The sequence below is a fragment of the Helicobacter acinonychis genome, from assembly GCF_900461455.1.
Lineage (GTDB): Bacteria > Campylobacterota > Campylobacteria > Campylobacterales > Helicobacteraceae > Helicobacter > Helicobacter acinonychis.
In genome coordinates this window covers 749,729-807,399 of the sequence record NZ_UGIA01000001.1, presented here as the reverse complement: position 1 = coordinate 807,399, position 57,671 = coordinate 749,729, and the positions used below count along the sequence as shown (strand labels likewise).

The window sequence follows — 57,671 nt, the reverse complement described above, 5'->3', positions numbered from 1 at the left end:
ATTGAATTGAATTTATTGGATACGATTTTACGCCAAGTGATGCAAATTTTAAAAGAAGTGTGGTCGCCTGTGGTGGAGATGTATCCTACGATTGACGCTAAAGAGTCCAGTGCGAATGTGGTTCAAATCGTCGCTCAGAATGAAATTTCTATCATGGTGGTTTTAGAAATCATTATCGGGCATAGCCGTGGGATGATGAATATTTGCTATCCGGTGATTTCCATTGAAAGCATTCTTTCTAAAATGGGGAGTAGGGATTTCATGCTTTCAGAAACCAACTCCAAAAAGAGCCGTAACAGGGAATTGCAAGCGTTATTAAGCAGCGTGAGCGTGGATATGATCGTGTTGCTTGGTGCGGTGGAATTGAGCTTGAAAGAAATGTTGGATTTAGATGTGGGAGATACCATTCGTTTGAATAAGGTCGCCAATGATGAAGTGAGCGTGTATGTGCATAAAAAAAGCGTTATTTAGCGAGCGTGGGTTTTCAAGGGTATAGGAAAACCATTCAAATTAAAGAGGTGGTTTATAGCGAAAAAGAGCACACTAAAGAGATTTTAGAAATGCTAGAAGAACAGCGCAGAGATAAAGTGGGCGATGTTATGAAGATAGAAGAAGAGTGAGCGATGCAAGATTTTATTAAGATTTTTATTCAAGAGGTTGTCTCTACTTTAGAAGGGTTAGTGGGTAAGACTCCAAGCGTGGGGTTAGAAAAAGAGGTTTCTAATAACGAAGAAGCGAGTTTGATCAGCACACCTTATGCAAGGGTAATGATTAGTGCAATTGATAAAGGCGAGAGCCACATTGAATTACTAGCTCCTGTGGGCTTGGTTACTACTTTAAGCGATTTGATGCTAGGAGGTGAGGGGGCTAGTAAGGAAGAAATGGATAATGACGATTTGGACGCATTCAAGGAAATGGCTTCTAATATTTTTGGAGCGATCGCTACCAGTTTGAAGTCTCAAGAATTGCTCCCTAAACTTAATTTTACCACCACAAACGCCGAAATCGCTAAAGAACTTCCTAAAAAAGAAGATTACGCTAAAGCGGTGGTGTTTTCTTTTAAAATGGAAGCCCTAAAAGAAAGTCAAATGATTTTATTGGTTACGACAGACTTTATTAACCAATTTGAAACTAAAAAAGAGCATAATGAAGAAGGCACAAAGGTTGTTAGAGAGGATAAGATACAAGATGCGTCTTTAGAAAATATAGAAATCCGCAATATCAGCATGCTTTTAGATGTGAAATTGAATGTTAAAGTGCGTATCGGTCAAAAAAAGATGATCTTAAAAGATGTGGTCTCTATGGATATAGGGAGCGTGGTGGAATTGGATCAATTGGTGAATGACCCTTTGGAAATTCTCGTAGATGACAAGGTGATTGCTAAAGGCGAAGTGGTGATCGTAGATGGGAATTTTGGCATTCAAATCACAGATATTGGGACTAAAAAGGAACGATTAGAGCAACTGAAAAATTAAACCATTTTAGAGTAAAAAAGGAAGGAATTATGGCCATTTTTGGGGAATTAAGCTCGCTTGGGCATTCGTTTAAAAAAACGCAAGAATCAGAAATTTTGCGTGCGTATTTACACGATGTCATGCAAAAAGATAGCAAAGCTTATCAAAGGGTTTTAAATCTCGCTCCTAATACAGAATTTCAAGTGCCTTTAGAGCATGGTATGTTTAGCATAGAGCAGAGCTATTGCTTAGAGCATGTTAGAGAGAGCGAGAAAGGCTTTTTTGAAAGCCACCGGCAGTATGTGGATTTCCAATTGGTTGTTAAGGGTATTGAAGGGGCTAAAGTGGTAGATATAAAAAAGGCTACCATGAAAACCCCTTATGATGGAAAAAAGGATTTGATCGTTTATGAGCCGGTCAAAGAGGCTTCTTTTTTGCATTTGAATGCAAGCATGTTGGCTGTCTTTTTTGAAAGCGATGTGCATGCGTTGAGGTTTTATGGAGAGTCTTTTGAAAAGTATAGGACAGAGCCGATTTTTAAAGCGGTCGTTAAAGTGCCTAAAGAGCTCATCTCATTTGCACTATGATCACAACAAGCGTTATTTTAATATTGATTTTTTTGTGTGGTTTTTTAGGGGCTGTGGAATTGCCTGGCGTGTATCAAACCCAACCTTTTTTGTCCATAAAAAGCTCTTTTGTGGAGTTTTTTGAGCATGATGGGAAGTTTTACGCTTATGGTATTTCTAATGCAGATGGCTCTAGCGCTAAAAAAGATGAGTATAACCCTAACCCGCAATTAAGGGATCGCAGTGATAAAGGCGTGGTGTTTTTAAGCGGTTTGACTAAAAAAGGGGAAAGGCTTTACAAGGGCGGTAAGGTGTATAATTTTTATGACGGCAGAACTTACTATGTGAAAGTCACTCAAAATCCCAATGGGGATTTAGAATTTACCCCAAGCTATGACAAATGGGGGTATGTGGGCAAGACTTTCACTTGGAAACGCCTGAGTAATGAAGAAATCAAAAACCTAAAACTCAAGCGTTACAATTTGAATAAAGTCCTTAAGACCCTTCAGAATAGCCCTAGCTAGAGAAAGTTTTTAATCTTTTTTCTCTTGGCATTCTTCACACCACACAAACAATTTCATGTCATGGCTAATCAGCTTGGCTTGGTATTTTTTAGCGACTTCATTTTGGCGGTTTTCAATTTCAGGGTCTGCAAATTCAATGATCTTACCGCAATGCAAACAAATGATGTGATCGTGGTGTTCTTTAGCCGCAATTTCATAACGACGACCGCTTTTTGAAGTCTCTAAAACGCAGATAAAATTTTCTTTTTCTAAAAAATTTAAAATGCGATACACTGAAGAAATACTAGTGTTTTTGTCTTTTTGGCGGATGCAATGCGTGATTTCTTCAGGGTTTAAATGCGTGCCGCTACGATACAAAACGCTCACCACCTCTTCTCTTTGCTTTGAATTTTTCAACCCATTTTTTTTGATAGATATCCTCAAGCGTTCTAAAATAGATTCTAAAGTTTCTAATCTTTTCATGTTCAACTTCTTCCTTATTTGTAAAATAGTTTTGTAACTAGAATATTATTATACAATAATAATGCGATGAATCATAGATAAAAATCATTATTATTTTAATTCCATAACACAATGTTAATTTCTGTACCTTTTTGAGACGCTTTTACCCAAAACTTTAAGATTGGTTTTTGATTTTATGGAGCCATTCTAAAAGGGTTTTTTCAAACCCTATGCCTTGAGAAGAAACCAAATTTAGAGGTTTTTCCAAATAGTCTTGTTTGACATAGCCGTTATAATCGTGTGGGTAAAGGTAATCTTTAGAATCAGGCAATAGGTGTTTAGGAATGGGGTAGAGCAAGCCTTTTTGAACGCATTCCAAAGCCTGATTGATTGCTTTATAAGCCGTGTTGGATTTAGGCGAACAAGCCAAATAAATCACACACTGGCTTAAAATGATGCGCGCTTCAGGGTAGCCGATTTGTTTGACTGAAAACAAGCAAGAAGCGGCTAAATTAAGGGCGTTTGGGTTGGCGTTACCAATATCTTCGCTGGCAAAAATCACAAGTCTTCTGGCGATAAATTCCGGATTTTCCCCACCAGCAATCAAGCGTGCTAGATAATATAATGAAGCGTTTTCATCGCTCCCTCTTAAAGATTTGATTAAAGCGCTAGTAAGATTATAATGCGTATCATCACTATAAGAACCATCATTTAGGCTATGGGGTCGTAAGGATTTGAGCGTTTCTAAAGTGATGGGATCTTCTATTTTAGCACTCAAATCTAAAAGATTTAATAACGCTCTAGCATCGCCAGCGCTGTTGTTTAAAAGATAGGTTTTAGCACTAGGTTCTATTTGTTTGTTTAATAGTGTTAAAGCTTTAGAGCAAAGTTTGTCTAAATCGCTTTCATTTAAGGGGGTTAATTCAAAAATAAAACTTCTTGAGCGGATCGCATGGCTTAGGCTGTAATTAGGATCTTGCGTGCTAGCCCCTAATATTAGAGCGTGATCTTTTTCCATAATGGGGAGTAAAAATTCTTGTTGGGTTTTGTTCAATCTGTGGGTTTCATCAATAAAAACAATGGGTTTTAAAAGGGCGTGTTGGTAATTTTTAAGCTTAAGGCGCAAATCATCAAGCTTGAAATCCGTCGCATTAAACGAAAGAATGGGGCGTTCTAGCGAATGAGCGATGATTTGAGCCAAACTTGTTTTACCCACGCCCGGAGGGCCATAGAAAAAGGCATGGGGGAAATGTTTGGATTGTAAGGCTTTAAATAGGGGGGTGTCTTTTCCTATTAAATGCTCTTGGCCTAAAAAATCTTCTAATCTTTTGGGATTTAAAAGCGAAGTCAAGCTCATTTTTTAAATAGAATCAATTCATAAAAATTAGTGGGGGTGCTTAAATTTTTCGTTGGGGTTTTGTTGTTTTTAGAGTGTTTATGGAGAGCGTCTTGCAATTCTTTATTGAGATTGTCCAATTCATCAAGCTTTTCTTTTAAGCGCAAAATAATATCCACGCCCGCTAAATTAACCCCCATATCCCTTGTAAGGCGTAAAATCGTTTTGATTTTATCCATGTCTCGCTGAGAATACAAACGCATTTTCCCATCAGTCCTGCTTGGCTCTATCAAACCTTCTTTTTCATACTGGCGTAAGGTTTGCGGGTGCACGCCTAAAATTTTAGCCACAACGCTGATCAAATAAAGCGGTTCATCATAATCATACATCATCTGTCCTTACAATTCTTTTTCCAGTAACGCCTTCAACTCATTAGAAAGTGCTTCAACTTTAGGCAAGATCAAACGAGCTTGCAAATACAAATCCCCCACATGCGAAGTTTTTCTATTTTTGATCCCTTTGTCTTTAATACGGAATTTTTGCATGGCTTTGGTGTTAGGGGGAATGGTTAAAGTTAAAGTTTTATGCCAGGTAGCGATTTCAATTTTACCCCCAAAAAGAGCCGTTTTTAAGGGCAAATCAAAGATTTGGATAATATCATCTTTTTCACGCTTATAAATTTCATCTTCTTCAATATGGATTTGCAAGAGCAAATCGCCCCTTCCCATTCGCCCCATTTTCCCTTTATTACGAACCCTAATCTTTTCGCCCTCTTCCACGCCGATAGGGATTTTAAGGCTAAAACTCTCATTATTCATACTCACTTGTTTTTTATTGCCTAAAAGGGTGTCTAAAACAGAGACATTTAAAGTGGTAGTGATGTCTAAATTTTCAGGAGAGAAATTGGAAAAATTAAAGCCAGAAAAGCCTTGGGAATGTTGGGAAAACCTTGAAAAGCCCCCTCTCTCAAAAATAGAGCTTAAAATATCGTCTAAATCTTCACTAGTGCCACGGCTTCTAGCAAAATCGCTGAAATTTTGCCCACCAAACATGTTATCGCCAAATTGATCGTATTGGCGGCGTTTTTCTTCATCGCTCAAAATTTCATAAGCGGCGTTGATTTCTTTGAATTTTTCTTCAGCTTCTTTAGTCTTGTTCAAATCTGGGTGGTATTGTCTAGCTAAACGGCGGTAGGATTTTTTGATTTCATCTTGGCTAGCGTTTTCGCTCACATTTAAAGTTTGGTATAAACTCTTACTCATGAATCACCTTTAAAATAGTTTTATTAGAATACTATCATAAATCTTTAGTGTTAGTCAATCAAGTTTATTGATAATGTTTAGTGGTGATTAAGATTTTAAATCCGTTTCAGCACAATTAAAAGGATTTTTCATTAAAATATTAGGTTTAAATCCACGATGAGTTTTTAATGCAAGATAAGAAAAATAAGAAAAGATATTATCATTTGGCGTTATGGATCCTTTTTTTAAATGGTCTGTCTTTGAAAGCTTTAGAGATTGCAGTCAAACCTTTTGGCTATCTGGGGCTATTGTATAATCAAGGGGCACAAAAAAATCCCCATAGCTATGTGGGGGCACTAGCGCGCCTTGGAGCGGATTTTTCTTATAGTAATGGGTGGTCGTTGGGTATTGGGGCTATTGGGGCTTGGAATGCTTATAATAAACAGCGTTTGGCTGATCTTTACATTAGTCTAGGGAATTTTTTTGGCAACCCTAACAATGTGAAACCTTACTTGAGCGCTGGCGATATTTCAGACGCGTATCTCCAATACACTAACCAGCGTTTTAAAATAGCTTTAGGGCGTTTCAATACCGATTTTGTGGATTTTGATTGGATAGGGGGCAATATTCAAGGGGTCTCTGCGGCTTTTAAGCAAAATTCCATGCGTTATTTTGGGATTTTTATGGACAGCATGCTTTATAATGGGCATCAAATCAATAAAGAGCAAGGAAATCGGATCGCTACTTCCCTAAACGCTCTAGCGTCGTATGATCCTGTGTCTAAACGCTTGTATGTTGGGGGGGAAGTGTTTGTTTTGGGTGCAGAATACAAAAATAAAAATTTAACATTCACTCCTTTTATTTTAACAAACACTCGCTTACCGCTGCCCACTCAAAATGTTTTAGTCCAAGTGGGAGGTAAGTTTGAGTATGATGCTTCTCTAGCTAAGGGTTTCACTTCGCACACTCTAATGCATGGCATGTATCAATACGGCAACACTGACGCTGTTACGAGCGCTAAAAATGCCGGCTTGTTTTTGATCGATCAAACTTTTGAATACAAAATTTTTAATTTTGGAATGGGTTTTTATATTGTTCCGGCAAGAAACAATAAGGGCTATTTATGGACTTTTAACGATAGGACTAAATTCTATGGTCGTGGGATCAATGCACCTGGTGTGCCGGCGATTTATTTTGCTAACTCCAGCATTTCAGGCTATGTTTTTGGTGGGCTTAAAACTAAAAGGGTTCGTTTAGATGCGATGGTGGCTTTTGGGGATTATCAAGAATATTCTTTAATGAGTAGTTTTAGGATTTGGGCTTATAGGAGTTTGTCTTTTGATATGGGTGGGGGGTATGTGTATGCTTATAATTCCAAAGCCACGAGAAAAAGTCTTGGAAATAGCTCTTTTGTCTTTTTTGGGAAGTTTTTGTTTTAAAATTTAACTTTGATTCGTTGATTTTTAAATATAAAATTTAAAAAATCTCAAAGTATTTTTTTAAGATTAAATAAGAGAAAGCTTGCGAAAAAGCGAGCGATAATTTCTTGGGTGTTCTAGGAAGGCTAGGAGGGTTTTAAAGGGGGTTATAGTGGGGAATTATTTTAAAATATTCTCTTAAGAAAATGCGTTTTATCATCAAAACCAATTTTTTTAAAGATCAAAAAATATTGAAAGAGCCTAAAAATTTTTGTTAAATGGTTTAAGAAATTCTTTTGAAATTAGGTTTTTGCGGTTTTGATTTTTTAGGGAAAAAAGCTTTTTTGAATTCAGGTTCCCATAGTTTGATCACGCCATGGCGGATCATTTGGTGCATATTGACTAAACGCATGTTTAATAGAGCCTTTTCTTTAGCTTCGCTATCGCTCAAATCTTCTTTGATTTTGAAAGCTTGAATAATCTGTTCCCACAGCTCATGCTCTTTGGCATGCTCGTTTAAAAATTCTTTATAGTTAGAATCGCTAATCCCTCTAACCCCCCTAATATTATCCCCCTTATCGCCCACAATGCACTGGTAGTAAGCAAAAAACTGTGCTTCTTTTTTACTCACATTAAAAAAAGCGTTTGTTTTGAGGCTGAAATGAGAGCCTCTATTGGAATACAAAATATCCTTATCCATGCTAGCTATCACATAATTTTCAGGGTTTTTCTTTTTGTAAAAAGAGATAATATCATCTGCTTCATATTCAAAACAATGTTCGCCTTGGATTTTAGCTCCTTTTTTAAAGGGGTATTTTTCTACAATGGCGATTTTTAGGGTTTTTAACAAGGCTTTAAAATTTTCATCAAATTGGTGTCGTTTTTGTTTGTAATAATCGCACAGCTGGTAGCGGAAACTCTCTCTGCCCCTAGTGATAAAAAAAAGCGTTTTAGAGCAATGGGTTTTGCGCATGATAGATAAAATTTGAGTGGTAAGGAAAATAACGCCCACTTCTTGCAAGCTATAAGTGGCAAATTTTTTAGGGAGTGCTCTTTCAGAGAGCAAACGCCTAACAATATTAGGGATCACGCAATCAATGTCTAGCAAAAGGGTCTTTGAATACGCATTTTTTCTTTGACTAAACGCCTGTTTGATGCTCGATCCTTAATTTATTTTTTAAAACTCACTATTATAGCAAATCTATAGCAAACAACAAGCCGTTTTAATAAGAATCCCCCACTATGTGCGCGGTAAGTTATATTTCCGGCGTTTTTCCCAAAGACTCTTACGGCTAATGCCAAGCTTGCTAGCTAATTCCGTGTCCGTGCATGTAGAAGAAAAATGCCTGATGGCTTCTTTTTCGTATTCTTGAATGGATAAAAAGGGTGTGTTATGGCTAAACAAGGATAGGGGCTTGTTGTCGTATTCTATGCTGATAATCCTAGGAAACTCTAAAGGCTCTTTATGGGTATAGGACAACACAATAGGGCATGAACGAGCCAATTCCAATAATTTTAATTGCTCATCTTTTTTAAGCTCTTCTAAATGCATGATATAAAAAGGGCGTTCCAATTTGTCTTTATTCTTGCTGAATTCTTTCCAGGTGGCGTTCTTTAAAGAGAAAAAAGAAAAATCCATTTGCCTTTCTTTAGCGTATTGCAATAAATAAGCGTTTGCAAGCTCTTGAGAGGGCGTGTGGATAATAAAGGGCGGTCTGTAAGAAAAATCTTTGGGCAAGGGCAATTCTGCATGGATAAAATCCAAATAATTTTCATAAAATCCAAGGCGAGCGGTCATTTCTTGGTAGGCTTTGTGGTATTGGATCTTGCGCAACAATTCATCCATTTTAAAAGGCTTTAAAATGTAGTCTCTCGCTCCCGCTTGAATGGGTTTATTCACGCTATCTTCATTGACATGTGAAGCCATCATGATAATGATTTGCTTGGAATGATAACGCACAAAATGTTCGCAACGCCCTTGAGTGCAAACTTTAGAAGAAACTAAAATCACATCATAAGGCTCTTTGTTTTCTTCTGAAATGCTAGAGATAATCTCGCAAAAATGCCCTAAATCATGCAAATTGTGAGAAATGCTTCTAGCTAATGCTAAATCATCTTCAATGATTAAGATTTTCATCAATTATTCCTTTTGTCACATTTAAAGTTTTTGTTTGTAACGCATGCTCGCATGTGCTTGGACTAACAGCCCTTCTTGTTGGCCAATGAATCCCATTTTTTCCATAGTGGTGGCTTTTAAGCTTATTTGAGATTTTTCCAAACCTAAAAGTTGGCTCAAGTTCTCTAAAATCGCCGGTTTGTAAGGGGTGATTTTAGGGATCTCGCTAAAGATGGTCGCCCCCATTTCAAACAATTCAAATCCAATGCTTTGCGAAAAATCCAACACAATTTTTAAAAGCTCTTTAGAAGAGGCGTTTTTGTATTTGGGGTCATTGTCAGGGAACCATTCGCCAATATCCCCCCCTTTAATCGCCCCTAAAATCGCATCAATCATTGCATGCAACAAAGCATCGCCATCGCTATGAGCCTTTAACCCAAATTCGCAATCCAAAACAACCCCCCCTAAAACCATGGGCTTATCTTTAATAAAAGCATGCGTATCAAAGCCCATGCCTATGAAAGTGTCCTTTGCTGGGTTGAAAAAAGGCGTGAAAATTTTTAAATCGTCGCTTGTGGTGAGTTTGTGCAAATCTTTACTGCCTTCAATATAGCTCACCAAATCCGGGAAAGCTTGTAAAATCGCGCTGCTTTCATCTTTAAAATCCCCTTGGTTTAGGGCTAATTGGAGCGTTTTAGTGTGGCTTAATTGCGGAGTTTGAATGAGTTTGATCGCTTCTCTGTCTAAAGCCTCATTATAATAGATCGCCGTATCATAGCAAGGCAAGTAAGGGGCGATGCAATAATGGTTCGTGTTTTGAAGGGTTAGAAATAAATCATTAAGCATCTCAATATTGGCTAAACCCCTAGCCACATCGCTTGTGAGCGTGTAAGCACCACTAATCACTTTTAAAGCGTTACACACGGATTCTTGGCGTGATATCCCACCTCTCACGAGCTTGATTTTGGGGTAATGGCGTTTGATATAAGTATAGTCTAGCTCACTTACTACTAAAATAACTTCCTTAAAGTCTAGGGCTTCTGTAAAACTCTCATAAACGCTGAGCCATAAGGGGGTATGATTAGAGCGTAACCACTGCTTTTTGATCGTTTGAGAAAAACGCCTAGACTCCCCAGCAGCAAGCAAGATAACGCTCGTTTGTTTGATAAGCGTTTCTAGCGTTTTTTTAGTTTCAAAAGGGTCTTCTTTTAAACTTTCTAAAGAAAGGTTAAAAGCTTCCCCATTCACTCTAATCAAAGACATGCGATTGACAACCCACTATCACTTCACTGAAATGAGTCTATAACCTTGATTTAAGTCTAAAATTAAGAATTTTTTGGGCTTGCCTCTATACTTGTCTAAAGCATGGTTAAAGTCCGCAACGCTTTTAGTTTCAATATCTTCAATCCTCAAAATGATATTGCCCTCTCTAAAGCCTGCTTGTTCTGCTGGGGAATTTTCATTCACTTGAGAGATCAAAACCCCTTGAATGTCGTCGTTCAAACGGATGGACTTTCTGGTTTTTTCGGTTAAATCTTCCACTTTAAGCCCATTTAATTGGCCTTGCACACTGCCTTGAGTGGAGGTCGTTTCTTTTTTGTTAGGATTTTTCCTTTCGGCAAGAGTGAGAGTGAAAAGGCGTTCTTTTTTGTCTCTGATGACTTTTAAAGTTACTTTTTGATTGGGGAGCATGGAGCCGATCAAGTTTCTCAATTCGTTCGTGTTTTTAACCTTTTTGCCATTGACTTCGGTGATCAAATCCCACACCAAAATCCCTGCTTTTTTAGCCGGAGAGTCTTTTTCAATGCTGATAACGACAGCCCCTTCTTTGTTGTCATAAGAATTTTGCAAATCGCTGCTCACATCTTGCAAGCCCACGCCCAAGTAACCTCTTTCAATCTTACCGGTTTTGATGAGCTGGGAAACAATATCTTTAACCATGTTAGAAGGGATGGCAAAGCCAATGCCGTGGTTGCCTCCGGTTCTAGAGATGATAGCGGTATTGATGCCCACTAACCCTCCACGGCTGTCAATCAAAGCACCACCGGAATTTCCAGGATTGATAGAAGCATCTGTTTGAATGAAGTTTTCATAGCTATTGATCCCAATCCCACTTTTATTGAGTGCTGAAACAATGCCTTGTGTAACGCTTTCACCCACGCCAAAAGGATTACCGATCGCAAAAACCAAATCGCCCACTAAAATATCGTTAGAGTCAGAAAACTTAATCGTGGGCAAATTGTCTTTAGTGATGCGAATCACCGCCAAATCGCTTTCAGAATCCGTGCCCACTAAAGTAGCCGAATATTCCTTATTGCTCCCTGGAATGGTCACTTTAATCTTATTCGCACCATCAATCACATGGTTATTGGTCACAATATAACCATCTTTAGAAATGATTACGCCACTACCCAAAGCTCTTTCCATTCTTTCTTTAGGGATTATTCCGCCTAAATCACCAAAAAATTGCTGGAAAAAGGGGTCATTAAACACACCGCTACCCATAAAACTACTTTTAATCTTTTTTTCAGTGGAGATATTCACCACCGCTTTGATAGAGTCCTTAATGGAGTCGTGGTAAGAATAGATCGTATTGTCTTTAGAAGGGACGCTCGATCGTTCTTTAATTTTGGGCATGTTTTGGATTTGGATATTGCCCGCATTCAAATTTAGTGCTAAAGCTAAAGAGATAAAAAAAGTTTTTTTCACCATGGTTACTTCCTTAATTAGGTGTTAAATTTCAAATATTAAAAAAAGATTATATCAAATCTTTTTTGTTATTTTGGTTAGCTTTTTGTGTAAAATAGTATCCAATGTAACACACAATGGCAAAAACAATCGTTAAAATCATCCCAATGCGTTGATCCTTATCCATAGCAGAGCCAATCACACCGATGATGCACCCCGTGATCCCTATGAGCTGCAAAAAGGGTAGAAAAGGGGCTTTATAAGGCAAATCTTCTAAAGAATGCCCAGCTTTTAAATATTGCTTGCGGAAAGAATATTGTGAGATAGATACGCTAACCCACACGATAATCACCGTGAAACTAATCACATTAATCAAGGCTTCCACCACATTTTCTTTGGCATAAATTTGGACTAAAAGCCCTATGAGAGAAAAAGAAATGGAAAAAAACATCGCATAAGTAGGCGTGCCTTGTTGGTTGAGCTTGGAAAACACTTTAAAAAACATCTTTTGTTTGGAGAGCCCATAAATCATGCGACTCGCTCCATAAAGCCCTGAATTGGCGGTAGAAAACATCGCCGTAATAATGACAATATTCATAATATCTGCCGCATAAGGAATACCCATGCCTACAAAAGGTAAGTCAATGCGCTCTAAAACGCTCACAAAGGGGCTTTGCGTAATAGAAGAATCACTCATGGGTAAAAAAACAGAAATGACAAGCACTGAGCCTAAAAAGAAAAAGACAATGCGCCACAAGGTCGCTTTAATCGCTTTAGGCATCACTTCACTAGCATTTTTAGTCTCTCCTACAGCCACCCCAATCACCTCTGTGCCAGTGAAAGCAAAAATAACAGCGAGCATCGCGCTAAAAACCGCTACACTCCCATTAGGGAAAAACCCTTTATCGCCAAAATGGAAGTTGTTAAAAATAGAATTAAACCCATGCAAATAGATCTGATAGATAATCCCAATCGCACCAATGCCTATAAAAGCGATCACCGCTAAAACTTTAATTAGGCTAAAAAAAAACTCGCCTTCAGCAAAAATTTTAACCGAAAAGAAATTCAATAAAAAAACCAACGCGATGCATGAAATGACCCAATAATGGATAGGAATATCTGCAAACCAGCGTTGCATGAGCATGCCAATAGCGATATATTCCAACGCAACCGTGATCACCCAGCCAAGCCAATACATCCAAAAAACCATATAGCCTGTGCCAGGACTTATGAATTTAGCTGCATAATCCCCAAAACTCCCCGTAGTGGGATAGACGCTCGCTAATTCGCCTAAAGAGAGCATGATACAATAGACCACAAGCCCTCCAAAACCATAAGCGATCAATGTCCCTAAAGGACCGGCGCTTGCAATATTACCCCCAGTGCCTACAAAAAGCCCTGTGCCAATCGCTCCCCCAAATGCAATCATTAAGAGGTGGCGCATTTTCATGTCTCTTTTAAGCTCGCCTTGTTTTTGCGTTATCTCTTGATGCGTGATATTTTGGTTATCCATGCGAAACCTCCTTGATTGAAAATAAAAATGATCTTAAATTATAACAAAAATAGGGTGAAAAAATTTTTTCATTAAAAATAAAGGTTTGTTTTTGTGGGATATTGGAAATAAATTTGTAAAAAATACTCAAAAACATTTTTAAAAATAAACATTTAAAAAAGTAAAGTGAAGTTTTTTAAAAAGAAAGAATGTTCAGGTTAAATAATATTTATCAATATTTGATAAAAACAGAGTTTCAAAATATTTTAAAAGAATATCAAAAGTCTATTTTAACATTAAGATTTATAATATTCAATAGCATAATCTACTCCCGAATAAAGGGTTAAAAAAACCGCTATGGCTACAAACACATGCGAGTAAGCTAAATTGGCCAATAAAGCACTAATCGCCACGACTTGAGACACAGTTTTATACTTGCCTAATGTGCTGACAGGAATATCCTTTTTTTCATTTGCGGCTAAAACCCTAAGCCCTGAAATAAAGAATTCACGCCCTAAAATCACAAACGGAATCCACGCATCCACGCGATCCAAATAAACGAGCCCCAAAAACGCGCTCAAAACGAGCATTTTATCCGCTAAAGGATCAAAAATCTCCCCAAAGCGCGATTTGGCCTTATAGTTCCTAGCGATATAGCCGTCCAATAAATCCGTGAGAGCAGCAAACACAAAAACGCCAAAAGAGAGCATGTTGATGTGAAAGGGGGTTAAAGATTTGAAATAAGTATGCGTATTCAACAATAAAAATAATAAAAATAACGCTAAAACGATGCGTAAAATCGTCAAAAAATTAGGCAGGAGTTTTAAAGCTTTCATGTATTCAAAGAAACTTGTGAAAAATTCAAAAACGCATGCCCTAAAAAGCCAAGCGCTACGCACATTAAGATCACAGCGATCGTTAAGAAGATGACGACTAACGCATGCATAAAAACCCCTAAAAGAGCCAGCATGAAGCTAAAAAGCAACAACCTAAATCCACTTAAAAAAAATCTTTCTTGAGTGTGAAGGCTCAATTCTCTATAAAGTTTGTGCAAGTAAAAAATAGAAACCCCATTACCGATTAGCGAAAAAGCGTTACTGGCATTAGGGATAAGATAGCTTAAAAGGGTGCAAAAAATCACCGCTAAAAAACTAAAAACGAAGTTTTCAAAAAAACTCAAATGGCATGTAATTTTAGAAAGCCGATAAAAACCAACTGCCCCCACAATAAACCCAAGCGTGCACAAAAAAAGAGACAACAAAACGATGTAAGCCAATTGACCGCTAAAGAGTCCTGAAATTTGAAGCGATTTTGTCCCGCTTGAAACGATGTAAAACGCTAAAAGTATAGCCCCACACAAAGGGGCGAAAAAATAGCCCAACAAACATTTTTTAATGAATTGCAACTCTTTGCTGTGGTGGATATGAATAATATTTTGCAAGAAAAATCTTTATTTAAAAGTAGTCCCACCATCTACAATAATCGTTTGCCCTGTAAGCCATCCGCTTTGGGTTTCATCGCATAAAAAATAAGCCGCTCCGGCTAGATCGTTAGGATTACCCATGCGTTTTAGGGGCGATTGCTCTTCTACTTTTTCTTTGATTTCCACATAATCAGGGAAGGCTTTCAAAGCGTCCGTATCAATAGGTCCACCACTAACCGCATTCACTCTAATGTTAAACTCGCCTAAATCCACAGCGGCGTATTTGACCATGGTTTCTATGGCGTTTTTGGAATTGCCATGCCCAGCGTAATTAGGCATATAGACTAGGTTTCCGGTAGAGCTTAAGCTCACGATCGCCCCACCGCCTACTTTTTGCATGCATTTTGCCGCTTCTTGAGCCCCCACTACAAACGCTAATACAGTGGCTGTATAAATATTGTTTAACCCTTTAGGTTTTAAGCGCATGAAAGGTGCAAATCCTCCCACGACAGATCGCCCATAAATAATAGCGTTAGAAATAAAAAAATCCACTCTGTCAAAATCCGCATCAATTTGTTTAAAAAGCTCTGTGTATTGCTCAGGCTCTAAAACATTAAGGGGGTAGGCTTTGGCTTTAATGGAATATTTTTGCTCCACATCTTCTATAATTTTGTTGGCTTCTTCAACATTTTTATTATAAGTGAAAGCGATATTCACGCCACTTTGAGCGAAACGATACAATATCGCCTTGCCAATACCTCTAGTCGCACCACTAATCACTAGGGTTTTATTTTTCATGTGATTTGAACCATTCATGCAATTACCTCATATTGTTGTAAAGTTTTTTCTAAAAGTTTAATTGTTTCCTTGCTTGGAGCCACTAAAGGCAGTCTGTAGCTTGGGTTTTCAATCAAGCCGGCTAAGTGCATAGCCATTTTAATAGGGATAGGGTTAGTCTCTACAAAAAGGGCTTGATGTAAACTAAAAAGCTTGTCTTGGATTTCTAGGGCTTGTTGGTATTCATGTTTGAGTGCACAATTGACCATTTGTGAAATCAAATTGGGCATTAAATTACCGGTCACTGAAACCACGCCCTTGCCTCCTGAAAACATGATAGAGTGGTTGAGTGAATCTTCCCCACTAAAAATGTGAAAATCTTTTTCATAACAGTGCAATTCTGCTACTCTTTTCAAAGAGCCAGACGCTTCTTTAATGGCTTTAATGTTAGGGACTTCTCTAAAAAGCTTGAGTGCAGTTGGAACTTCAATAGATACGCCTGTGCGGCTTGGCACATCATAAAGCATGACAGGGATTTCCACAGATTGAGCGATGGTTTTATAATGTTCAAATAAGCCTTGTTGGGTGGGGCGGTTATAATAAGGGCTTACACATAAAATCGCATCCGCACCGACTTTTTGAGCGAACTTCGCTAAAGAAAGGGACTCGCTCGTGGCGTTACTGCCCACGCCGGCCAACACTTTCATGCGTGAGTTTGATGGCGTTTTAGTGTTTTTGCAAGTTTCTATGGCGATTTCAATGCAGTGCATGTGCTCTTTGTGGGTGAGTGTGGCAGATTCTCCTGTCGTGCCAACAGGCACGCATGCGTCCATGCCTTGAAGAATTTGGCGCTTGATCAAGGCTTCATAAACGGCCTCATCAACGCTCAGATCTTTTTTAAAAGGCGTAACCAACGCGCTAGATGAATGAAATTGCATGCTGCTATAAGACTCTTTTAAGGTTTCAAAAACACGGTGGTTGATTGGGTGTCTTTGAAATATTCATTAGCCACGCGCACCAAATCGCTCACTTTTAAATCCAAAAATTGTTGCTGGTAATCGGTTAAGCCTTGAATATCGTTTTGCACTAAATAGTCTGCAAAAAGCCCTGCAACATCGCTAGAATTTTCTAAATTAGAAATAAAGTCGGCTTTTTGATTGATTTTGAGCTTGTCCAATTCAGCTTGAGTGATTTGCCCTTTTTTAAGCTTTTCCAAAAGTGCTACGATTTCTTTTTGTAAATCTTCGGCTTTGATATTAGGATTACCTCCAGCAATAAATAAAAACACGCTTTCATCTTGCAATTGCATGTTGTGCGAGAAGGTTTGAGAAGCTAGGCGTTTTTTATCCACCAATTCGCTTTGCAACCATGAGCTTTTGCCTTCGCCTAAAAGCCTACTTAACGCATCTAAAGCGACTTGATCTTTATGTTTGAAAGCAGGCACTTTATACCCTAGAGCGACCCATTCTAAATGGACCCCATCTTTATGCACCACCGCCGTTCTCGCCCCATCTTGCTTAGGCTCTTTCATGTAAGGAGTGGGGATAGCTTTTTCATCAAGATTTTTTAAGGATTCAAAATGCTTTTTAGCTAATTCAAAAACCTTTTGGGAATTGACATCGCCCACCACTAAAACGATAGCGTTTTTAGGCTGATAATAGAGCGAATGGAATTTTTTAATGTCTTCTAAAGTCCAATTTTGAATATCGTCCATAAAACCAATGGGCGTCCAATGGTAGGGGTGATAGACATAAGCGGTGTTAAAGAAGCGGAAATAAAGCATGCCAATAGGGGAATTATCAGTGCGCCATCGTCTTTCTTCAGCGACCACTTGACGCTCAGGCAAAAACTCATCTTCTTTTAAATTCAATGAACCCATCGTTTCAGCGAACAATTCTAAAGATTTATCCAAGTTAGCCTGACTAGTTTTAATGAAATAGCGTGTGATATCAAAGCTCGTAGAAGCGTTACTCACGCCCCCAAAACGCTTGACAATTTTATCAAAATCGCCGGCTTTAAGGTTTTTAGTGCTTTTAAAATTCAAATGCTCTAGCATGTGGGCGATTCCGCTTTTTCCCATGATTTCGTTTCTAGAGCCGACTTTGTAAAGCACATCCACTTCTATAACCCCAGTTTTATTTTCTAAGGGAACGCTTACGACTTGCAACCCATTTTTTAAGGTAACGCTCTCATGTTTGGGTAAGTAAGATTGTGCGTGCATGCTCGCTCCTAAAGTGACTAACAAGACAGAACAAAGCCTCAAAAGTCCTTTACTAGAAAAATATTTCATCTTAAATCCGCTCCTATAACCTCTTTGACGCTCAAAAATCCATCTTTTTGGAGTAATTTTACCAAATCTTTGAGAATATTTTGGCATAAATTTGGTCCATTGTAAATAAAAGCGCTATAAATTTGTAACAGACTCGCTCCCATTTTAATCCTTTCATAAGCTTCTTTGGCGTCGCTAATCCCCCCCACAGAAACAAGAATAGTCTTGTTAAAAAAAGCTTTAGCTAGTTCTTTAAAGATTTCACGGCTTTTTTGAGTCAAGCATTTCCCACTCAAGCCTCCCGTTTCTTTAGGGGCAAACACAAGGCTTTTATCAATTGTGGTGTTAGTCGCAATAATCCCATTCGCTCCGGCTTCAATAGCGCTATTTGTAATTTCTAGCATGGCATCTATTTCTAAATCTGGGGCGATTTTTAAAAATAAGGGCTTCTTAGTCATTTCTTTAGCCATGCAAAAAAGCTCGCTCACAAACGCTTTATTTTGTAAATCCCTTAAATTAGGGGTGTTGGGCGAAGAAAGGTTGAAAGTGTAATAATCGCCAATGTTTAAGCATTTAATCAAAACCGCCTTGTAATCTTCTAGGGCATTATCTTGCTCTATGTGTTTGTTTTTGCCTAAATTGATGCCAATAGGGGTTTTATAGGGGGCGAAGCGCTCGAACGCTCTAACCCCTAAAACGGCCCCATAATTATTAAACCCCATCGCATTTTGTAAGGACTCTTCTTCAATGTGCCTAAAAAGCCTGGGTTTTTCATTCCCGCTTTGAGCGGTATTGGTCAATGTGCCTGCTTCTAAATAGCCAAAACCAAAGGCGGTTAACGCCCTAATCATAGAGGCGTTTTTATCAAAGCCGGCGGCTAACCCTAGCGGGTTAGGGAAGTGTAAGCCTAGAATTTCGTTTTCAAGCTTTGGGTTTGTGTATCCAAATTGAGCGTGGATTAAATTACAAAAAAAGGGCGATCGAGAAAGTATTTTTAAAATTTTACAAACTTTTTCGTGCACTTCTTCAGCGTCTAATCTAAACAAATATTTTTTAAATAATGAATAAAGCATTTAAATCCTTATATGTTATTGTTTGAACGATAACCCCTAAAGTTTAAGGGTTTGTGTTTCAAAATAATCCTGTGAATTTAAAGGATCATCAGGGTTTGAAATTTTAGTGTAACAACCTTTAGAACCCAACTCATAGCGTTTTAGGGTGTCTTTTAATTGGATTTCTAAAATACGCAACAATTTATGAGCGATCTTTGGGGTTGTGGCTGGAACTAGCAATTCCACGCGCCTTTCTAAATTTCTGGGCATCAAATCCGCGCTAGAAAAATAGATATTCTCATGTTTAAAATAATAAATGCGTGCATGTTCTAAATATTTCCCCACAATAGAATACACCCTTATATTTTCGCTCAAGCCTTTGACTAGGGGCTTTAAACAACAAATCCCCCTGATAATCAAATCAATTTTAACCCCTTTTTGAGAGGCCTTATAAAGCCATTCAATGATCTCGCTATCCACTAGCGCGTTAGCCTTTAAAATGATGTAGCCTTCTTTTTCATGCTTCATTTCATTTTGGATCAAATCAATGATTTGCGTTTTAATTTGTTTGGGCGCCATAAAAAGCGTTTCTAGGGTGTTGCTGGTCGCGCTGCTTGTTAAAAGAGAGTGGAAAAGTTTGATAATATCGTTAGCGATTTCATTTTTCGCGCTAAAAAAACTCACATCGGTATAGATTTTAGCGCTCAAAGGGTTGTAATTGCCCGTGCTTAAATGGGTGAAATGGCGTAATTGGTTGTCTGTTTTTTTGGTGATCACAAGCATTTTGGCATGCACTTTGAGTTTAAAAACACCATAAACGACTAACGCGCCCGCCCTTTCTAGAGCTTTTGCCCAGTGTAAATTGCTCTCTTCATCAAAGCGCGCTTTCAATTCCACTAAAACGCTCACTTGGATCTTGCTCGCTGCTTCAATCAGAGCTTTGACAATGGGAGAATGCCTGCCCACACGATAAAGCGTCATTTTGATAGAAAGCGTGGTTGGATCACTAGCGGCTTGCTCTATCAAGTCAATCACAGGTTCAAAACTCTCATAAGGATGGAACAGCAACAAGTCTTGTTTTTCTATGGATTTAAAGAGATCGTTTTCGTTAAAGTGGGGGTGGATTTTAGGCGTGAAATTGGGCGATTTAAGGGTTTTAAAATCGCTATGATTGACTAATTCCCACAAATCCCCTAAATTAAGCATGATAGAGCTTTTATAGACATGCATTCCGGTGAGTTTGTGTTTTTTGTAAGAGTGGGTTTGGAAACTCCTTAAAGAGGCTAAAAGGGTGTTTAAAAGCTCTTGGCTCCCGTTTTGAATTTGCAAGCGCACGATTTCGCCTTGATTTCGTTTCCTTAAGCTCTTACTCATCAAATCCGCATAATCATGCGCTTCATCTTCAACGATTGCAATATCCGCATCGCAAGTTACCCTAAACGCCATGCAGTCTAAAATTTCATGCTCTAAAAACAATTCTTCTAAATGCGCTTCTACAATTTCTTCAGCTAACACAAACAAGCCTTTTTCTAGCTCCACAAAACGGAAGATAAAAGAGGGGAGTTTGATGAGTGCATGAGAGGTGATTTGGGTTTCTTTGTCTTTAATATGGGCAAAAAGGGCGAAAGTCAAATTCGCTAAAGGCGGAAAAGTGTGCGAAGAATCCAACTTAAAAGGCAAGACTAACGCATAAAGTTGCTCTTTAAAATAAGTTTTAGCCTTAGCTTTTTGCTCTGAATTAAGCTTGCTATAAGGGGTGATACAAAGCCCCTTTTTAAAGAGTAGGGCTTGGATTTTTTGAAATTCTAATTCTCTTTCTTCAATTTCATGCACTAAATAATGCTTGATTTTTTCTAATTGCTCTTCAGGGCTTGCACCATCAACGCCTTTAGAGGCGATTTTATGCTCATAAAGTTGCTTAAGCCCAGCCACTCTTATCATGTAAAATTCATCTAAATTCGTGTCATAAATGGCTAAAAACTTCAAGCGTTCTAATAAAGGCAAGCTCTCATCTTTAGCTTCATTCAAAACCCTTGTATTAAAAGCTAACCATGAAAGCTCTCGGTTAAAGAAACGATTCAATAGAAATCCTTTAAATCATCATGTTTAAAAATTGATTTTGTTTAGTGTGATTATATAATGAAATGATAATAATTGAAGTTTTTTTAAAAGTCATGGTCGGAGTAGCGGGATTCAAACCCACGACCTCACCCACCCCAAGGGTGCGCGCTAATCAGGCTGCGCCATACTCCGCAATCAAAAAGACAGATTCTAATATAAGTTTGCTTAGGTATTGCTTATTTTTGGTTTTTTATTTGGGTTTGACTTGTTGTTTTAAGAGTAGGGGGAGTAAAAAGTCTCTAATTTGTTCTAATTTTTTAGAAGTTCTTGTGTTAATGGATATAAGCGTGAGTAGGGGCATGACAATTTCGTTAAATTTTTTAATTTCATGTTTAGACGGCATGTAAATAGGATATTTTTTAAGTAATTTTTTTTGTAAGTGTTTAAGGCTAGTTCCTTGAAAAAAGCTTTGATTGATATGGTTTTTTATGCTTGAAAGAAGTAAGTATAAATAGTCGCTAAATTCGTTAGCACAAATACACCAAGTATCCGTTGAATAAGAAGCTTTGCCTCCATAAAATTTAATACCAGCATTACCTCCAGTGTTTAAAAAGCAATTTCTACCATCAATAAGCGCTTTAGGGTATGATAGGATATTGTCTCCGCTTGTAAAAAAGGGGTACTTATCTTGGGTTTTTTGGGCGTTTTTAACCATAATACTAGATTTAGGATTTTCAAGGATGATTTGTTCTAGCTTTGCGTTTTTGGATTTGTGTTTGAAATAATATTCATAGATTTTATAAGCGAGCGTTTGGATAAGCTCATTGATTTTATGGTTGTTCTCCACTTTTTGATCCAATACAGAAAGCGTGCGGGCTATTTTTTGTTGTGTTTCTAGTGGGTAAAGTTTAATTTTAACATTAAGAAAATCTAATGGCGTGATAGAGGGGTAGCTAGAAGTCCCACATTCTGCGATGCGTTGTAAGTAATGAACAATCTTATCTTGTGTAATATAATAATACAAATAATTAGGGTCTAATTTTTCTAAGTCTATAACATCTATTACGATAAAAGCGGTAGAAACTAAAAAAATTTTTGGAATTTCTTTTAAATCCCAAAGTGGCGTTGGTTGGGTCTTACGCTAGAATAAATAATGCTATTAATGGAGCATTTTCGTTTAGCTCTTGAAGGCAACTTTTCTTTTGTTAAATCAATTTTTAGAAAAGTATTTATTCTATTGTTTGTGATATTATCAGTATATAAATAACAAACTTTTTTGTAATTATCTTCTTTAGTGTAGTTGTTTTGATTGATAGCAATTACTAAATTATTTTTTAAATCTAAAAGTTTAGTCATATTAGTCATAATATTAGTCATAATTAAGATTTCCTAAAACCTCTAAAATCTCTTGTTGCAAATGCTGGCTTTCATCAAAAAGGCTTGTCAGTTCGCTTGAGTATTGTTGCATCAAGTTTTCAAACTCTGTTTGGCTTATTGTTTCGCTCGCGTCTTCTATAGTGAAATACTGCCCAGGATTTAAAGAATAATTTTTTTCTATAATTTCATCAAAAGAAACCACAGCGCAAAAATCCGATTTTTGGGTTTTATTTTTAAAAGTTTCTAAAATCAAATCCATATCGCTTGTTCTTAAGCGTGTTTTTTTGTTTTTGTTTTCGGTGTATTCTTCGCCGAGTTTGGAAGCGTCAATTAAAATCACTTCATTTTCGCTTGGCGTTTTTTGGAAAAAGATGACGCTCACATTAGTGCCGGTGTTGGCAAAAACTTGGCTGGGCATGCAAATCACCCCATAAACGAGCTTTTCATCCACTAAATGCCTGACAATCTTATTTGCTACTCCGCTTTTAGCGCTGATGAATCCGGTTGGCACGACGATAGCCCCCTTACTCTTTGGATTAAGCATGCTCAAGCAATGTTGGAAAAAGAGCGTGTAAATGGGCATTTTGCTTTTATCGTTTTTAGGGATATTAGGCACGCCTAAGGAAAAATCGCTCTTGTTGTTAGAAATTGTTGCATGTTCGTTAGAAAAATCCAGTTTGAAAGGGGGGTTGCTTACAATGTAATCCATTTTTCCTTTGTAGTCTTTGGAATGGTAGGGGTTCGTCAAGGTGTTACCCTCAATGGCGTTTTTTAAAGAGTGGGTCAAGTCGTTTAAAATGAGATTGAGTTTAAGCATCTTTAAGGATTTTTGCGAAATATCTTGGGCATAAAGGGTGCAAGAATCGGTGCCTATTTGGTGGGCTAGCGCTATTAAAAGCGTTCCTGTGCCTGCACTTGGGTCATAAATCTTTTTGCTTTTAACAGGCTCATTGACTAAAAGCTTGGCAATGATACTAGCGATGCTTAAAGGGGTGTAGTATTCGGCGTATTTCCCTCCGCCGGCGTTATTGTAATCTTTGAGTAAGTATTCAAAAATGGGGGCGAAAAAATCATAGCCTTGCTGGTTTTGTAAGTTTAAAAAAGCGTTTTTGAAATTAAAATTTTTGAGTTTGTCTAATAAAACTTTTGTAAAATTAGCCCTTTTAGACTCTTCGTTAATGTGTTGTGAGATGCTTTCAAATAAAGCGATAGTGGTTTTGTCTGTGCTGATGGTGTTAAAAAGTGCAGCATTGTTGCTAGAAATATTGTTAAAAATAGCGTCTAGCTTGATGTGTAAATCGTTATCGTTAAAATGTTTGTCAAAAAGATGGTTTAAAAGCTCATCATAAGAGAGTTTGGGGAGTTTTTTATCGCTTAAGGTGAGAAAAAAATCTTCTTTTTCTTCTTCGGTAACATCTTTATAATCTTGTATGGTTTGATTAGGAAATTCTTGCTCAAAAAGGAATTCAAATTTATCGCATAAGAATTTATACAAAAAGCATTGCGTGATAATCTTGTATTCATTGCCATCATTCCCTAAACCAAAACTCGTGCAAATGACTTTTAAATCATCAATGAGTTTGAAAGTGTCTTGTTTGATTTGTAATAAAGCGTTATTGGGCATTGAAATTTCCTTGATTGTCATTTTGTGTGAGTTCGTCAAAAAGGGTTTGAGCGATGAAGTCGGTTTCTTTTTGTAAATCTTTTAAGGAGGGGTTTTCTTTGAAAGCGTTCCTTAATTCTCTTTTTATGGCAGTTTTTAGGGTATCTTCTTCGCTTAAGGTTTCTTGACGCTTAGAAATACGCTCATCAAGAGCGCTTTTTAGCGCGCTTAAAAGCGTGAAAATTCCCATTGGGTTAGAAATGTTTTGATCCATAAGGCGTTTATGCGTGATCACATAAGATAAATCATTATTGTATTTATTTAATAAAAGGGTGGTTTTTTGATTGGCTTTTTCTGCTTGGGAAACAAGCGTGTTGCAAGCGGTAGAAATTTCATTAAAATTATCACTAGTTAGGGGTTCTTGGAGCAATTTTGAAAGCTTTTTAGAAAAATCTTGAAATTCCTTACCTTTTTTGTCTGGGCTGTTTTCTAAAACCTCTTTAGCTTGCTTGTATTTGGCGCTGATTTCTTCTCTTTCTTTAAAACGCAATTCTTTACTTTCTTTAAACTCTATTTTAAAGTCTAAAAGAGCGATGAGGTCTTCTAAAATGATTAAATCGTTAGTGTTTATGGCTTTGTTGATGTTTTCTTTTGCGTGGAGTTGTTTGGCTTTTTGGTTAAGCATTGAAGAGATTTTGCTGATTTTTTCAATATCCATTTTTTCTTTTAAGGAAAGGATTTTTTCATCGTTAGAAGTTCGTATGATGTTGTAGCGCTCTTTAAGCGTGTTAATGGCGTGTGAGACTTTTTGAAGCTCTTTCATTTCGCTTATACTAACAATGGCGTTAGTCATGGCCTCTATATTGTCAATGGGGTAATCAAAAAGGTCGTTATAGGCGTTTTTAATGTCTTTTTCTAAAGTATTAGGATCTGCAAACATATCTTTAGTATTGGAATCGCCTTGATTAGAGTCGTTTAGATTAAAGTCGTTTAATTCTCTCAAGTAATCATCAGTCGTTTGCTTAAAGTTTTCTTCAATACCTACAAAATCTATAAGGTAGCCATAAGACATGTTGTTATAGGGGCGATTCACCCTAGCTAGGGCTTGGAGTAAATTGTGTTTGTCTAATTTTCTGTGGATATAAAGGCGTTTGAGATTGGGTAAATCAAAGCCGGTTAAAAGCATGTTATACACAAAGACTATATCTGTATCTTCATGCTTGAAAGAATAAATCTTTTCTTTGATTTCTTGTTCATCATGCAAAATTAGGTCAGATTTGAGTTTGTTTAAAATTTTTAGATTAGGGTGGTTTTGTAAAACTTCTTCTTGAACTTCATTAAAAAACTCATTAGCTTTTTTAGCTTGTGTGCTTGAAGAGCAAACCACCATGGCCTTTAAATTTTCATTATGATCATTCAATTGCCTGAAATTCAATAAATCTCTAATGACATAAGAGAGCATGGCATTAATGTATTTTTCATCATTAAAAACAGCTTCTTTTTTAATTTTGGTGTCTTCAATAGTGATGCTTTCTTGTAAAAGGCGATAGATTGCTTGTAATTTTTCTTTATAGTTCGTTTCAATGCTTTCTAATTGGAGCTTTAGGGTGTGTTTGTCTTTAATGGATTCTGTATAAGAATAGGTGTGTAAATAATTGCCAAAAGTGTTTTTAGTGGCCTTATCTTGTGCGTTGTCTTCTAATAGTGGCGTGCCTGTGAGGGCGATTTTGATCGCTGTTTTGTCGCACTCTATCAAATTAGCGTAAAAGCAACCTTTAGGATCATAGCTCCTGTGGGCTTCATCTATAATAAACACCCTTTGTAAATCGTGGTCATCTTTTATCGCTTCTTGCAATTCTGTCTTAGAAACGATTTCTTTAGGCTTGTTGTTAGAAAGATCTTTATTTTCATTAGAGTCTTTTTCATTGGGGTCTTTGAATCGCTGGATATTCACAACGACGATTTCATCATTCCCTTGAGTGCCATCAAACACGCTAGGGTTTTTTAATTTTTGGCTTAATTCTTCTTTATTTTTTGGCTCATGCACTTCAAGACCTCTTTTTAAAAACTCGCTTTTAGCTTGCTCTAATAAATCCAATCTGTCTACAATAAAATAAAATTTAGTTTTTTTATTGAGGGGGTTAAAAAAGTCTCTTATGATTTTGGTTAAATGGTAGGTTAAGGCGGTTTTGCCGCTGCCTTGCGTGTGCCAAATGACGCCTTTTAGGGGGTCTTTAGGGTTAGTTTCATAATGCTTTTGCAATTCTTTTAAAACATTCAGACTCGCAAACATTTGCGCATAACGCCAAATGTGTTTTTTAAACTCTGATTTTTCTTGTAAAAAACTAATGCCGTATTTTAGGATAAAGCAAAGCCTTTTTTGAGAACAAAACGAAGTTAAAAGGGAGTTTGTGGGGGTGTTTTTAGGGCTTTTTGGGTAGTCTGCGGTGAGATCAAATTCTTTTAAGATCTTTTTTTGAATTTCTTCAAGCGATCTGTGATTTTGATGATTTTCTGGGGGGGGTAATATCTAGTTTATCGGCTTCAACAAAGCGTTGGAAAATAGGCGAATAAGAAGCGCTATAAAATGCGCCTTGATGGGGATTATTTTCATCATAGGGTAAGTTATCGCTAAAGATCCAAATTTGCGTGAGGTTATAAAAGATTTTGTTAGCAGGGTTTTTATAGCGTTTGATATGGCGATCTCTTTCATCTTTAATGCCCTGTCCGGCTAAAGGTTGCTTAACCTCTATATTCACTAAAGGCAAGCCATTAATAAAAAGGGTTATATCAGGTCTTATAGGGATTTATAGGGTAATTCAGCCATCATTTCATAAAGATTATTGTTAGGGTTATCAAAATCTATGATTTGATGCTCGCTTTTGAACAAATATTCATAAAAGCTTTTGCCTAAATCTTCATTATTCAAGCGTTTTTCCATGCCATTAAGTGCATCTTTTGCGTTTTTAGTGGGGTTGGGGTTTAGTTGGTTAAAGGCTTTAGTGAAACTATTGGTTAGAATATTAGTGGTTGTATCTAAGTTAGGCTTATCTTTTTGAGAAATAAAGTTATAACCCAACTCAGCTAAATGCATTAAAGCAGGGACTTGAACCCTTGTTATTTCGTTATATGGCATGCATACTCCTTTTACTTAAGCTTGTTATTATAGTGTAAAAATTAAAAATCATGGCTTTTTGAGTTGCATTTGCAATAACAAACAAGCTTCTTTAAGGAATTGTTTTAAAGTGTTTTGAGAGCGTTTGATCAATTCTTTAAGCTCATTTTCTTTGACATGCAATGAAACGATTAAAACGCTTTGTAAGATATGCGCCACACTCCCTTCAAATAAAATGCCTATGGTGGGGTTTTTAGTGCTGGTTGTTTGACATAATATATTCAAATTATCCACCCATTCAAACACTTCTTGTTTGCTTTGGCAGGGCGTATTTAAAGATTTAAAAAAACTTTCTTTAAAACGAATAAGATTTTTTTGTAAATTTTTTAAATCTTTAGCATGGTTATTTGGGGAATTAAACATGTTTTTAATGCGAGCGATAGCTTCTTGTTTGTTGGAATTTTTTAATTTGATTTGAGAGTGATCAACGCTAAAGGCATGCTTGATTTTAGCCCCATAGCTTAGGTTGTAGACTTTTTTAGGCTTATAATAAATAAGGGCTTCTTCAATCCTTTCTTTAGAGAGCAAAAAGAGCGAGTCGCTAAAAGTTTCATAACCTTTAAAATTACCCTCCACGCTTATTAAAGATGAAGTGTCAATTTCTTTTTCATTTTCATAATAGGAATTTTTAGCGTGTTTTTTAAACCCTTTGATATAAGCGCAATCTAAAGCGCACAAATAGATTTCATCGCTCATTAAACTCGCTAAAGCCACCCCAGCATTGCCCACAAAAGGTGCTGCATATTCTACACTTAAAGGGCTTATATACGCACAAGCGCTCCCCCCACGCATAAACATAAACGCTTCTTTAGCTAAAAAAAAGGCGTTAGGATTGAGCATGTTAGCCCCTATTAAAGGGGTGTCTTTTAGGGGGGCTTTTTCTAAAACCTCTTTAAGATAATCAATGCGCTCCACTTCTATTTGAAAATCCACTTTAATGCCATGCGTTTTTAAAGGCTTTAAAGCGGTTCCGCATGAAAAAATGATGCAATTTTCTTCATTTTCTTTTAAAAAAGGCAAAAGTAAATCCAAACTTGGCCCATTACCCACCACGCAAATGGGGGCGTTAATCTTTTTGGGTTTAGTTTTTAGGGTTTTGTATAGGGGCAAGTTTTTAAGCGTGTTTTTAAACCCTAGCAATTCATCTTCAAAACTCCCCCAACCCCTTAAGGCTTGTTTGTAATAATTTTGAATATTTTCTCGCATACGCGCATTAAAAGCGCTTTTATAGGGCATGATTTCTAGTTTCAAAAAAGAATGCGTAACAGGGCGTTTCAAAAAATCAATTTTCAATTCATTAGGGTTAAAAAACCCTTGAATAAAGAGTTTAGCCCCTTTGATAATCAAATCTTCATAACGCACAAAATAGCAACTGATCTTAAACAAATCTAAATTTTCTTCAAACAAATAAAGCGAATGGAAGCGGTAATTTTGAGCTTGTAAAATGGCTAAAAACAACCCATCTAAAACGCCATAAATCATCGTAGGGGGTAAGAATTGCCCCAAAGAGCAAGGCGTTTGAGTTTGATTTAAAAAGTTTGGGATCGCATGCGTGGCTTTAAGGGTTAGGGGGAGTTTGTGGTTATTTTGATTTTTTAGATAATTTAAAGAGAGGTGGTTATTGTCTAATGACCATCTGGGATTATTTAAGGGGCTATGTGCCATGTTAAAAGCGATTTCTATCATCTGAGCTTTAGGGTAGCTTAAGGCGTTTGTGGGTGTGTGTAAGAGGTTGAAGTGGTTTTTTTCAAAAAGCAATTGGTAATTTTTAAAAGGCGTATTGAGAGCGTTAAAAAGATTGGGGTGATAGGATTTGAAAAAAACTAAATTATCCCTAAAACGCTTTGAAATTTCTTTTTCTAAAAAGGGTGCATCAAAAGATTCTAGGGCTTTTAAAAAGGGCATTTAATTTGGGAGAGTTTTTGCTTCTGTGAGTGTGTGATTCCATATTGAAATACAAACATGTCAATTAATTTCGCTTTAGGGTAGGGGTAGGTGGCTTCATCGCCATCAAAAGCGATCGTTTCTATATTTAACACCATCAATAATTTCCTTATGATTTTTATAAAAATCTTTAATACACAATAAAGCCGTTTTATTAAAGGTTGTAAAACTGCATTTTAGCTCTTTATGGTCTTTATAAAGTTTTTTAAAAGTTTCACAAAAATAGGTATCAAATGTGCAAACATTTCCAAATATCCCTAGCATTATTTTTGTGATTAGGGTTTTAGTAGGGTTGTATTTTTGCTTTTTAAAGCATTGTTCTAGCTGTTTGTAAGTTTCTATTATTTTTTCTATATTTTTTTTCATCACAGTTATTTGCATCAATATTCCATGTTTCTTTGTCTAATTGACTAATATAATCAATAATTAGGGAGATACACTTTTAAATTGGTTTCTTCAAGTATGAAAGGAGAGCGGTCGCCCCAATTGACTAAATAAAAGCAAAGTATAGCGCATGCTCGCTCTTGGTCTTTTTGATGCCCTTGCGATCTAAAGCAGTTGTAGCAAAACTCAAAAGATGTGCAACGGCGAGTTCCCTTAACCATACTTTTATCAAGAACGCTCTGTATAGCCTCTTTAATGGTGTTTTTTGTTATTGTATTTTCCATTATATCTCCTGTGGATCTTAAGATTTTAAATTTGTTTCTAAAAGTTGAGAAGCGAGGGCGATTTTTTTCAAAGAGACAAATTCTTGCTCGTTGTAGCGTTTGTTGTCATTCATTTTATGGTAATAGAGAGCGCTTAAATCCAAAGCTTTTTTCTCTAATTCTTGCGTGGTGGTGCTAGTTTCTTTGGGGATTTCAAAAAGATTTTTTGCGTCTTCTAAAGACATAGGGATTTCTATTGCATTAAAGCGTTCAAAATTATCATAAAGCTCGTTAAAATCGTGATTGTCTATCTGTAAAAACGCCCCCACATCTAAAAACAATTCTTTTTCTTTGCTATCCAAGATCCCATCAGCATAGGCTAGTAACATAAGGAATTCCACTAATTTCAAGCGTTTGGTGTATTCCCCATGCGTGTGACTGGCGATTTCTTCGCACAATAATTCAAAATTTTCTTTTTTATCTATAGGCTCATTAAGAAGCTCTTTAGCTAAATTTTGCTGCTCACTGTTTAAAGATCGCTCTAATTCATTAATAAAGAGTGTTCTTAAGGCGTTATCCAAAGCGTTTTTTTGAATGTCTAAAAACTTTAAAAGACGCATATATGCGCCAACTTGGGTTTGCTTGAATTTGTCTAGGGGGCTAGATTGCACCAACAAATAGGGGTCATCTTTCAAGTCGTATTCTTCGGTTTTGGCTTTGGAGTTTAAGGGGTTTTTCAAATATTCTTTGAGAGTGTTATAAAAATAAAATAACACAATCGCTGCAACAATCAATAAAATGATTTCCATATTTTTCCTTTATGAGTATTTTTTCATTTGTTCTTTAAGGTCTTGTTTTTGCTTGAGCTCTCGCTCTTTTTTGGCTTGATAGAAACGCATTTGCTCTTCTTTTTGCTTGTTTTGCAAGATGATTTTCCTCTCATGGTTTTTTTTAAGCCGTTCTATGTATTCTTCTCGTTTTTCTGGGTCTTGGAAACTCACAGGGCGGACAAAAAAGACAAACACGATCAATATGAATATTCCTAGAGCGATCATTTCAGAGCCTTCGCCATTGAAAGCATACCAAAGCCCCCCCATCAAAAAAGCGAGAGCGAGTTTTAAAAAAGCGTTCATTTTAAATGAAAGTAACTTTATGATAATGCACATCAAGCCCTAGAGCTTGCTTGTTTTTTTCCCCCATAGCCATTAGCGCGATTTGAGATAAAAATAAAGTAGGGGTGTTGTCATTATCTCTTTTATAAAATTTTGAAGCTTTAGGGCTCAAATTTTCAAAAGCGTGAAAAAGCCCTAAAGAATGCACGATTAAAAAATCCGCCCCTAAATCAATCCCTAAATAGCGTAAATGCGCGCATTGGAATAAGCCACTTGTTTCATTGGCTTCTAAAAGGGGGGCGTAATTTTGAAAGGACTCTAAAAAATTAGGGCTTTTTAAATGGATTTTATTGAAAAAATGATCGCTTTTTTTAATGCGAGAAAATTCAGCCCCTAAAAACGCATCAAAAGGGCTTTTCAATTCCCATGCCAAAAACGCATTAACCCACTCATTAAGATAAACTACCTCAACGCTTTTTTCATAAACGAGTTGGTATTTTTTCAAATCTTCGTTGATGGAATTGATGGTTTCAGGGTTGTTGTCTAAAATTTCTTTAGCATGCAAGATATTTAAATACGCATCTTCTTCGCAAAAAATAAGCGAAACGCCATTCGCTTTGGCTAGAGCTAGATTATACGCGCAAGCTTTAAGAAAGTCATGCGTGCTAATAATCTTCCCATAATAGCCCCCATCATAACAAAAAGGCAGATCAATAGTTTTTTGCCCCATTTTTTCTAAATAGAGCTTAGCGCTTTTTAAAAGAGAGTGCACGTTTAAATGCTTCGCATAAGCGTTAAAGAGTGCGCAAGTTTTGGGAGAGTTGGGCGTTTTAGGGGGGTTAGAGTTGTATTGAAAAAGGCTTAAAAGATTTTTAGCAAAATCTTTCCATGGCTTGATTTTAGAATTGGTGAGCATTTCTTGCAATTCATAGATTTCATGGTCAATATTATCATCGTTTTTATAGAGGTAATGTGCCACGCTTAAAAAATTCATCACACCGCTTTCAGGATTAGAAATCATCTCTAACAATCGGTTTTGCTCTGTGGGGTAGCGCTTCATCAACCATTTAATATACAAGAAAAAACCATCGCCCAAATACTTGGGGTTTGTTTGGGGGTTGATGAAATTGATTTGAATAAATTTTTCTAACTCTTCTTTTTCGCCTTTAGTGATATAGGGGACTTGTTTGAAAAAATCTTCATAGTTTTTTAAAACTTCCTTTTCATCAATCACCAAATCTTTTAAAGCGTATCGTTTAGACAAAGGCTCTAACACCCATTCTTTAGAAAAAAACGCCACCAAATCGCTCACTTTAGCGTCTTCAAACACCGCAATTTGGTTGATCTTAAGCGCGATATTTTCATTATAGCTCACGCCTTTGAGTTGTTTTAAAATATCTAAAAGGTATTGATCTTCTTGGTATTCTAAAAAATAAGACTCATAAGAAGGGTTGTAATCTTTTTTGGCTTCAAAACGAAAGACTTTTAAATGCAATTTCAAAACGCTCATCAATTTTTCCTTTAGCTTTTGTGTAAATTTTCTAAAATGGTGCGATTTTTGGAGTTAGAAAAAAGAGCCTCTTTAGAATCTAACCATTCTTTAGACTCTCGTTCGTCTTTCTTTGGCTCTTGAACGATTGGCTCTTCTTTTTGAAACACTTCGTACGAATCGCAACGATTGAATAAAACGATGTTTTCATTTTTTTCTTTGATGAGGATTTGAATGATGCTAGGAAGTTTTACTTGAACCACGCTACCGATATTATTAGGACCAAACCCAGCTTCAAACTGCACGCTTTGTGTGTCAATCATCAAGCTTTCTAAGGTGTATCCGGCTAAAACAAACAGCACCAACGAGCCAAATTTTTCTTGGATTTCTTTAGGGAGCTTGGGGGAAAAATCAATCGCATCTCTTTCACACAAAAGGTTAAAACTCAAATGGTTTTTAGATAAAAATTGCAAGTATTCCATGCAATGCTTGTTGTTTAAAAGCCTTAATTCTTTTTGCATGCGATTAGCCTTTCAAATTCTTCTAATAAATGGCGTACCTCTTGCATGCCAATTTCCCAAAATTCTTTGCTATCAATGTCAAAGCCAAACATGGATACTAATTCTTTAGGGCTTTTTGACCCTCCTAAACTTAAAAACTCCGTATAAGTTTTAACAAAACTTTTAGCATCGCTTTTCTTATAAAGCCCATAAAGCGCTAAAGTTAAAAGCTGCCCATAACTATAAGCGTAGCAATAAAAAGGCGAATGGATAAAATGGGGGATATAGCTCCACCATAAATGGTAGTTTTTAGTGAGTTTCACGCTCTTTTCAAACATTCTTTGATTTTCTTCAAACCAGATTTGATTAAAATCTTTGGTGTCTAATTCTTCATCCATTTCGTGGATTCTTCTTTCAAAATTGGTCATCACCACTTGCCTAAAAAGCGTAGAAAAAATATCTTCTAACTTGCCTGCAAGCATGAAAAGGAGCTCGTCAGATTTTAAATTCTTTTTTAAATGTTCAAAAAGCAGCATTTCAGAAAAGACAGAAGCGGTTTCTGCGGTGGTTAGGGGTGTATCCATGTTCAATACGCCTTGTTTTTTAGACAATTCTTGGTGGATCATATGCCCAAATTCATGAGCGATCGTGAAAGCGTCTCGGCGATTTCCTGTGTAGTTTAATAGCACATAAGGGTGAGCACTAGGGACTGCACCATGGCTAAAAGCACCGCCTTGCTTAAATTCTTTAGGATGTGAATCCACCCAACCCTCTTTAATCGCTTTAGAAGCGATTTTATGAAATTCAGGGCTAAAGGCTTTAAGGGCTTTGAGTGTTTCTTCTAAAGCATGAGAATAAGTCATGGTGATACTTTCAGCATTTAAAGGGGCGTAGCGGTCGTAATCTTTGAGCTTATGCCCTAAAATTTGTGCTTTTTTGTGGTAGTAACGATGCACTAGAGAAAAATTAGCATTCACAATCTCTATCATGCTATCCACACTCTCTTGCGAGATCTGGTTGTCAATGTGGCGGAAACTCTCCTTTTTGTCGTATTTTCTCAATTTAGTTTCAATGAGCAAATCTTTACGCACCATGTTTAAAATATAAGTGAGCAAAGGGCGGAATTTTTCTAACACCTTGCTAAAAGCTTTTTGTGATTTTTTACGGATCTTGCGTTTGGGGTTGTGCAAGAGAGCTAAAACCTCTTCTTCGCTCAAAACTTGATCTTCAAAAGGGATTTTTAAAGAAGAAAAATGCTCATCAAAAAGACGGCTAAATGCACCCACTCCCACAGGCGAAAGGGCTAGGGCGATCTTTTCTTCATCTAAATTCAAGGTGTGTTTTTTCTTTTCAATAAGATTGTTCAAATAAAAAGCGTGATCTTTGCATTTTTTAATGAAAGCGAGCTGTTTTTTAGTGTCCAAATTCTTAAATTCAATTTCAAAGAATAAGAGATGCTGTTGGATATTCGTGCAAGCCATTCCGCATTGCGAATAAAACTTCGCTTCTTTGGAATTTTTAGCAAAGAGTAGCTGAGCGTAAGTCATCACTTTAGAGATTTTTTCTAACAAGTTTTCATAATCTTTAAGCGTGTTGGCAAATCCTGTAGCGTCTAAAGTTTTAAGGTTATTTTGATGAGCGCTCTCAAATTCTTGTGCTTCTGTTTGTAAGGTTTTTAAAAATTCTTCTGCACTTTCTTTATTCTCAAATAAAGCACTAAAATCCCATTCTTGCTCTTTCATAAAAGCCCCTTTTTATAATAATTTAGAGTTAAAATACGCATGCATTCTAACATAACACTGACAACACAAGCAAGCTTATAGCTTGTGTTTTATAGTGTAATTATTTTTTGGTCGTCTCATTGGCTTGAGTGTTTTTGTATAAAATAAATTGAGCGATGGGCTCTAGGTATTTTAAAATAAAAGGGGTTGCTAGCATAGAAAAGACGACCATAAGAATAAGGAATTGGTGGATGTCGCTTTGAGTGGCGTCTAAAATGTGTTTTTGGTGCAAAAGACCAAAAACCCCTTCTTTTCCTTGCATGTCAAAAAGCTGACGCGTGCCTGAATTTAAGAAAATCACAAAAGAAAACTCTCCGATTTGCGCTAAAGAAAGGGCGTTTTTTATGGCGGTTTTAGCGTCTCTAAAAAAGCGTAAAAGTGCATAAATAATAAAAGTCTTAAAGCTCATCACCAAAATGAGCGAGAAAATGACTGCAAAGAATTTATCTATAAAGAAGCTAATATTGATTTGCATCCCTATCGTAATGAAAAAAAGGGCTAAAAAGAGGTTTTTTAATTGGGCAAATTCTTCTTGAACATTGATTTTATAGCGCGATTTAGAAATCGCCATGCCCGCAATGAACGCCCCCAAAGACATAGAAAACCCAAAAAAATGGCTTAATCCGGCTGCGCTGCAGACAATCACTAAAATCGTGCCTATAAAAATTTCAGGTAAGCGCGTGTCTTTAGCGTGTTCCAAAACCAAATTCGCTCCCTTTTTTCCAGGTAACAATAAAATGATCAAAATAATCCCTGCCGAAATCAGGGTTTTTAAGATAAGGAAACTAACATCAGAATCTTTACTGCTTAAAATCGTCAAAATTAAAAGCATAGGAATAGCCGCAATATCTTGAAAGATCAAAATCCCCACCGCACTTTTTCCCATGGGTGTGTTAAGCTGCTTGGAATCTTCAAAGAATTTCAACACAATCGCGGTTGAAGAGAGCGAAATCCCCATGCCTAAAACAAGGGAAAAAATGGGCGAAAGACCCAAAACAAAATACCCTAATAAAAAAACGATTAAAGTGCATAAAACGACCTGCAAAAGCCCAAAAACGAGCACTTCTTGTTTGATGGATTTGAGTTTGTCAAAATTGAATTCAATGCCTATCATAAACATTAAAAAAACGATACCAAATTCGCCAATTTCAGACAGCAAATTAAAATCATTGATTTTAAAAAAAGCCGCTAAAACCGTTCCTGTGCAAATGTAACCAATAATGACAGGCATGTCCAATTTTTTCAAAAAGATTCCAAAGCCTACGGCAAGCCATAGACCAACAATCACAATGTAAAGTGTGTTATTTTCCATCAAAACCTTGCCCTAATAGAATCATTTATTTAAAAAGTAAAAATAATATCATAATAGCTAAAATCAAAAAACAAAACTATTTTTGAGATCTAGCCGTTAAAAATGTTAATGCAACATTGCTTGATTGAATGCATATAGTTTTTTTGTTATTTAATCTTACTAAAATGATTTTTTGGTAAATAACCGTACTTAAATCAAGATAAAAGGCTTTAAAAATAAAGTTTGTTTTGGCATGATCATAACATTATATTGTACTAAAATGAATTTTTTATTGAGAGAAAAAAGAATGTTTGAAACCCCCATCTTTTAAAAGCGAGTAGGGGTCAAATAGCCACTAAGCAAAAACAAGTTTAGAAAGTATAGACATAATCCACATACCAAGAATAGTAGCGGATAAGCCCCACTTCCTTGCTACCTTGATTGATCATGGGGAATTTCACGCCCCCTTCAAACGCACTGTGTTCTCCTAGACGCATCCTAGCACCCACATTCCACAAAAACTGGAATTTAGTTTGTCTAAAATTATAAGGCCACATCCAAGTGTTCCCAGCTAATTGAACACCGCCAATAAGACCTAGTGCGAATTTATCTAAAGGGATGATATTGAAAATCAAATCGCCACCGCCACCATAGGTGAGTAGATTGGTTTTTCTATTTTGAGTCCCTGCAGTGTTAAACCAATCCAAAAAGCCATACACTCTACCCCCAAACCATTTATTAGAAAAACCTACAAAACCCATTTTGAAATTCAAACCATAAAGGTCATTGCCATAGCGCCAATTGGAGTATTTGCTGTTATAAGGACCATAACGACCTTGCTGATAACCAGCACCCATAAAAAACCCATTCGTTTCGCTAGCCATCGCTAGGCTCGCACTCAAACTTAAAATGCAAGCAATTTTTTTAATCATAAACAATCCTTTCTGTCGAATTAAAATCACACCGTAAGATCGGCGGTTTTTTTAAAAAGTTAAATTTTTTAGAAAATATCTTTTTAGGGTCAAAATTCCGCGCGATGCTTTGGATCTGTTCTTCGTTCATGGCGGTGCGCTTTTGCGTGCCTCCTGTAGTGAAACTGGGCTTTAGATCTTTTGCATTCACGATCGCGTAGTCTAAGTCGTAAATCTCTCTTTCGTTCAAGCGCACCCGACTCTTAGGGATGCTCGCTAAAATCTGTGTGGGGATATCCTCTCCCACTTCTATCTTAGTCTGGCTTTCAAGGTTACCGGCGTTGCCGCGCTCGTGTTCTAATTTGCGTTTTAAGGCTTCTTTCCTTTTAGCTTCTTGTTCTTTGGCTTTTAAAAATTCCTGTTCGCTTTCTTGTGCTTCTCGTTCTAACTTCGCAAGCTTTTCGGCGTTAGCTTGTTTGTGGGGGGATAAATTTGGAGTTTCTGGTGTCAATTCGTTAGGGTTTTCTGGTTTTTTTAATAAAGACTCTTGACTGGTTAAGGGTTTTTTGTGTAGGATTAGGTTTAAGGGTTGTAGGCTGTGGTCTGCTTCCCTTATCTGTGGCGTTAGGTAGTTCAGGACTATAAACGCCATTGCTCCTATCAAACTTTTCAAAATTTCTATTTGAATAAAAATCAAAAATCTTATTCCCATCGTTTAAATCGTCTACCACTAACCCGAGCTTCACGCCGTTATTGTCCCATTCGTAGCCATACCTAAACCCATCTGCAAGCTTTTCAAAGCTGTTTAACGCCACGCTACCGTTCCTTATGACTGCGCCCATGTTCAGCAATTCATCATCAGTCAGCCCACCTGTGTTCTCTATTCCGTAATGCTTGATTAAAATTTTTTTAGCTCCTTGCTTTCTTTGTGCCTTGCTCTAACGAATAAAGATCGTTCAAATCCATGCCTTTGATTTTGGTTTTGTCCAACTCGCCCTTAAACACTTTTAAAACTTGCTGCTGTTCTTCAGAGAGCAAGCTTTCATCCATCTTTTCTAATTCTTGTAAGGCTTTTTGGTATCGGATTACTTTTTCTTTGATCTGTTCGCTCGCTTGTTTGGCGCTTGTGGTAAGCTCTTCAATGAGTTCAAGCGTGCGGTTAGAAAATTTAGCACTTCGCACGCTCAGTTTTAATTTTTGAGTGAAATCGCTTACAGAATGGCTTCTTTCTAACATGCGCTTGATGTGGTCGCTAAGCCTTTTAGTTTTTCAAAAACTTTTCTATTCTTTTAATACTCTCTGTTTTGCCTAAAATAAAAAGCACTTCTTTAAGACCTATCCCACCCCCTTTACCCAAAAGGGCTAATCTTAAGGGCTGCATAAAACTACCCACTTTAATCTTTTCTTCTTCAATGATCTTGTGTATAGCGTTTTCTAAAGCGTTTTCATCATTGAAATCAGCTTGATTCAATTCTAGTTTAAATTTTTCTAACAAGGGCGTAACGAGCACTTGATCAAGTTTTTTCAAAACCTTTTCTTCATACTCTATAGGGGCGATTAAAACCTCATCTATTTTAAGGGCTAATTCTTTTAAGGTTTGAGATCTTTCTTTGAGAGCGTCAAACAAGCGATCTAATTGAGTGGGGTTTAAATGCGAGAGATCGCTAAAATTAAAAGGTTTTAAAAGTTTTAACAATTCTTGCGTGCTTTGGGTTTTCAAATAATGGGCGTTGAGCCAATTGAGCTTGTGCCAGCTAAAGCAACTAGGCGAAGAATTTAAATCTTTAGGGTCAAACAACTCCAATAATTCTTGCATGCTAAAAATTTCTTTATCTCTATAGCTCCACCCTAAACGCGCTAAAAAATTGATTAAAGCCTCTTTAAGATAGCCCATTTCTTGATAGTCCATCACATTAGTGGCCCCATGGCGTTTGCTTAATTTTTGCCCTTCTTCATTTAAAATCATTGGCACATGGAAAAAATTAGGGATTTTAAAATTCAAAGCCTTATAAAGCACGATTTGTTTAGGGGTGTTAGAAAGGTGATCATCGCCTCTAATCACATCAGTAATTCCCATTAGAGCGTCATCAATGGTAACCACAAAATTATAAGTGGGCGTGCCATCACTTCGCGCGATGATAAAATCGTCCAATTCGTTAGTATTCACTCTCACTTCGCCTTTAATCCCATCATTAAAACAAATCAATTCGTTTTGCGGGATTTTAATCCTCACAACAGGCTCTATGCCTTTAGGGGGCGTGCCTTTAAAATCACGATAACGATTATCATAGCGTGGGGTTTCTTTCCTAACCTTTTGCTTTTCTCTCAAAGCGTCCAATTCGTCTTTACTCATATAGCAATAATAGGCTTTGTCTTCATTTAAGAGTTTTTGGATACATTCTTTATAGATTTCAAAGCGTTTGGATTGATAGAGGATTTCTCCATCGTATTCTAACCCTACCCATTTGAAAGCCTCTATAATGGCGTTAGCCGCTTCTATGGAATTGCGACTCAAATCCGTGTCTTCAATGCGTAAAAAAAATTTCCCTTGATTAGCTCGTGCAAAAAGATAATTAAAAATGGCTGTTCTTAAGCCCCCTATGTGGAGATAGCCAGTGGGCGATGGAGCGAATCGAGTGGCAATCAAACTCATTATTCTAACCTTAATAATAAAATGTTCTTATTGTATTCAAAAATGGCTTAAAAATTGTTTCACCCACTTTTCTATTAAAATTAGTGTATTATTGAAAATATTTTTGATTAGGATCAACCATGCAAAAAATCGTATTCTCTCTGTCTTTATTCTCATCTTTATCTTTATTCTCTTTTTGTAGCGCTGAAGAAAATGGGGCGTATGCGAGCGTGGGGTTTGAATATTCTATGAGCTATGCCATCCAACACAACAACCCCTTTTTAAATCAAGAACGCATTAAAATCATTTCCAACGCTTACAATCAAATCAATGGACTCAATCAAGTTGCAAATCAAGTCAAAAACATGCCCAAAACCTTTGAATATATCAATAACAATCTAAAAAACAACCCTAAACCAAGCGCTACTGCAATGCAAGCTGAAGCTTACTACCTCCAATCCACGCTTAAGAACATTGAAAAAATAGTGATGGTTAGCCATAGCGCTCCATCCAACCCTAAATTAGTCCAAGCGTTAGAAGAAATGCAAAAACCCACTGCCGATCCTTTAGAATTAGTCACAAACTTAAAAAATTTAGAATTGCAATTCAACCACTCTCAAAACAACATCCTTGCTTCGCTTTCTTCTCAAACCGCTCGCCTTTCAAATTCTTTAAACTCGCTTGATCCTAGTGCTCATTCTAAAAACATTTCAAACATGTATGGGGTAACTTTGAGCGTGGGATACAAGCATTTTTTTACCAAAAAGAGGAATCAAGGGTTTCGCTATTACTTGTTTTATGACTATGGCTACACTCATTTCAGTTTTGCGGGTAATGGCATTGGTTTAGGGAAAATGAACAACCATCTCTATGGGCTTGGAGTGGATTATCTTTTTAATTTCATTGACAATGCGCAAAAACATTCTAGCGTGGGTTTTTATGTGGGCTTTGCTTTAGCGGGGAGTTCTTGGGTGGGGAGTGGTTTGAGTCTGTGGATAAGCCAAATGGATTTTATCAACAATTATTTGACCAACTATCAAGCTGAAATGCACACCAGTTTTTTTCAAATCCCTTTGAATTTTGGATTTCGTGTGAATGTGGATAGGCATAATGGCTTTGAAATGGGCTTAAAGATCCCTTTAGCGATCAATTCTTTTTATGAAACGCATGGCAAAGGGTTAAACACTTCCCTCTTTTTTAAACGCCTTGTCATGTTTAATGTAAGTTATGTTTATAGTTTTTAGGGGGAAACAAGCACCCCTTAAATGTTGGCATACCGCAGCCTTTAAGCCTTAAAGACTCTTTAGTTTTTTTGTCTCAAATGATGAACGCTCTCGCCCCCAAGACCATAATTATTAGGATCAACCTCATCTATAACGACCGCAACAGAAACCTTATTCTTATTTAAAACCTTAACCATTAAATCTGAAACCTCTCCGATCAATTGCTGTTTTTACTCGTTTGTTGGCTCTCCATTTTCTAGCACAAGCTTGATATTGATAAGCGGCATATTATTCCTTAAAATTGAGATAGTGCATTATAACGCTTTTATCTAAACGCTTCACTAGTTCTTTTCAGTCATAAAAGCCCTTTTAATCTCTTTCAAGTCAAGTTGGATATACTAACAAAATGAATACTTATAAAAATAGCTTGAACCACTTTCTAAATTTAGTGGATTGTTTAGAAAAAATCCCCAATGTGGGTAAAAAATCTGCCTTTAAAATGGCGTATCATTTGGGTTTGGAAAACCCATATCTAGCGCTCAAACTCACGCACGCATTAGAAAACGCCCTAGAAAATCTTAAAACATGCACATCTTGTAATGCACTCAGTGAGAGTGAAATTTGTGAGATTTGCTCTGATGAAAGCAGGCAAAATTCTCAGCTTTGCATGGTTTTACACCCAAGAGATGTGTTTATTTTAGAAGATTTAAAGGACTTTTTAGGGCGCTATCATGTGTTAAATTCTATAGAAAATGTGGATTTTAACGCCCTAGAAAAACGCTTGATTAAAGAAAAGATTAAAGAAATCATTTTTGCTTTCCCTCCCACTTTAGCTAATGATTCTTTAATGCTCTATATTGAAGATAAATTGCAACATTGCCACCTCACTTTCACTAAAATCGCTCAAGGTGTGCCTGCTGGAGTGAATTTTGAAAACATTGACTCAGTCTCCCTTTCAAGGGCGTTCAATTCAAGGATCAAAGCATGAATTTAAACTTTATGCCCTTATTGCATGCTTATAACCATGCGAGCATTGATTTTCATTTCAATTCTAGCGCAAGGGATTTTTGCGTGCATGAAGTGCCTTTGTATGAATTTAGTAATAAGGGCGAACATGCCATTATTCAAGTGAGAAAAAGCGGTTTAAGCACTTTAGAAATGCTTCAAATTTTTTCTCAAATTTTAGGGGTAAAAATTGCAGAATTGGGTTATGCGGGCTTGAAAGATAAAAACGCGCTAACGACTCAATTTGTCTCACTCCCTAAAAAATACGCCCCCTTACTAGAAAAAAATACGAGCAACTTTCAAGAAAGAAACCTTAAGATTTTATCTTTAAATTACCATCATAATAAGATCAAATTAGGGCATTTAAAGGGGAATCGCTTTTTTATGCGTTTTAAGAAAATGACCCCCCTAAACGCTCACAAGACAAAGCAGGTTTTAGAACAAATCGTGCAGTTTGGTATGCCTAATTATTTTGGTTCACAACGCTTTGGGAAGTTTAATGACAACCATAAAGAGGGTTTAAAAATCTTACAAAATGAAGCGAAATTTAAGAATCAAAAATTAAACGCTTTTTTAATCTCAAGCTATCAAAGTTACTTGTTTAATTCGCTTTTAAGCAAACGATTAGAAATCAGTAAAATAATCAGCGACTTTAGCCTAAAAGAGGGTTTAGAGTTTTTTAAACAAAAAAATTTAAATATCCATTCAAACGCCCTAAAAGCCCTTAAAAACCAAGATCACCCCTTTAAAATCCTAGAAGGTGATGTGATGTGCCATTACCCTTATGGGAAGTTTTTTGACGCTTTAGAGTTAGAAAAAGAAAGCGAAAGGTTTTTAAAAAAAGAAGCTGTGCCTATGGGGTTATTAGATGGTAAAAAGGCTCTTTATGCAAAAAATTTGAGTTTAGAAATTGAAAAAGAATTCCAAAACCATATTTTAAGTGACCATGCTAAAACGCTAGGCTCTAGGCGGTTTTTTTGGGTGTTTGTAGAAAATTTAACTTCCAAATATATAAAAGAAAAAGCGCAATTTGAATTGGAATTTTACTTGCCTAAAGGGAGTTATGCGAGTGCATTGCTCAAAGAAATCAAGCATCAGAAAGGAGAAAATAATGATGAATTTTGAAAAGATTATCGCACAAAACAAGCTCAAAACGAATGCGGTTTTAACCACTTATTGCGTGATTTTTGCTTTTATTGGGTTGTTAGTGGATGTTATTAGAATCAACGCTAACGATTTAGGCATAGCCCTTTTTAAACTCATCACTTTTCAAATTTTTCCTACCATTACTGTTATCATGTTTTTAGTGGCTTTTGTCGTTATTGTTGTTTGTATTCAAAATTTTAGCTCTATCATGTTAAGCGGTGATGAATACAAACTTATTGATCCAAGCAAGGTTTTAAGCTCTAAAGAAAATCAAATCCACGGCCTTTTATTAGAGCTTTTAGAAGAAGCTAAACTTAATTTTGAACCCAAACTTTATATCATTAACGCCCCTTATATGAACGCTTTTGCGAGCGGTTGGAATGAAACTAACTCCCTTATCGCTCTTACAAGCGCTTTAATAGAGAGGTTGGATAGAGATGAATTAAAAGCCGTGATCGCTCATGAACTCAGCCACATAAGACACAATGACATTCGCTTGACCATGTGTGTGGGGATTTTAAGCAATATCATGCTGTTAGTGGCTAATTTTAGCGTGTATTTTTTCATGGGGAATCGCAAGAATAGTGGGGCGAATTTGGCAAAAATGATTTTATTGGTTTTACAGATTGTTTTGCCTTTTTTAACGCTCATTTTACAAATGTATTTGAGCCGCACACGAGAATACATGGCCGATAGTGGGGCGGCATTTTTAATGCATGATAGTAAGCCCATGATTAGGGCCTTACAAAAAATTTCTAACGATTACAAAGAAAACGATTATAAAGAAATAGACACTAATAGCACCCGATCAGCGGCTTATCTTTTTAACGCTGAAATGTTTAGCACCCACCCTAGCATTAAAAATCGTATCCAATCTTTATCAAGGCGCGCTCTTTAAATGGAAAATTTTTTCAACCAATTTTTTGAAAACATCGGCGAAGATAAGAATAGAGAAGGTTTGAAAAACACGCCTAAAAGAGTTCAAGAATTATGGAATTTCTTGTATAAAGGCTATAAAGAAGACCCTAAAGTGGCTTTAAAAAGTGCGTATTTTCAAGGCGTTTGCGATGAAATGATAGTGGCTCAACACATTGAATTTTACTCCACTTGCGAGCATCATTTACTCCCTTTTTTTGGGAATATTAGCTTAGGTTATATTCCTAAAGAAAAGATTATCGGCATTAGTGCGATCGCTAAACTCATTGAAATTTATAGCAAACGCTTACAAATCCAAGAAAGATTGACCACTCAAATTGCAGAAACCTTTGATGAAATCATAGAGCCAAGGGGCGTGATAGTGATTTGTGAGGCCAAACATTTGTGCATGAGCATGCAAGGGGTGCAAAAGCAAAATGCGATCATTAAAACAAGTGCGTTAAAAGGCCTATTCAAAAAAGACCCTAAAACTAGAGCTGAATTTATGCAACTCTTAAAATCTTAGGCTATAATTCTATGCATGAATAACCCTAATTTATCCTTTTATTATAACGAGTGCGAGCGTTTTGAAAGCTTTTTAAAAAACCATCGTCTACACCTTGAAAGCTTCCACCCTTATTTGGAAAAAGCCTTTTTTGAAATGGTGCTTAATGGAGGCAAAAGGTTTCGCCCCAAGCTTTTTTTAGCCGTGCTTTGTGCTTTAGTGGGTAAAAAAGATTATTTAAACCAACAAACAGAATATTTTAAAATCGCTTTAAGTATTGAATGCTTGCACACTTATTCGCTTATCCATGACGATTTACCTTGCATGGATAATGCCGCTTTAAGAAGAAACCACCCCACTTTACACGCTAAATACAATGAAACTTCAGCCGTTTTAATAGGCGATGCGCTCAACACTTACTCTTTTGAATTGCTCTCAAACGCTTCATTAGAAAGTCACATTATTGTGGAGTTGGTCAAAATCTTAAGCACTAATGGGGGGATTAAAGGCATGATCTTAGGGCAAGCTTTGGATTGCTATTTTGAAAACACGCCCTTAAATTTAGAGCAACTCACTTTCTTACACGAGCATAAAACTGCTAAATTGGTTAGTGCAAGCTTGATCATGGGGCTTGTTGCCAGCGGTAATAAAGATGAAGAGCTTTCCAAGTGGCTTCAAGATTTTGGTTTAAAAATAGGTCTTTGCTTTCAAGTGTTAGATGATATTATAGATGTTACACAAGATGAAAAAGAAAGCGGTAAAACCACTCATTTAGATAGCGCTAAAAACAGCTTTGTGAATTTATTGGGGCTAGAAAAAGCAAGCGATTACGCTCAAACTTTAAAAACAGAGATTTTAAACGATTTGAATGCATTAAAACCCACTCATATTTTGTTGAAAGAAAATTTGAACATATTGTTAAACACTCTATTTAAAGGCAAAACATGAAAAAAATTTTACTCACTAACGATGATGGCTATCATGCAAAAGGCATTAAAGCTTTAGAACAAGCCCTAGAGAAGATGGCAGAAATTTATGTGGTCGCCCCCAAGCATGAAAAAAGTGCATGTTCGCAATGCATCACTATCACCACGCCTTTAAGAGCCGAGAAAATTAAGGGCAAAGAAGGTAGGCATTATAGGATTGATGATGGCACGCCAAGCGATTGCGTGTATTTGGCTATCAATGAGCTGTTTAAACATGTCTCTTTTGATTTAGTGATTTCAGGGATCAATCTTGGATCTAACATGGGCGAAGACACGATTTATTCTGGAACGGTAGCCGGAGCGATTGAAGGCACTATCCAAGGCGTGCCTTCCATTGCGATTTCTCAAATCCTTTCTAACAAAAATAAAAACACTCCCTTAAGTTTTGATCTAGCTCAAAAGATTATCCAAGATCTAGTCCAAAACATTTTCACCAAAGGCTATCCTTTAAAAGGACGCAAACTCTTAAATGTGAATATCCCTAATTGCTCCTTACAAGAATATAAGGGTGAATGCATCACCCCTAAAGGCTATAGAGTGTATAAAAAAGAAGTGCATAGGCGCACAGACCCTAAAAATGAAAGCTATTTTTGGCTAGGATTACACCCTTTAGAATGGCAAAAGCGTGAAAATGAAGAAAGATTCTCTGATTTTGACGCTGTTGTTTCAAATCATGTCTCTATCACGCCTTTAAATTTGGATTTAACGAGTTATAGTGATTTGAAAAGCTTGGAATCTTGGCATAGGGGAATGTTAAAGTGAGTAAAAATTACCGCTTGACTTTTTTAGGGCTACTTGTTGGGGTTCTTTTTTTCTTTAGTGCGTGTGAGTACCGCTTGCATATGGGGTATTATTCAGAAGTGACAGGGGATTATTTGTTTAATTATAATTCCACGATCGTGGTGGCTTATGACAGAAGCGACGCGATGACTTCTTATTATATCAATGTGATTGTTTATGAATTGCAAAAATTAGGCTTTTATAATGTATTCACGCAAGCGGAGTTCCCATTAGATAAAGCAAAAAATGTGATCTATGCACGCATTGTTCGTAATATCTCGGCTGTGCCGTTTTATCAATACAATTACCAGTTAATCGATCAAGTCAATCAACCTTGTTATTTTCTTGGGGGGCAGTTTTATTGCTCCCAAACCCCTACAGATTATTACGCTATTAATGGCTTTAGCGAGCAAATTTTGATGAGCGCGAATTCGCATTTTATTTTGGACTGGTATGATGTGGTGTTGCAAAAACGGGTTTTGTATGTAGATGGGAGCGTGAGTGGGAGGACTTGCGGCTATCAAATGCTTTATAGGGATTTGATTAGAAGCACGATCAAACGCATTGATTTCAACCGCCCTGAACGCTACTACTACAACTTAAGGTTACCTCTTTATCAGCCATGTTATAAGCAATGAACAATGATTATCAGGCGATTGTATAAATTTTGCGCTAGCCATGTGGTGCGTAATTGTTCCTCTTTAAAATGCGCTCAAAATATCCATGGGCATAATTATGAAGTGGAAGTCTTTATTGAAACTAACCGCTTAGATCATGCGAACATGGCACTAGATTTTGGATTGATGCAACAAGAAATGCAAACCTTTATAGACTCCTTTGATCATGCCCATCATTTTTGGGATAAAGAAAGTATTGAATTCCAGCGTTTTATAGAAAATCATTGCGTGCGTTATGTGAAATGCTCGTTTAATTTGAGTGCAGAGAGTTACGCTCTTATGTTTTTATACTACCTTTCACGCATTTTACAAAAAAGCGTTTTTTCTAATCATGAAGGGGAGTTAAAAGTCTCTAGCGTGCGCGTGCATGAGACGAAAAACGGCTACGCTGAAAGCTTTTTAAAAGATTTAGAAAACCCCCACTTTAAAACTTTAGTGCATCAAAATTGCGTCTCTTTTTCACAAGGCATTCAAAGCTTGTGGCAAGACAAGGACTTTTTTAATAAAATCATTAGCGATGAAGAAAAATGCTTTTTTCACGCTAAACCCTTACACCAAATCCCTTAAATGAAACTCCCAGTCGTTGAGAGCTTTTTTTCCTTACAAGGTGAAGGCCAAAGGATAGGCAAGCCCAGTCTTTTTTTGCGTTTGGGGGGGTGTAACCTTTCTTGTAAGGGATTTGGTTGCAAAACCTTATTCAATGATGAAATTTTAATAGGTTGTGATAGTTTGTATGCGGTGCACCCTAAATTTAAAAAATCTTGGGATTATTATAATGAGCCTAAGCCACTGATTGAGCGATTAGTCCATTTAACCCCCAATCACAAGAATTTTGATTTCATTCTCACAGGCGGGGAGCCAAGCTTATATTTTAATAACCCTATTTTAACCAGCGTTTTAGAGCATTTCCATCGCAAAAAAATCCCTTTATTTGTGGAGAGTAACGGCTCTATTTTTTTTGAATTTAGCTCTATTTTAAAAGAATTGCATTTCACCTTAAGCGTCAAACTCTCTCTTTCTTTAGAAAAAGAAAACAAACGGATTAATCTTAAAGCCCTACAAAACATTTTAGATAACGCTAAAAGCGTGCATTTTAAATTTGTTTTGGACAGCAAAAACGCCGTGCAATCTATCACAGAAATTAAAAGCCTTTTGAAACAACTTTCATTAAAAAATAATGAAATCTTTTTAATGCCTCTGGGCACAAATAACAACGAATTAGACAACCATCTAAAAATCATAGCCCCCCTAGCCATAGAGCATGGCTTCAGGCTGAGCGATAGGCTTCATATCCGCTTGTGGGATAACAAGAAAGGGTTTTAAAAGACTTATAATAATACAAGATAGCGTTATTACTTTAAGCTAAAAATTGTTATCATTGCACTCATTGAAAGATTGAGTTATTTTATCTCTAAAGTTAGGAAATCATGACCATCAAAGTTTTTTCGCCCCAATATCTTAGTGAATTAGAAGATTTTTATGCCAAACGCATCGCTGATAACCCTTTAGGGTTTATCCAACGATTGGATCTTTTGCCTAGCATTAGCGAGTTTGTTCAAAAATTGCACGAACATGGTGGGGAATTTTTTGAAATGAGAGATAATGGGAAGCTCATTGGGATTTGTGGGCTTAATCATGCCAATAAAAAAGAAGCAGAGTTGTGTAAATTCCACATTGACACCACTTATCAATCTAAAGGGCTTGGTAAAAAACTCTATGAAAGCGTGGAGCGATACGCTTCTATTAAGGGCTATACTAAAATCTCTCTTCATGTGAGCAAGAGCCAGATCAAGGCATGCAACCTCTATCAAAAGCTAGGTTTTTTGCAAGTCAAAGAAGAGGATTGTGCGGTGAAATTGGGCAAAGAGACTTTAATTTTTCCTACGATTTTTATGGAAAAGATTTTGTCTTAATTGGTGCATCAATCATGCATACCTTATTTCAAATATTGCACTTTGATAAACACCGATCAATTAAAAGTAAATAAGTCTTAAAACAAACGCTCGTTTTTAAAAATTTGTTTCAATTATGAAATAATAAGCCCTTTTAAAACTTTAAATTTCAAAAAAAAACAGCATCCCCCTTAAATGGTATAATTAAGAATAGTATAAGTTAAAAAAGGATAGGCATGAAAAAATATGCTCTTCATTTTTATATTCAGCGCCTTAGAGGCCCACCAAAAAGACGGATTTTTTATAGAAGCGGAGTTTGAAACCGGATTATTAGAAGGCGTGCAAACACAAGAAAAGATCGCCACTGTGCTTGAAAACGGCACTAGAAACACAACCAAGTATACAGCAAAAAATACGACTAAAACCTACAGCTATCTGCCTAAAGACACCATTTTAAAAGGAGCGGCTAACTTATTCACTACCGCTGAAGCGATTTCAAAATTAAAATTTTCCACTAAAAACCCTATTAGCGCGTTTGTATCTAATGGGAATTTGAATACAGAAAACTTTCTGCCTTATAATTTAAACACTGTTGAGATTAGTTTTTATTATGTGTTGAAAAAATACAAAGGGGTGGGTAATTTGGATGCAGCGAGCGGATTTAATTACCGCTATAAGTACTCTCAATTTTCTGTGGGCGTATCCCTTTGATCCAAAATAAGACTAAATTTGCCGCTACCAATGGCGATCGCACCAACTCTTTTGTTTTTAAGGAAGGGAGCAGCCGCTTTAAGGTATTCTTTAACTATGGGTGGATATTCTAAACGCTAAAATTTGAGCTTGATTTTATCAAGAGATGATCTCTTAAAAAAGGCGGTTTTCTTGGGTTAGGGGAATTAGATGCTCTCTATCCCCTTTAAGCGTTTTACAACAAAACTTTAAAAATGCTTTTTAAGAATTTTACCATAACCAAAACCCACCAACGCTAAATACCTACAACAAGCGCTAAAAACCCTTATTAAGACTGAGATAAGAATACTTCCTTTAATCTTTTAAATAGCGTCTTCTCTTCTTTTGCGAAATTCCTCTATATTTTCCTATTCTAATTTTGGGGTAGGGTCAATATAATTTCTTTTTTTATACTCTTCTATGGCTCGCTCATCTTTTTCTTCTTTGAGCCATACTTCGGAGCCCCCACCTCCTTAATTTTAAAACCTACTTGCCAAAACGCCCACCACTGGTAGGATAGCCATAAATCGAGCCATCTTTGATTTGCATGTGATCTTCCCATGGCAACTTGTATTTGCTAGCGGCCAAGTCCTTGATGTAAGTCAAACCTGCATCGGGCTCGCCACCGGGCTTAGCTACATAACCGCGGTGTCCTAGGTTGTAGATGTTGTTTTCTAGCCCCCAACTAAGCCGCGCGTTGTCAGCCATCTTAGGATAAATCTCACCGGTTACGATTTCCCAAGGGTTGCGGTGGCCCTGAACTAGGGTCGTGCCATCAAAGTTACAGATCTGCCCCTCCCCAAAGTAGTAGAAAACATTGTCATAACCGGCTAAATTCACACTCACGGTATACATCAAATTATGCCAAGCATTGGAGCGGTTGGTTAAAATCCATTGATCGTTAACTTGCGTGCTGTAGCCTGAGATACGGATGTAGACATTACATCCTTTGTAAGCCGCTTCCCTGGCTAACTCCGGAATCATCCCATCATGGCAGATACACACGGCTAGCTTAGAGCCCCCAGGTCCATCACACACGGGCATGCCCTTGTCCCCAGGATACCAAGGTTCAATAGGGTTCCAAGGGAAGAGTTTGCGGTAATGCAAAATGATTTCGCCTTTAGGATTGATGATGATAGCCGTGTTGTAGGGGTTTTTGTTAGGATCGGGATTTCTTTCCATGATGGAAAATACGCCATAAACCTTAGCCTCCTTGCATGCCTGTGCATACGCCTCCGTCTCCTTGCCACCCACATCTAGCAAAAACTCCTCGCTCAACCACTTAGCCGTGTTTAGTCCCTGTGTGCTGTATTCAGGGAAGATAATGAGCTCCACGCCCGGATAACCCGCTTTTGTGGCGTGTAGAGTTCTAATAATGCTCTGCACATTGTTTTCAATGTCCTTTTTGCTATTGACAATGGGGACAGGAAACTGGATGGCTGCGACCAAAAAACCCTCAATGGGCTTACCTATACTACCAATGCTTCCCATGGAAACTCCTTTGAATATTTTTATCGCAATGTTGTCATTGCAAAAAAAATACTAGGATACAAGCATTAACCTAGAGTAAATGTGCGTTAGTCTTGTTATTTTCTTGGGGGGCAGTTTTATTGCTCCCAAACCCCTACAGATTATTACGCTATTAATGGCTTTAGCGAGCAAATTTTGATGAGCGCGAATTCGCATTTTATTTTGGACTGGTATGATGTGGTGTTGCAAAAACGGGTTTTGTATGTAGATGGGAGCGTGAGTGGGAGGACTTGCGGCTATCAAATGCTTTATAGGGATTTGATTAGAAGCACGATCAAACGCATTGATTTCAACCGCCCTGAACGCTACTACTACAACTTAAGGTTACCTCTTTATCAGCCATGTTATAAGCAATGAACAATGATTATCAGGCGATTGTATAAATTTTGCGCTAGCCATGTGGTGCGTAATTGTTCCTCTTTAAAATGCGCTCAAAATATCCATGGGCATAATTATGAAGTGGAAGTCTTTATTGAAACTAACCGCTTAGATCATGCGAACATGGCACTAGATTTTGGATTGATGCAACAAGAAATGCAAACCTTTATAGACTCCTTTGATCATGCCCATCATTTTTGGGATAAAGAAAGTATTGAATTCCAGCGTTTTATAGAAAATCATTGCGTGCGTTATGTGAAATGCTCGTTTAATTTGAGTGCAGAGAGTTACGCTCTTATGTTTTTATACTACCTTTCACGCATTTTACAAAAAAGCGTTTTTTCTAATCATGAAGGGGAGTTAAAAGTCTCTAGCGTGCGCGTGCATGAGACGAAAAACGGCTACGCTGAAAGCTTTTTAAAAGATTTAGAAAACCCCCACTTTAAAACTTTAGTGCATCAAAATTGCGTCTCTTTTTCACAAGGCATTCAAAGCTTGTGGCAAGACAAGGACTTTTTTAATAAAATCATTAGCGATGAAGAAAAATGCTTTTTTCACGCTAAACCCTTACACCAAATCCCTTAAATGAAACTCCCAGTCGTTGAGAGCTTTTTTTCCTTACAAGGTGAAGGCCAAAGGATAGGCAAGCCCAGTCTTTTTTTGCGTTTGGGGGGGTGTAACCTTTCTTGTAAGGGATTTGGTTGCAAAACCTTATTCAATGATGAAATTTTAATAGGTTGTGATAGTTTGTATGCGGTGCACCCTAAATTTAAAAAATCTTGGGATTATTATAATGAGCCTAAGCCACTGATTGAGCGATTAGTCCATTTAACCCCCAATCACAAGAATTTTGATTTCATTCTCACAGGCGGGGAGCCAAGCTTATATTTTAATAACCCTATTTTAACCAGCGTTTTAGAGCATTTCCATCGCAAAAAAATCCCTTTATTTGTGGAGAGTAACGGCTCTATTTTTTTTGAATTTAGCTCTATTTTAAAAGAATTGCATTTCACCTTAAGCGTCAAACTCTCTCTTTCTTTAGAAAAAGAAAACAAACGGATTAATCTTAAAGCCCTACAAAACATTTTAGATAACGCTAAAAGCGTGCATTTTAAATTTGTTTTGGACAGCAAAAACGCCGTGCAATCTATCACAGAAATTAAAAGCCTTTTGAAACAACTTTCATTAAAAAATAATGAAATCTTTTTAATGCCTCTGGGCACAAATAACAACGAATTAGACAACCATCTATATGCATTTTTACTCCTTGATAATTAATAATTCATGAGATTGTTTAACATGATTATTGTCGCCTCTTTCTAAGCGATTTTTACCCATTCTGGTTTCGCCTTGTCCCATAGTGTATTGCCAAGATGGCTCTAAAATCTTAAAATCCTTATAAGCATTCCTTACGAATTCGCAGTCATTATAACTTAAAATAAATGGTCCTTTATGCCTCTTTAGCATTTGAGCCAATACTTCATGTTTAAAGCCATTGTGGTGGATAGGAAAATTACGCATAGGATAAATCCCCTTAAACATTTTAGAATTTTCTAACACATAAGGGGGGTCAAGATAGAGAAAATCATTAGGGTAAGCGAGCAACACTTCTTCAAAACTAGAACATTCCACCTTTAAGCTAGGGGCGTTAAAATCTTTAATTTTTAAAAGGGCGTTTAGATAGCGTTGTTTATCAGTATAAATTTTACTCATCCACCCTAAAAATCCTGGTCCATAGCTCAAATTAAAATTAAAATAATAATCTCTAGCCAAAATTAAAGGGTTTAAAACACATTCTTTTTTATAGTGGGCTTTTAACTCTTGTTTGAGAGTATTATAAGTTTCTTGCGTAGGTTCTAAAGAGAGCAAATTATCATAAAGAGCTTGTTTCTCTTTGAGCAACACTTGATAAAAATTCACTAAAATATCAAAAATATCAAAGCCTAATACTTCTAAACCTAATTCTGTTGCGCACGCAATTTCCACGCTCCCCCCACCTATAAAAGGGCTAATAATCCTACGCACATTATTAGGTATATATTCCACTATTAACCCTACCGCTAAAGACTTGCCCCCACCATATCTTAAAGGGGCTTTTATGTAGCGTTTATAACGCCCATTGCTAGAGCGTAAATTGTGCAAAAAAATATCTTTTTTGCTAGCGTTTTGATTGAATAAATCCGCATGCATTCCAAAAGGTTCTATTTATTTTTTCACCCTTTTCCTCATGTTGGGGTCTAAAATCTTTTTTCTAATCCTTAAATTTAAAGGGGTAACTTCTAAAATCTCATCTTCTTCAATCCATTCTAACGCCCTTTCTAGCACCATAGTCCTAGGCGGGGTGAGTTTTATCGCATCATCGCTTCCGCTCGCTCTCATGTTGGTTAAATGTTTGGATTTAATGGGATTGACATCTAAATCATTATCCCGGCTGTGTTCGCCAATAACCATGCCCACATAAACCTTAGTTTGGGGGTTGATAAAAAGCACGCCCCTTTCTTGGATATTAAAAAGGGAAAAAGCGGTCGCTTCCCCATTTTCCATGCTAATGAGTGCCCCATTTTTGCGCGATTCCACGCTCCCACTAAAAGGGCGGAATTCCAAAAAGCTATGATTCATCACGCCTTCGCCTTTAGTGTCGGTTAAAAACTCGCTCCTATAACCAATAAGCCCCCTTGCAGGAATTTCAAATTCTAATCTTGTATAACCATCGCTCATGGGATTCATCGCTTTCATCTCGGCTTTTCTTTTACCCAGTCTCTCAATGATAGCTCCGCTAAAATCTTGGGGGGTGTCAACCACTAAATGCTCAAAAGGCTCGCATTTAACACCATTTTCTTCTTTAATGATGACTTCAGGGCGTGAAATGCTAAACTCAAACCCTTCACGGCGTAAATTTTCAGCTAAGATAGTGATTTGCAATTCCCCACGCCCGCTCACTTTAAACTTGCCTTCGCCCATTTCTTCACATTTCATAGCGATATTGGTTTGCATTTCTTTCAAGAGCCTGTCTTTTAATTTATTGGCAGTAACATGCTTCCCTTCTAAACCGGCTAAAGGCGAATCATTGACGGCAAAATACACGCTCATCGTCGGCTCTTCTAAATGCATGGGATCTAAAGGCATGGGGTTATTGGGATCAACGACGCTATCGCCCACATCCATTGCATTAAACCCAGCGATCGCTACAATATCGCCCACATAAGCGTTTTCAATCTCAGTTCTAGCTAGTCCTAAAAAGCCTATAAGCTTAGTGATACGACCATTTTCTTTACTCCCATCGCTTTTTATCAACAGCACGCTTTCATTCTTTTTAACCGAGCCATTAAACACCCTAGCGATACCGATTTTCCCTACATAATTATCATAATCAAGCGTAAAAATTTGCATTTGTAAGGGTTCATCCACGCTCCCACTAGGGCTTGGCACATGCTCTAAAATCGTTTCAAACAAAGGCTCTAAATTTTTCTTTTCATCGTCTAAACTTTTCATCGCATAGCCATCTCTAGCAGCAGCATACACCACAGGAAAATCCAATTGTTTATCGCTAGCTCCCATCGCTACAAACAAGTCAAAAACTTCATCCACCACTCTATCCGGTTCAGCGGCAGGCTTATCAATTTTATTCACCACAACAATAGGGCAAATCCCAAAACTCAAAGCCTTTTTAACCACAAATTTAGTCTGAGGCATGACCCCTTCTTGAGCATCTACTAAAAGCAATACCCCATCCACCATTTTTAAAACGCGCTCCACTTCGCCCCCAAAATCAGCATGCCCAGGAGTGTCAATAATATTGATTTTAGTGTCTTTATAATAAATAGCGGTATTTTTAGAAAGAATGGTAATGCCTCTTTCTCTTTCTAAATCATTGCTATCCATCACCCTTTCATCCACTCTTTCCCTCTCACTAAATGTGCCAGATTGAGAAAGCAAGCCATCTACTAAAGTGGTTTTTCCATGATCAACATGTGCAATTACAGCGATATTTCTAATATTTTTCATAAATGTCCTAACAAGCAAAATTGATTTTAGAAGTATAACACAATATTATAATAGCCCCAAATGGCGGAATTTTTTGATTAAATCTTGTTCTATAGAATGGCTTTTATGGGCTTTTAAAAAATTTTTATTCTCACAATTAGGCGGCATGAAATCATCATTATCCTTATAAAAAAAGATAAAATAATTTTTCTTCAAATAGTAAGCTAAATGGATTAAAAACGAATCCCCCCCTATATACAAATCGCTTTCTAAAATGAGATTTTTCACTGCCTCTAAACTGGTTTTAGTGTAGTAATGAGTGGCTTTATCTTGTAAAAAAGCGTATCGTTCTTCAAAATCTAAAAGCGTAACAGAAAGGGGCTTTAAAAGTTTTAAGATGATTTGTAAATGCTCTAAAGAAATATTTCTATAATTTTCTCTTGTAAAAGGGTTAATCAAAATTTTTTTTGGATTTTTTAAGCTCATAGAATATGGAGAGTTATTAAAAACATGCCCATAAATTTGAAAAAACAACTCTTGGCGGTTTTGATAAACATTTTTAATTTTTTGATTAGGAGTCATTACTGTAACCAATGGAGCTAAAAGAGTGCTTCTAAAATCTTGTTTTTCTAAAACCAAACGCTTGATTTGATGCTTTTTAAGCGCTTTTAACAACAATAAAAAATCTTTGATCGCCCAATAAATACCTCTCTTTTTAAGATCATAAAAAGCGGGGATATTTTCAAAAACAGGAATGATTTCAAAATATTTTTCGCATTCTAAAAGCTTGGCGATTTTTAAAGTCAAATGAGTGCCTAGAATTTTAAGGGGTTGTTGCTGTTTGAGAGCGATTTCTTTTAAAAGGCTAATCGTGATGAGATTATCCCCTAAAGCCAAAAGGCAAGCGATGTGCATGGTTTTTCCTTAATGGTTGCAATAAAAATTTTAACCCCCTAAAAACTATAAACATAACTTACATTAAACATGACAAGGCGTTTAAAAAAGAGGGAAGTGTTTAACCCTTTGCCATGCGTTTCATAAAAAGAATTGATCGCTAAAGGGATCTTTAAGCCCATTTCAAAGCCATTATGCCTATCCACATTCACACGAAATCCAAAATTCAAAGGGATTTGAAAAAAACTGGTGTGCATTTCAGCTTGATAGTTGGTCAAATAATTGTTGATAAAATCCATTTGGCTTATCCACAGACTCAAACCACTCCCCACCCAAGAACTCCCCGCTAAAGCAAAGCCCACATAAAAACCCACGCTAGAATGTTTTTGCGCATTGTCAATGAAATTAAAAAGATAATCCACTCCAAGCCCATAGAGATGGTTGTTCATTTTCCCTAAACCAATGCCATTACCCGCAAAACTGAAATGAGTGTAGCCATAGTCATAAAACAAGTAATAGCGAAACCCTTGATTCCTCTTTTTGGTAAAAAAATGCTTGTATCCCACGCTCAAAGTTACCCCATACATGTTTGAAATGTTTTTAGAATGAGCACTAGGATCAAGCGAGTTTAAAGAATTTGAAAGGCGAGCGGTTTGAGAAGAAAGCGAAGCAAGGATGTTGTTTTGAGAGTGGTTGAATTGCAATTCTAAATTTTTTAAGTTTGTGACTAATTCTAAAGGATCGGCAGTGGGTTTTTGCATTTCTTCTAACGCTTGGACTAATTTAGGGTTGGATGGAGCGCTATGGCTAACCATCACTATTTTTTCAATGTTCTTAAGCGTGGATTGGAGGTAGTAAGCTTCAGCTTGCATTGCAGTAGCGCTTGGTTTAGGGTTGTTTTTTAGATTGTTATTGATATATTCAAAGGTTTTGGGCATGTTTTTGACTTGATTTGCAACTTGATTGAGTCCATTGATTTGATTGTAAGCGTTGGAAATGATTTTAATGCGTTCTTGATTTAAAAAGGGGTTGTTGTGTTGGATGGCATAGCTCATAGAATATTCAAACCCCACGCTCGCATACGCCCCATTTTCTTCAGCGCTACAAAAAGAGAATAAAGATAAAGATGAGAATAAAGACAGAGAGAATACGATTTTTTGCATGGTTGATCCTGCTATGAATTGGGCTTGTTGGAAATTAGGTTTAATAATACTAAATAATACTATTTAAAAAGCATAGTGCCAATATTTCCTACGATTTAATATCTTTAGGCAAGATAACTTAAGAAAATTTTCTCGTATCCATAATACCGCACTTTTTTAAATGCAATACAAAGCGATTTCTTTTAGTGAGTTTAAAATTTTTATGTATGGGCTTATTTATGTCTCTTTTTTAGGTATAATCAAAAACTATTTTTTCATAAAGGGTTTTTATGCTTCGTTTTGCACCTTCGCCTACTGGGGATATGCACATAGGGAATTTAAGGGCAGCCATTTTTAACTATATTGTGGCTAAACAGCAACATAAACCCTTTCTCATTCGCATTGAAGACACAGATAAAGAGCGCAATATTGAAGGCAAAGATCAGGAGATTTTAGAGATTCTAAAGCTCATGGGAATGAACTGGGATAAACTCGTGTATCAAAGCCATAACATAGATTACCATAGGGAAATGGCAGAAAAATTGCTTAAAGAAAATAAGGCGTT

52 protein-coding genes, 1 tRNA gene and 9 pseudogenes (2 of these 62 running past the window's edge) are annotated in these 57,671 nt (G+C 36.8%); 22 read left to right on the top strand and 40 right to left on the bottom strand.

The window, feature by feature from the left end:
- The 4 genes and pseudogenes from fliM to DYI00_RS03800 all read left to right on the top strand — a co-directional run.
- A pseudogene (gene fliM / locus DYI00_RS03815) lies at positions 1-620 on the top strand (flagellar motor switch protein FliM); it begins 444 nt to the left of the window's first position.
- A gap of 3 nt (positions 621-623) precedes the next feature.
- Positions 624-1,475, top strand: a complete 852-nt coding sequence (fliY, locus tag DYI00_RS03810; protein WP_011578002.1) for a flagellar motor switch protein FliY — start codon at positions 624-626, stop codon at positions 1,473-1,475.
- Positions 1,476-1,504: 29 nt separating this feature from the next.
- Positions 1,505-2,041: a YhcH/YjgK/YiaL family protein gene (locus DYI00_RS03805; RefSeq protein ID WP_011578001.1), complete on the top strand. Its 537-nt coding sequence runs from the start codon at positions 1,505-1,507 to the stop codon at positions 2,039-2,041.
- A complete protein-coding gene (locus DYI00_RS03800) occupies positions 2,038-2,544 on the top strand; it encodes a DUF2147 domain-containing protein (protein ID WP_104709183.1) in 507 nt (168 codons plus the stop codon). The genes DYI00_RS03805 and DYI00_RS03800 overlap by 4 nt, the downstream gene beginning before the upstream one ends.
- 9 nt (positions 2,545-2,553) lie before the next feature.
- Here DYI00_RS03800 and fur read toward each other — a convergent pair whose 3' ends face one another.
- From fur to DYI00_RS03780, 4 genes are all read right to left on the bottom strand, one after another.
- Positions 2,554-3,006 carry a ferric iron uptake transcriptional regulator gene (gene fur, locus DYI00_RS03795; protein WP_011577999.1) on the bottom strand — a complete coding sequence of 151 codons (453 nt, stop codon included), beginning with the start codon at positions 3,004-3,006 and terminating at the stop codon, positions 2,554-2,556.
- A gap of 154 nt (positions 3,007-3,160) precedes the next feature.
- Positions 3,161-4,342: a replication-associated recombination protein A gene (locus DYI00_RS03790; protein ID WP_104687579.1), complete on the bottom strand. Its 1,182-nt coding sequence runs from the start codon at positions 4,340-4,342 to the stop codon at positions 3,161-3,163.
- Positions 4,339-4,710 (bottom strand): heat shock protein transcriptional repressor HspR, encoded by a 372-nt coding sequence (locus tag DYI00_RS03785; RefSeq protein WP_011577997.1) that lies wholly within the window; start codon positions 4,708-4,710, stop codon positions 4,339-4,341. The genes DYI00_RS03790 and DYI00_RS03785 overlap by 4 nt, the downstream gene beginning before the upstream one ends.
- A gap of 9 nt (positions 4,711-4,719) precedes the next feature.
- A complete protein-coding gene (locus DYI00_RS03780; RefSeq protein ID WP_011577996.1) occupies positions 4,720-5,583 on the bottom strand; it encodes a DnaJ family protein in 864 nt (287 codons plus the stop codon).
- A gap of 167 nt (positions 5,584-5,750) precedes the next feature.
- Between DYI00_RS03780 and DYI00_RS03775 the strand changes: the two genes are divergently transcribed.
- Positions 5,751-7,001, top strand: a complete 1,251-nt coding sequence (locus DYI00_RS03775) for a hypothetical protein (protein WP_011577995.1) — start codon at positions 5,751-5,753, stop codon at positions 6,999-7,001.
- Between the two features lie 262 nt (positions 7,002-7,263).
- Here DYI00_RS03775 and DYI00_RS03770 read toward each other — a convergent pair whose 3' ends face one another.
- The 29 genes and pseudogenes from DYI00_RS03770 to gltX (DYI00_RS03630) form a co-directional block, all read right to left on the bottom strand.
- Positions 7,264-8,088: a 5'-3' exonuclease gene (locus DYI00_RS03770; RefSeq protein WP_011577994.1), complete on the bottom strand. Its 825-nt coding sequence runs from the start codon at positions 8,086-8,088 to the stop codon at positions 7,264-7,266.
- A gap of 132 nt (positions 8,089-8,220) precedes the next feature.
- Entirely contained in the window at positions 8,221-9,117 is an 897-nt protein-coding gene (locus tag DYI00_RS03765) for an OriC activity response regulator (protein ID WP_011577993.1), read from the bottom strand.
- Between the two features lie 21 nt (positions 9,118-9,138).
- Positions 9,139-10,359, bottom strand: a complete 1,221-nt coding sequence (locus DYI00_RS03760) for a bifunctional 2-C-methyl-D-erythritol 4-phosphate cytidylyltransferase/2-C-methyl-D-erythritol 2,4-cyclodiphosphate synthase (protein WP_011577992.1) — start codon at positions 10,357-10,359, stop codon at positions 9,139-9,141.
- Between the two features lie 18 nt (positions 10,360-10,377).
- Positions 10,378-11,808 (bottom strand): Do family serine endopeptidase, encoded by a 1,431-nt coding sequence (locus DYI00_RS03755; protein WP_011577991.1) that lies wholly within the window; start codon positions 11,806-11,808, stop codon positions 10,378-10,380.
- Positions 11,809-11,854: 46 nt separating this feature from the next.
- On the bottom strand, positions 11,855-13,297 hold the full coding sequence (locus DYI00_RS03750; RefSeq protein WP_011577990.1) for an amino acid permease: 1,443 nt from the start codon (positions 13,295-13,297) through the stop codon (positions 11,855-11,857).
- Positions 13,298-13,572: 275 nt separating this feature from the next.
- Positions 13,573-14,112, bottom strand: a complete 540-nt coding sequence (pgsA, locus tag DYI00_RS03745; RefSeq protein WP_011577989.1) for a CDP-diacylglycerol--glycerol-3-phosphate 3-phosphatidyltransferase — start codon at positions 14,110-14,112, stop codon at positions 13,573-13,575.
- The gene (locus tag DYI00_RS03740) at positions 14,109-14,717 is read right to left on the bottom strand and encodes a hypothetical protein (RefSeq protein ID WP_011577988.1); all 609 of its coding nucleotides are present in this window, start codon (positions 14,715-14,717) and stop codon (positions 14,109-14,111) included. Before DYI00_RS03740 ends, pgsA begins: the two co-directional genes overlap by 4 nt.
- 9 nt (positions 14,718-14,726) lie before the next feature.
- Positions 14,727-15,515, bottom strand: coding sequence for an enoyl-ACP reductase (locus DYI00_RS03735; RefSeq protein ID WP_011577987.1), 789 nt, complete (start codon positions 15,513-15,515; stop codon positions 14,727-14,729).
- On the bottom strand, positions 15,512-16,414 hold the full coding sequence (gene dapA, locus DYI00_RS03730; RefSeq protein WP_011577986.1) for a 4-hydroxy-tetrahydrodipicolinate synthase: 903 nt from the start codon (positions 16,412-16,414) through the stop codon (positions 15,512-15,514). The genes DYI00_RS03735 and dapA overlap by 4 nt, the downstream gene beginning before the upstream one ends.
- Positions 16,415-16,431: 17 nt before the next feature.
- Positions 16,432-17,766, bottom strand: a complete 1,335-nt coding sequence (pqqE, locus tag DYI00_RS03725) for a zinc protease PqqE (RefSeq protein WP_011577985.1) — start codon at positions 17,764-17,766, stop codon at positions 16,432-16,434.
- Positions 17,763-18,818, bottom strand: a complete 1,056-nt coding sequence (locus tag DYI00_RS03720; RefSeq protein WP_011577984.1) for a quinone-dependent dihydroorotate dehydrogenase — start codon at positions 18,816-18,818, stop codon at positions 17,763-17,765. The genes pqqE and DYI00_RS03720 overlap by 4 nt, the downstream gene beginning before the upstream one ends.
- A gap of 36 nt (positions 18,819-18,854) precedes the next feature.
- Entirely contained in the window at positions 18,855-20,879 is a 2,025-nt protein-coding gene (locus DYI00_RS03715) for an RNA degradosome polyphosphate kinase (RefSeq protein ID WP_011577983.1), read from the bottom strand.
- Between the two features lie 93 nt (positions 20,880-20,972).
- Positions 20,973-21,050, bottom strand: a tRNA-Pro gene (locus tag DYI00_RS03710).
- 58 nt (positions 21,051-21,108) lie between these two features.
- Positions 21,109-22,214 (bottom strand): annotated as a pseudogene (locus DYI00_RS03705) (restriction endonuclease subunit S).
- 13 nt (positions 22,215-22,227) lie between these two features.
- A complete protein-coding gene (locus DYI00_RS03700; RefSeq protein ID WP_104687576.1) occupies positions 22,228-23,859 on the bottom strand; it encodes an N-6 DNA methylase in 1,632 nt (543 codons plus the stop codon).
- Positions 23,849-26,131, bottom strand: coding sequence for a DEAD/DEAH box helicase family protein (locus DYI00_RS03695; RefSeq protein WP_104709182.1), 2,283 nt, complete (start codon positions 26,129-26,131; stop codon positions 23,849-23,851). Before DYI00_RS03695 ends, DYI00_RS03700 begins: the two co-directional genes overlap by 11 nt.
- Positions 26,132-26,301: 170 nt before the next feature.
- Positions 26,302-26,974, bottom strand: a pseudogene (locus tag DYI00_RS08725) (type I restriction endonuclease).
- 48 nt (positions 26,975-27,022) lie between these two features.
- On the bottom strand, positions 27,023-28,918 hold the full coding sequence (locus DYI00_RS03685; RefSeq protein WP_104709181.1) for a motility associated factor glycosyltransferase family protein: 1,896 nt from the start codon (positions 28,916-28,918) through the stop codon (positions 27,023-27,025).
- On the bottom strand, positions 28,906-29,055 hold the full coding sequence (locus DYI00_RS07995; RefSeq protein ID WP_158296024.1) for a hypothetical protein: 150 nt from the start codon (positions 29,053-29,055) through the stop codon (positions 28,906-28,908). Before DYI00_RS07995 ends, DYI00_RS03685 begins: the two co-directional genes overlap by 13 nt.
- Entirely contained in the window at positions 29,024-29,323 is a 300-nt protein-coding gene (locus tag DYI00_RS03680; protein WP_143485605.1) for a hypothetical protein, read from the bottom strand. The genes DYI00_RS07995 and DYI00_RS03680 overlap by 32 nt, the downstream gene beginning before the upstream one ends.
- A gap of 319 nt (positions 29,324-29,642) precedes the next feature.
- Positions 29,643-30,413 (bottom strand): TerB family tellurite resistance protein, encoded by a 771-nt coding sequence (locus DYI00_RS03670; protein ID WP_011577973.1) that lies wholly within the window; start codon positions 30,411-30,413, stop codon positions 29,643-29,645.
- Between the two features lie 9 nt (positions 30,414-30,422).
- On the bottom strand, positions 30,423-30,737 hold the full coding sequence (locus DYI00_RS03665; protein WP_011577972.1) for a membrane protein: 315 nt from the start codon (positions 30,735-30,737) through the stop codon (positions 30,423-30,425).
- A 1-nt stretch (position 30,738) separates the two neighbouring features.
- Complete coding sequence (locus DYI00_RS03660) at positions 30,739-32,226, bottom strand: DUF5644 domain-containing protein (protein WP_011577971.1); 1,488 nt, start codon at positions 32,224-32,226, stop codon at positions 30,739-30,741.
- Positions 32,227-32,237: 11 nt separating this feature from the next.
- Positions 32,238-32,726: a hypothetical protein gene (locus tag DYI00_RS03655; RefSeq protein WP_011577970.1), complete on the bottom strand. Its 489-nt coding sequence runs from the start codon at positions 32,724-32,726 to the stop codon at positions 32,238-32,240.
- Positions 32,711-34,447 carry a M3 family oligoendopeptidase gene (locus tag DYI00_RS03650; protein WP_104687573.1) on the bottom strand — a complete coding sequence of 579 codons (1,737 nt, stop codon included), beginning with the start codon at positions 34,445-34,447 and terminating at the stop codon, positions 32,711-32,713. Before DYI00_RS03650 ends, DYI00_RS03655 begins: the two co-directional genes overlap by 16 nt.
- A gap of 100 nt (positions 34,448-34,547) precedes the next feature.
- Positions 34,548-35,798: a cation:proton antiporter domain-containing protein gene (locus DYI00_RS03645; RefSeq protein ID WP_011577968.1), complete on the bottom strand. Its 1,251-nt coding sequence runs from the start codon at positions 35,796-35,798 to the stop codon at positions 34,548-34,550.
- Positions 35,799-36,148: 350 nt separating this feature from the next.
- Positions 36,149-36,709: an outer membrane beta-barrel protein gene (locus tag DYI00_RS03640; protein ID WP_011577967.1), complete on the bottom strand. Its 561-nt coding sequence runs from the start codon at positions 36,707-36,709 to the stop codon at positions 36,149-36,151.
- Positions 36,710-36,782: 73 nt separating this feature from the next.
- Positions 36,783-37,693: pseudogene (locus DYI00_RS08720) on the bottom strand (DUF3519 domain-containing protein); the annotation flags it as partial.
- A 256-nt stretch (positions 37,694-37,949) separates the two neighbouring features.
- The gene (gene gltX / locus DYI00_RS03630; RefSeq protein WP_011577964.1) at positions 37,950-39,341 is read right to left on the bottom strand and encodes a glutamate--tRNA ligase; all 1,392 of its coding nucleotides are present in this window, start codon (positions 39,339-39,341) and stop codon (positions 37,950-37,952) included.
- 119 nt (positions 39,342-39,460) lie between these two features.
- Between gltX (DYI00_RS03630) and DYI00_RS03625 the strand changes: the two genes are divergently transcribed.
- Complete coding sequence (locus DYI00_RS03625; RefSeq protein WP_011577945.1) at positions 39,461-40,564, top strand: outer membrane protein; 1,104 nt, start codon at positions 39,461-39,463, stop codon at positions 40,562-40,564.
- Positions 40,565-40,623: 59 nt separating this feature from the next.
- Here the strand turns inward: DYI00_RS03625 and DYI00_RS03620 are convergent.
- A pseudogene (locus tag DYI00_RS03620) lies at positions 40,624-40,830 on the bottom strand (2-hydroxymuconate tautomerase family protein).
- Positions 40,831-40,949: 119 nt separating this feature from the next.
- Between DYI00_RS03620 and recR the strand changes: the two are divergent.
- The 12 genes and pseudogenes from recR to DYI00_RS08910 form a co-directional block, all read left to right on the top strand.
- Complete coding sequence (gene recR, locus DYI00_RS03615) at positions 40,950-41,531, top strand: recombination mediator RecR (RefSeq protein WP_011577962.1); 582 nt, start codon at positions 40,950-40,952, stop codon at positions 41,529-41,531.
- Positions 41,528-42,673: a tRNA pseudouridine(13) synthase TruD gene (truD, locus tag DYI00_RS03610; RefSeq protein ID WP_104687570.1), complete on the top strand. Its 1,146-nt coding sequence runs from the start codon at positions 41,528-41,530 to the stop codon at positions 42,671-42,673. The genes recR and truD overlap by 4 nt, the downstream gene beginning before the upstream one ends.
- Positions 42,660-43,592, top strand: a complete 933-nt coding sequence (htpX, locus tag DYI00_RS03605; RefSeq protein WP_041600206.1) for a zinc metalloprotease HtpX — start codon at positions 42,660-42,662, stop codon at positions 43,590-43,592. The genes truD and htpX overlap by 14 nt, the downstream gene beginning before the upstream one ends.
- Positions 43,593-44,135 (top strand): GTP cyclohydrolase I FolE, encoded by a 543-nt coding sequence (gene folE, locus DYI00_RS03600; RefSeq protein ID WP_011577959.1) that lies wholly within the window; start codon positions 43,593-43,595, stop codon positions 44,133-44,135.
- A gap of 15 nt (positions 44,136-44,150) precedes the next feature.
- Complete coding sequence (locus DYI00_RS03595) at positions 44,151-45,062, top strand: polyprenyl synthetase family protein (protein ID WP_104687568.1); 912 nt, start codon at positions 44,151-44,153, stop codon at positions 45,060-45,062.
- Positions 45,059-45,862, top strand: a complete 804-nt coding sequence (surE, locus tag DYI00_RS03590; RefSeq protein WP_011577957.1) for a 5'/3'-nucleotidase SurE — start codon at positions 45,059-45,061, stop codon at positions 45,860-45,862. Before DYI00_RS03595 ends, surE begins: the two co-directional genes overlap by 4 nt.
- Positions 45,859-46,518, top strand: coding sequence for a hypothetical protein (locus DYI00_RS03585; protein WP_011577956.1), 660 nt, complete (start codon positions 45,859-45,861; stop codon positions 46,516-46,518). Before surE ends, DYI00_RS03585 begins: the two co-directional genes overlap by 4 nt.
- Before the next feature lie 3 nt (positions 46,519-46,521).
- Positions 46,522-47,124, top strand: a complete 603-nt coding sequence (locus DYI00_RS03580; RefSeq protein WP_104687566.1) for a 6-pyruvoyl trahydropterin synthase family protein — start codon at positions 46,522-46,524, stop codon at positions 47,122-47,124.
- Positions 47,125-47,880, top strand: a complete 756-nt coding sequence (locus tag DYI00_RS03575; RefSeq protein WP_011577955.1) for a 7-carboxy-7-deazaguanine synthase QueE — start codon at positions 47,125-47,127, stop codon at positions 47,878-47,880. It begins immediately after the preceding gene.
- Positions 47,881-47,984: 104 nt separating this feature from the next.
- Positions 47,985-48,470, top strand: coding sequence for a GNAT family N-acetyltransferase (locus tag DYI00_RS03570; protein ID WP_011577954.1), 486 nt, complete (start codon positions 47,985-47,987; stop codon positions 48,468-48,470).
- Positions 48,471-48,695: 225 nt separating this feature from the next.
- Positions 48,696-49,055, top strand: a pseudogene (locus tag DYI00_RS03565) (hypothetical protein); the annotation flags it as partial.
- A pseudogene (locus DYI00_RS08910) lies at positions 49,056-49,273 on the top strand (hypothetical protein); the annotation flags it as partial.
- Between the two features lie 194 nt (positions 49,274-49,467).
- On the opposite strand, the pseudogene DYI00_RS08425 reads toward DYI00_RS08910, so the two are convergent.
- Both DYI00_RS08425 and DYI00_RS03555 read right to left on the bottom strand, forming a co-directional pair.
- Positions 49,468-49,636 (bottom strand): annotated as a pseudogene (locus DYI00_RS08425) (nuclease, EndA/NucM family protein); the annotation flags it as partial.
- 28 nt (positions 49,637-49,664) lie between these two features.
- Positions 49,665-50,669 (bottom strand): formamidase, encoded by a 1,005-nt coding sequence (locus DYI00_RS03555; protein WP_011577952.1) that lies wholly within the window; start codon positions 50,667-50,669, stop codon positions 49,665-49,667.
- Between the two features lie 93 nt (positions 50,670-50,762).
- Here DYI00_RS03555 and DYI00_RS03550 point away from each other — a divergent pair.
- The 3 genes and pseudogenes from DYI00_RS03550 to DYI00_RS03540 all read left to right on the top strand — a co-directional run.
- A pseudogene (locus DYI00_RS03550) lies at positions 50,763-51,065 on the top strand (hypothetical protein); the annotation flags it as partial.
- Between the two features lie 3 nt (positions 51,066-51,068).
- A complete protein-coding gene (locus DYI00_RS03545; protein ID WP_104687566.1) occupies positions 51,069-51,671 on the top strand; it encodes a 6-pyruvoyl trahydropterin synthase family protein in 603 nt (200 codons plus the stop codon).
- Positions 51,672-52,364: a 7-carboxy-7-deazaguanine synthase QueE gene (locus DYI00_RS03540; protein WP_011577949.1), complete on the top strand. Its 693-nt coding sequence runs from the start codon at positions 51,672-51,674 to the stop codon at positions 52,362-52,364. It begins immediately after the preceding gene.
- On the opposite strand, the gene DYI00_RS03535 is transcribed toward DYI00_RS03540, so the two are convergent.
- Genes DYI00_RS03535 through DYI00_RS03520 form a run of 4 tightly spaced genes read right to left on the bottom strand, consistent with a single transcriptional unit; the run spans position 52,347 to position 57,127 of the window.
- Positions 52,347-53,276 (bottom strand): DNA adenine methylase, encoded by a 930-nt coding sequence (locus DYI00_RS03535; protein WP_011577948.1) that lies wholly within the window; start codon positions 53,274-53,276, stop codon positions 52,347-52,349. The two genes, DYI00_RS03540 and DYI00_RS03535, sit on opposite strands and share 18 nt — an antisense overlap.
- Before the next feature lie 15 nt (positions 53,277-53,291).
- On the bottom strand, positions 53,292-55,091 hold the full coding sequence (typA, locus tag DYI00_RS03530) for a translational GTPase TypA (RefSeq protein WP_011577947.1): 1,800 nt from the start codon (positions 55,089-55,091) through the stop codon (positions 53,292-53,294).
- A 45-nt stretch (positions 55,092-55,136) separates the two neighbouring features.
- Positions 55,137-55,985: a glycosyltransferase family 9 protein gene (locus DYI00_RS03525; protein ID WP_104687565.1), complete on the bottom strand. Its 849-nt coding sequence runs from the start codon at positions 55,983-55,985 to the stop codon at positions 55,137-55,139.
- Between the two features lie 38 nt (positions 55,986-56,023).
- Entirely contained in the window at positions 56,024-57,127 is a 1,104-nt protein-coding gene (locus DYI00_RS03520) for an outer membrane protein (protein ID WP_011577945.1), read from the bottom strand.
- Between the two features lie 269 nt (positions 57,128-57,396).
- Between DYI00_RS03520 and gltX (DYI00_RS03515) the strand changes: the two genes are divergently transcribed.
- Positions 57,397-57,671, top strand: the 5' portion of a protein-coding gene (gene gltX / locus DYI00_RS03515; RefSeq protein ID WP_011577944.1) for a glutamate--tRNA ligase. Its footprint extends 1,045 nt past the window's final position; only the first 275 of its 1,320 coding nucleotides appear in the window; the start codon lies at positions 57,397-57,399; its stop codon lies off the right edge, out of view.

Coding starts and splice junctions, on each gene's coding strand:
- htpX (WP_041600206.1), top strand. CDS start 42,660: ATGATGAATTTTGAAAAGATTATCGCACAAAACAAGCTCAAAACGAAT.
- DYI00_RS03700 (WP_104687576.1), bottom strand. CDS start 23,859: ATGCCCAATAACGCTTTATTACAAATCAAACAAGACACTTTCAAACTC.
- surE (WP_011577957.1), top strand. CDS start 45,059: ATGAAAAAAATTTTACTCACTAACGATGATGGCTATCATGCAAAAGGC.
- DYI00_RS03650 (WP_104687573.1), bottom strand. CDS start 34,447: ATGAAAGAGCAAGAATGGGATTTTAGTGCTTTATTTGAGAATAAAGAA.
- DYI00_RS03535 (WP_011577948.1), bottom strand. CDS start 53,276: ATGCATGCGGATTTATTCAATCAAAACGCTAGCAAAAAAGATATTTTT.
- DYI00_RS03805 (WP_011578001.1), top strand. CDS start 1,505: ATGGCCATTTTTGGGGAATTAAGCTCGCTTGGGCATTCGTTTAAAAAA.
- DYI00_RS03655 (WP_011577970.1), bottom strand. CDS start 32,726: ATGCAAAAAGAATTAAGGCTTTTAAACAACAAGCATTGCATGGAATAC.
- DYI00_RS03580 (WP_104687566.1), top strand. CDS start 46,522: ATGATTATCAGGCGATTGTATAAATTTTGCGCTAGCCATGTGGTGCGT.
- DYI00_RS03640 (WP_011577967.1), bottom strand. CDS start 36,709: ATGATTAAAAAAATTGCTTGCATTTTAAGTTTGAGTGCGAGCCTAGCG.
- DYI00_RS03750 (WP_011577990.1), bottom strand. CDS start 13,297: ATGGATAACCAAAATATCACGCATCAAGAGATAACGCAAAAACAAGGC.
- DYI00_RS03670 (WP_011577973.1), bottom strand. CDS start 30,413: ATGGAAATCATTTTATTGATTGTTGCAGCGATTGTGTTATTTTATTTT.
- DYI00_RS03575 (WP_011577955.1), top strand. CDS start 47,125: ATGAAACTCCCAGTCGTTGAGAGCTTTTTTTCCTTACAAGGTGAAGGC.
- folE (WP_011577959.1), top strand. CDS start 43,593: ATGGAAAATTTTTTCAACCAATTTTTTGAAAACATCGGCGAAGATAAG.
- DYI00_RS03660 (WP_011577971.1), bottom strand. CDS start 32,226: ATGAGCGTTTTGAAATTGCATTTAAAAGTCTTTCGTTTTGAAGCCAAA.
- DYI00_RS03520 (WP_011577945.1), bottom strand. CDS start 57,127: ATGCAAAAAATCGTATTCTCTCTGTCTTTATTCTCATCTTTATCTTTA.
- DYI00_RS03540 (WP_011577949.1), top strand. CDS start 51,672: ATGAAACTCCCAGTCGTTGAGAGCTTTTTTTCCTTACAAGGTGAAGGC.
- DYI00_RS07995 (WP_158296024.1), bottom strand. CDS start 29,055: ATGGTGTTAAATATAGAAACGATCGCTTTTGATGGCGATGAAGCCACC.
- truD (WP_104687570.1), top strand. CDS start 41,528: ATGAATTTAAACTTTATGCCCTTATTGCATGCTTATAACCATGCGAGC.
- DYI00_RS03785 (WP_011577997.1), bottom strand. CDS start 4,710: ATGTATGATTATGATGAACCGCTTTATTTGATCAGCGTTGTGGCTAAA.
- DYI00_RS03765 (WP_011577993.1), bottom strand. CDS start 9,117: ATGAAAATCTTAATCATTGAAGATGATTTAGCATTAGCTAGAAGCATT.
- DYI00_RS03755 (WP_011577991.1), bottom strand. CDS start 11,808: ATGGTGAAAAAAACTTTTTTTATCTCTTTAGCTTTAGCACTAAATTTG.
- pqqE (WP_011577985.1), bottom strand. CDS start 17,766: ATGAAATATTTTTCTAGTAAAGGACTTTTGAGGCTTTGTTCTGTCTTG.
- DYI00_RS03775 (WP_011577995.1), top strand. CDS start 5,751: ATGCAAGATAAGAAAAATAAGAAAAGATATTATCATTTGGCGTTATGG.
- DYI00_RS03525 (WP_104687565.1), bottom strand. CDS start 55,985: ATGCACATCGCTTGCCTTTTGGCTTTAGGGGATAATCTCATCACGATT.
- recR (WP_011577962.1), top strand. CDS start 40,950: ATGAATACTTATAAAAATAGCTTGAACCACTTTCTAAATTTAGTGGAT.
- fur (WP_011577999.1), bottom strand. CDS start 3,006: ATGAAAAGATTAGAAACTTTAGAATCTATTTTAGAACGCTTGAGGATA.
- DYI00_RS03735 (WP_011577987.1), bottom strand. CDS start 15,515: ATGAATGGTTCAAATCACATGAAAAATAAAACCCTAGTGATTAGTGGT.
- pgsA (WP_011577989.1), bottom strand. CDS start 14,112: ATGAAAGCTTTAAAACTCCTGCCTAATTTTTTGACGATTTTACGCATC.
- DYI00_RS03695 (WP_104709182.1), bottom strand. CDS start 26,131: ATGTTTGCGAGTCTGAATGTTTTAAAAGAATTGCAAAAGCATTATGAA.
- DYI00_RS03555 (WP_011577952.1), bottom strand. CDS start 50,669: ATGGGAAGCATTGGTAGTATAGGTAAGCCCATTGAGGGTTTTTTGGTC.
- DYI00_RS03760 (WP_011577992.1), bottom strand. CDS start 10,359: ATGTCTTTGATTAGAGTGAATGGGGAAGCTTTTAACCTTTCTTTAGAA.
- DYI00_RS03570 (WP_011577954.1), top strand. CDS start 47,985: ATGACCATCAAAGTTTTTTCGCCCCAATATCTTAGTGAATTAGAAGAT.
- DYI00_RS03720 (WP_011577984.1), bottom strand. CDS start 18,818: ATGCTTTATTCATTATTTAAAAAATATTTGTTTAGATTAGACGCTGAA.
- DYI00_RS03680 (WP_143485605.1), bottom strand. CDS start 29,323: ATGAAAAAAAATATAGAAAAAATAATAGAAACTTACAAACAGCTAGAA.
- DYI00_RS03790 (WP_104687579.1), bottom strand. CDS start 4,342: ATGAGCTTGACTTCGCTTTTAAATCCCAAAAGATTAGAAGATTTTTTA.
- DYI00_RS03595 (WP_104687568.1), top strand. CDS start 44,151: ATGAATAACCCTAATTTATCCTTTTATTATAACGAGTGCGAGCGTTTT.
- DYI00_RS03780 (WP_011577996.1), bottom strand. CDS start 5,583: ATGAGTAAGAGTTTATACCAAACTTTAAATGTGAGCGAAAACGCTAGC.
- typA (WP_011577947.1), bottom strand. CDS start 55,091: ATGAAAAATATTAGAAATATCGCTGTAATTGCACATGTTGATCATGGA.
- DYI00_RS03545 (WP_104687566.1), top strand. CDS start 51,069: ATGATTATCAGGCGATTGTATAAATTTTGCGCTAGCCATGTGGTGCGT.
- DYI00_RS03645 (WP_011577968.1), bottom strand. CDS start 35,798: ATGGAAAATAACACACTTTACATTGTGATTGTTGGTCTATGGCTTGCC.
- dapA (WP_011577986.1), bottom strand. CDS start 16,414: ATGCAATTTCATTCATCTAGCGCGTTGGTTACGCCTTTTAAAAAAGAT.
- DYI00_RS03685 (WP_104709181.1), bottom strand. CDS start 28,918: ATGCCCTTTTTAAAAGCCCTAGAATCTTTTGATGCACCCTTTTTAGAA.
- fliY (WP_011578002.1), top strand. CDS start 624: ATGCAAGATTTTATTAAGATTTTTATTCAAGAGGTTGTCTCTACTTTA.
- DYI00_RS03800 (WP_104709183.1), top strand. CDS start 2,038: ATGATCACAACAAGCGTTATTTTAATATTGATTTTTTTGTGTGGTTTT.
- DYI00_RS03625 (WP_011577945.1), top strand. CDS start 39,461: ATGCAAAAAATCGTATTCTCTCTGTCTTTATTCTCATCTTTATCTTTA.
- DYI00_RS03665 (WP_011577972.1), bottom strand. CDS start 30,737: ATGAACGCTTTTTTAAAACTCGCTCTCGCTTTTTTGATGGGGGGGCTT.
- gltX (WP_011577964.1), bottom strand. CDS start 39,341: ATGAGTTTGATTGCCACTCGATTCGCTCCATCGCCCACTGGCTATCTC.